The organism is Sinomonas gamaensis (assembly GCF_005876955.1).
Lineage (GTDB): Bacteria > Actinomycetota > Actinomycetes > Actinomycetales > Micrococcaceae > Sinomonas > Sinomonas gamaensis.
This window is the reverse complement of sequence record NZ_SSCL01000004.1, coordinates 111,659-166,878: the sequence shown is the minus strand read 5'-3', so window position 1 is coordinate 166,878 and position 55,220 is coordinate 111,659. Positions and strand designations below refer to the sequence as shown.

General features: G+C 68.6%; 55 protein-coding genes and 1 riboswitch (2 of these 56 running past the window's edge). Of the genes, 27 read left to right on the top strand and 28 right to left on the bottom strand.

Features of this window, described 5'->3' with window-relative positions:
* A protein-coding gene (clpB, locus tag E5679_RS07645) for an ATP-dependent chaperone ClpB (protein WP_138414486.1) crosses the window boundary here: on the bottom strand, positions 1-2,162 show its 5' portion. Its footprint begins 481 nt before the window's first position; only the first 2,162 of its 2,643 coding nucleotides appear in the window; it begins with the start codon at positions 2,160-2,162; its stop codon lies beyond the left edge, outside the window.
* A 125-nt stretch (positions 2,163-2,287) separates the two neighbouring features.
* On the opposite strand from clpB, the gene E5679_RS07640 reads away from it, so the two are divergent.
* Entirely contained in the window at positions 2,288-3,169 is an 882-nt protein-coding gene (locus tag E5679_RS07640) for a DUF4031 domain-containing protein (RefSeq protein ID WP_138414485.1), read from the top strand.
* On the opposite strand, the gene E5679_RS07635 is transcribed toward E5679_RS07640, so the two are convergent.
* From E5679_RS07635 to E5679_RS07615, 5 genes are all read right to left on the bottom strand, one after another.
* Entirely contained in the window at positions 3,166-3,687 is a 522-nt protein-coding gene (locus E5679_RS07635) for a 2'-5' RNA ligase family protein (protein ID WP_249336013.1), read from the bottom strand. The two genes, E5679_RS07640 and E5679_RS07635, sit on opposite strands and share 4 nt — an antisense overlap.
* Before the next feature lie 4 nt (positions 3,688-3,691).
* Positions 3,692-4,255: a YceI family protein gene (locus E5679_RS07630; RefSeq protein WP_138414484.1), complete on the bottom strand. Its 564-nt coding sequence runs from the start codon at positions 4,253-4,255 to the stop codon at positions 3,692-3,694.
* A 78-nt stretch (positions 4,256-4,333) separates the two neighbouring features.
* Positions 4,334-4,735 (bottom strand): YccF domain-containing protein, encoded by a 402-nt coding sequence (locus tag E5679_RS07625; RefSeq protein ID WP_138414483.1) that lies wholly within the window; start codon positions 4,733-4,735, stop codon positions 4,334-4,336.
* Between the two features lie 48 nt (positions 4,736-4,783).
* The gene (locus E5679_RS07620; protein WP_138414482.1) at positions 4,784-6,265 is read right to left on the bottom strand and encodes a DEAD/DEAH box helicase; all 1,482 of its coding nucleotides are present in this window, start codon (positions 6,263-6,265) and stop codon (positions 4,784-4,786) included.
* A 189-nt stretch (positions 6,266-6,454) separates the two neighbouring features.
* Positions 6,455-7,501, bottom strand: coding sequence for an Lrp/AsnC family transcriptional regulator (locus E5679_RS07615; RefSeq protein ID WP_138414481.1), 1,047 nt, complete (start codon positions 7,499-7,501; stop codon positions 6,455-6,457).
* Between the two features lie 97 nt (positions 7,502-7,598).
* On the opposite strand from E5679_RS07615, the gene E5679_RS07610 reads away from it, so the two are divergent.
* The 3 genes from E5679_RS07610 to trmB all read left to right on the top strand — a co-directional run bounded on the left by E5679_RS07610 (position 7,599) and on the right by trmB (position 11,120).
* Positions 7,599-8,828, top strand: coding sequence for a M20 metallopeptidase family protein (locus tag E5679_RS07610; protein WP_138414480.1), 1,230 nt, complete (start codon positions 7,599-7,601; stop codon positions 8,826-8,828).
* A gap of 178 nt (positions 8,829-9,006) precedes the next feature.
* Positions 9,007-10,245 carry an MFS transporter gene (locus tag E5679_RS07605; RefSeq protein ID WP_249336024.1) on the top strand — a complete coding sequence of 413 codons (1,239 nt, stop codon included), beginning with the start codon at positions 9,007-9,009 and terminating at the stop codon, positions 10,243-10,245.
* An 11-nt stretch (positions 10,246-10,256) separates the two neighbouring features.
* On the top strand, positions 10,257-11,120 hold the full coding sequence (gene trmB, locus E5679_RS07600; protein WP_138414478.1) for a tRNA (guanosine(46)-N7)-methyltransferase TrmB: 864 nt from the start codon (positions 10,257-10,259) through the stop codon (positions 11,118-11,120).
* A gap of 105 nt (positions 11,121-11,225) precedes the next feature.
* Here the strand turns inward: trmB and E5679_RS07595 are convergent, their stop codons facing one another.
* Positions 11,226-12,095 carry a LysR family transcriptional regulator gene (locus E5679_RS07595; protein WP_138414477.1) on the bottom strand — a complete coding sequence of 290 codons (870 nt, stop codon included), beginning with the start codon at positions 12,093-12,095 and terminating at the stop codon, positions 11,226-11,228.
* Positions 12,096-12,165: 70 nt separating this feature from the next.
* Between E5679_RS07595 and E5679_RS07590 the strand changes: the two genes are divergently transcribed.
* Positions 12,166-13,107 (top strand): DMT family transporter, encoded by a 942-nt coding sequence (locus E5679_RS07590; RefSeq protein WP_138414476.1) that lies wholly within the window; start codon positions 12,166-12,168, stop codon positions 13,105-13,107.
* Here E5679_RS07590 and E5679_RS07585 read toward each other — a convergent pair.
* Genes E5679_RS07585 through E5679_RS07575 form a run of 3 tightly spaced genes read right to left on the bottom strand, consistent with a single transcriptional unit; the run spans position 13,104 to position 17,193 of the window.
* Complete coding sequence (locus E5679_RS07585; RefSeq protein WP_138414475.1) at positions 13,104-15,941, bottom strand: FAD-binding and (Fe-S)-binding domain-containing protein; 2,838 nt, start codon at positions 15,939-15,941, stop codon at positions 13,104-13,106. The genes E5679_RS07590 and E5679_RS07585 overlap by 4 nt on opposite strands.
* 50 nt (positions 15,942-15,991) lie before the next feature.
* Positions 15,992-16,678 (bottom strand): anti-sigma factor family protein, encoded by a 687-nt coding sequence (locus E5679_RS07580; RefSeq protein ID WP_171042281.1) that lies wholly within the window; start codon positions 16,676-16,678, stop codon positions 15,992-15,994.
* Between the two features lie 8 nt (positions 16,679-16,686).
* Positions 16,687-17,193, bottom strand: coding sequence for a sigma-70 family RNA polymerase sigma factor (locus E5679_RS07575; protein ID WP_138414473.1), 507 nt, complete (start codon positions 17,191-17,193; stop codon positions 16,687-16,689).
* 187 nt (positions 17,194-17,380) lie between these two features.
* On the opposite strand from E5679_RS07575, the gene E5679_RS07570 reads away from it, so the two are divergent.
* Together E5679_RS07570 and E5679_RS20795 are read left to right on the top strand one after the other, a co-directional pair.
* Positions 17,381-17,965, top strand: coding sequence for a COG4315 family predicted lipoprotein (locus tag E5679_RS07570; protein WP_138414472.1), 585 nt, complete (start codon positions 17,381-17,383; stop codon positions 17,963-17,965).
* A gap of 63 nt (positions 17,966-18,028) precedes the next feature.
* Positions 18,029-18,199, top strand: a complete 171-nt coding sequence (locus tag E5679_RS20795) for a hypothetical protein (protein ID WP_171042280.1) — start codon at positions 18,029-18,031, stop codon at positions 18,197-18,199.
* A gap of 6 nt (positions 18,200-18,205) precedes the next feature.
* Here the strand turns inward: E5679_RS20795 and E5679_RS07565 are convergent, their stop codons facing one another.
* The 7 genes from E5679_RS07565 to E5679_RS07535 form a co-directional block, all read right to left on the bottom strand.
* Positions 18,206-18,802 (bottom strand): DMP19 family protein, encoded by a 597-nt coding sequence (locus E5679_RS07565; protein ID WP_138414471.1) that lies wholly within the window; start codon positions 18,800-18,802, stop codon positions 18,206-18,208.
* Positions 18,803-18,927: 125 nt separating this feature from the next.
* Positions 18,928-19,362, bottom strand: coding sequence for a heat shock protein transcriptional repressor HspR (locus E5679_RS07560; protein ID WP_138414470.1), 435 nt, complete (start codon positions 19,360-19,362; stop codon positions 18,928-18,930).
* A 3-nt stretch (positions 19,363-19,365) separates the two neighbouring features.
* Positions 19,366-20,349 (bottom strand): DnaJ C-terminal domain-containing protein, encoded by a 984-nt coding sequence (locus tag E5679_RS07555; protein ID WP_171042279.1) that lies wholly within the window; start codon positions 20,347-20,349, stop codon positions 19,366-19,368.
* Positions 20,350-20,563: 214 nt separating this feature from the next.
* On the bottom strand, positions 20,564-21,241 hold the full coding sequence (locus E5679_RS07550; protein WP_138414469.1) for a nucleotide exchange factor GrpE: 678 nt from the start codon (positions 21,239-21,241) through the stop codon (positions 20,564-20,566).
* A gap of 2 nt (positions 21,242-21,243) precedes the next feature.
* On the bottom strand, positions 21,244-23,115 hold the full coding sequence (gene dnaK / locus E5679_RS07545; protein WP_138414468.1) for a molecular chaperone DnaK: 1,872 nt from the start codon (positions 23,113-23,115) through the stop codon (positions 21,244-21,246).
* Positions 23,116-23,284: 169 nt separating this feature from the next.
* The gene (locus tag E5679_RS07540; RefSeq protein ID WP_249336023.1) at positions 23,285-24,640 is read right to left on the bottom strand and encodes an MFS transporter; all 1,356 of its coding nucleotides are present in this window, start codon (positions 24,638-24,640) and stop codon (positions 23,285-23,287) included.
* 162 nt (positions 24,641-24,802) lie between these two features.
* Positions 24,803-25,219 carry a hypothetical protein gene (locus E5679_RS07535; protein ID WP_138414467.1) on the bottom strand — a complete coding sequence of 139 codons (417 nt, stop codon included), beginning with the start codon at positions 25,217-25,219 and terminating at the stop codon, positions 24,803-24,805.
* A 175-nt stretch (positions 25,220-25,394) separates the two neighbouring features.
* Here E5679_RS07535 and E5679_RS07530 point away from each other — a divergent pair, with 175 nt between their 5' ends.
* From E5679_RS07530 to pabB, 4 genes are read left to right on the top strand one after another with little or no spacing between them, the layout of a single operon-like run.
* Positions 25,395-26,210 carry a methyltransferase domain-containing protein gene (locus E5679_RS07530; RefSeq protein ID WP_138414466.1) on the top strand — a complete coding sequence of 272 codons (816 nt, stop codon included), beginning with the start codon at positions 25,395-25,397 and terminating at the stop codon, positions 26,208-26,210.
* Positions 26,211-26,236: 26 nt separating this feature from the next.
* Entirely contained in the window at positions 26,237-26,857 is a 621-nt protein-coding gene (locus tag E5679_RS07525) for a LysE family transporter (RefSeq protein WP_138414465.1), read from the top strand.
* A gap of 46 nt (positions 26,858-26,903) precedes the next feature.
* Positions 26,904-27,437: a low molecular weight protein-tyrosine-phosphatase gene (locus tag E5679_RS07520; RefSeq protein ID WP_138414464.1), complete on the top strand. Its 534-nt coding sequence runs from the start codon at positions 26,904-26,906 to the stop codon at positions 27,435-27,437.
* Complete coding sequence (gene pabB / locus E5679_RS07515; RefSeq protein WP_138414463.1) at positions 27,434-29,530, top strand: aminodeoxychorismate synthase component I; 2,097 nt, start codon at positions 27,434-27,436, stop codon at positions 29,528-29,530. Before E5679_RS07520 ends, pabB begins: the two co-directional genes overlap by 4 nt.
* Before the next feature lie 120 nt (positions 29,531-29,650).
* On the opposite strand, the gene cls is transcribed toward pabB, so the two are convergent.
* A complete protein-coding gene (cls, locus tag E5679_RS07510) occupies positions 29,651-31,120 on the bottom strand; it encodes a cardiolipin synthase (protein ID WP_138414462.1) in 1,470 nt (489 codons plus the stop codon).
* Between the two features lie 22 nt (positions 31,121-31,142).
* Here cls and E5679_RS07505 point away from each other — a divergent pair, with 22 nt between their 5' ends.
* Complete coding sequence (locus E5679_RS07505; RefSeq protein WP_138414461.1) at positions 31,143-32,057, top strand: aminodeoxychorismate lyase; 915 nt, start codon at positions 31,143-31,145, stop codon at positions 32,055-32,057.
* A gap of 57 nt (positions 32,058-32,114) precedes the next feature.
* Here the strand turns inward: E5679_RS07505 and aztD are convergent, their stop codons facing one another.
* The 4 genes from aztD to aztB all read right to left on the bottom strand — a co-directional run bounded on the left by aztD (position 32,115) and on the right by aztB (position 36,347).
* Positions 32,115-33,311 (bottom strand): zinc metallochaperone AztD, encoded by a 1,197-nt coding sequence (gene aztD, locus E5679_RS07500; RefSeq protein WP_138414460.1) that lies wholly within the window; start codon positions 33,309-33,311, stop codon positions 32,115-32,117.
* A complete protein-coding gene (gene aztC / locus E5679_RS07495; protein WP_138414459.1) occupies positions 33,308-34,243 on the bottom strand; it encodes a zinc ABC transporter substrate-binding protein AztC in 936 nt (311 codons plus the stop codon). Before aztC ends, aztD begins: the two co-directional genes overlap by 4 nt.
* Positions 34,240-35,340 (bottom strand): ABC transporter, encoded by a 1,101-nt coding sequence (locus E5679_RS07490; RefSeq protein WP_249336012.1) that lies wholly within the window; start codon positions 35,338-35,340, stop codon positions 34,240-34,242. The genes aztC and E5679_RS07490 overlap by 4 nt, the downstream gene beginning before the upstream one ends.
* A 146-nt stretch (positions 35,341-35,486) precedes the next feature.
* The gene (aztB, locus tag E5679_RS07485) at positions 35,487-36,347 is read right to left on the bottom strand and encodes a zinc ABC transporter permease AztB (RefSeq protein ID WP_138414457.1); all 861 of its coding nucleotides are present in this window, start codon (positions 36,345-36,347) and stop codon (positions 35,487-35,489) included.
* 52 nt (positions 36,348-36,399) lie between these two features.
* Between aztB and E5679_RS07480 the strand changes: the two genes are divergently transcribed.
* The 3 genes from E5679_RS07480 to mmsB all read left to right on the top strand — a co-directional run bounded on the left by E5679_RS07480 (position 36,400) and on the right by mmsB (position 40,044).
* Positions 36,400-37,041: an ATP-binding cassette domain-containing protein gene (locus E5679_RS07480; RefSeq protein ID WP_138414456.1), complete on the top strand. Its 642-nt coding sequence runs from the start codon at positions 36,400-36,402 to the stop codon at positions 37,039-37,041.
* Between the two features lie 589 nt (positions 37,042-37,630).
* On the top strand, positions 37,631-39,130 hold the full coding sequence (locus E5679_RS07475; RefSeq protein ID WP_138414455.1) for a CoA-acylating methylmalonate-semialdehyde dehydrogenase: 1,500 nt from the start codon (positions 37,631-37,633) through the stop codon (positions 39,128-39,130).
* A 5-nt stretch (positions 39,131-39,135) separates the two neighbouring features.
* On the top strand, positions 39,136-40,044 hold the full coding sequence (gene mmsB / locus E5679_RS07470; RefSeq protein ID WP_138414454.1) for a 3-hydroxyisobutyrate dehydrogenase: 909 nt from the start codon (positions 39,136-39,138) through the stop codon (positions 40,042-40,044).
* A 13-nt stretch (positions 40,045-40,057) separates the two neighbouring features.
* On the opposite strand, the gene E5679_RS07465 is transcribed toward mmsB, so the two are convergent.
* Together E5679_RS07465 and E5679_RS07460 are read right to left on the bottom strand one after the other, a co-directional pair.
* A complete protein-coding gene (locus tag E5679_RS07465; protein WP_138414453.1) occupies positions 40,058-40,567 on the bottom strand; it encodes a MarR family winged helix-turn-helix transcriptional regulator in 510 nt (169 codons plus the stop codon).
* 2 nt (positions 40,568-40,569) lie between these two features.
* A complete protein-coding gene (locus E5679_RS07460; RefSeq protein WP_138414452.1) occupies positions 40,570-42,285 on the bottom strand; it encodes an AMP-binding protein in 1,716 nt (571 codons plus the stop codon).
* 157 nt (positions 42,286-42,442) lie between these two features.
* On the opposite strand from E5679_RS07460, the gene E5679_RS07455 reads away from it, so the two are divergent.
* The 9 genes from E5679_RS07455 to E5679_RS07415 all read left to right on the top strand — a co-directional run bounded on the left by E5679_RS07455 (position 42,443) and on the right by E5679_RS07415 (position 48,749).
* Entirely contained in the window at positions 42,443-42,742 is a 300-nt protein-coding gene (locus tag E5679_RS07455; RefSeq protein WP_138414451.1) for a hypothetical protein, read from the top strand.
* Positions 42,743-42,845: 103 nt separating this feature from the next.
* Positions 42,846-44,057, top strand: coding sequence for a cobalamin-independent methionine synthase II family protein (locus E5679_RS07450; RefSeq protein ID WP_138414450.1), 1,212 nt, complete (start codon positions 42,846-42,848; stop codon positions 44,055-44,057).
* A 16-nt stretch (positions 44,058-44,073) separates the two neighbouring features.
* On the top strand, positions 44,074-45,084 hold the full coding sequence (locus tag E5679_RS07445) for an acyl-CoA thioesterase (RefSeq protein WP_138414449.1): 1,011 nt from the start codon (positions 44,074-44,076) through the stop codon (positions 45,082-45,084).
* A gap of 188 nt (positions 45,085-45,272) precedes the next feature.
* Positions 45,273-45,602: an ArsR/SmtB family transcription factor gene (locus E5679_RS07440; protein ID WP_138414448.1), complete on the top strand. Its 330-nt coding sequence runs from the start codon at positions 45,273-45,275 to the stop codon at positions 45,600-45,602.
* A gap of 12 nt (positions 45,603-45,614) precedes the next feature.
* On the top strand, positions 45,615-46,112 hold the full coding sequence (locus tag E5679_RS07435; protein ID WP_138414447.1) for an SRPBCC family protein: 498 nt from the start codon (positions 45,615-45,617) through the stop codon (positions 46,110-46,112).
* Between the two features lie 91 nt (positions 46,113-46,203).
* Positions 46,204-46,343: riboswitch (SAM riboswitch) on the top strand.
* 11 nt (positions 46,344-46,354) lie between these two features.
* A complete protein-coding gene (locus E5679_RS07430; RefSeq protein ID WP_138414446.1) occupies positions 46,355-46,675 on the top strand; it encodes a DUF1737 domain-containing protein in 321 nt (106 codons plus the stop codon).
* Positions 46,672-47,085 (top strand): rhodanese-like domain-containing protein, encoded by a 414-nt coding sequence (locus tag E5679_RS07425; RefSeq protein ID WP_138414445.1) that lies wholly within the window; start codon positions 46,672-46,674, stop codon positions 47,083-47,085. The genes E5679_RS07430 and E5679_RS07425 overlap by 4 nt, the downstream gene beginning before the upstream one ends.
* 3 nt (positions 47,086-47,088) lie before the next feature.
* Entirely contained in the window at positions 47,089-48,288 is a 1,200-nt protein-coding gene (locus E5679_RS07420) for an O-succinylhomoserine sulfhydrylase (protein WP_138414444.1), read from the top strand.
* An 86-nt stretch (positions 48,289-48,374) separates the two neighbouring features.
* Positions 48,375-48,749: an SRPBCC family protein gene (locus tag E5679_RS07415; RefSeq protein ID WP_138414443.1), complete on the top strand. Its 375-nt coding sequence runs from the start codon at positions 48,375-48,377 to the stop codon at positions 48,747-48,749.
* A gap of 93 nt (positions 48,750-48,842) precedes the next feature.
* Here the strand turns inward: E5679_RS07415 and E5679_RS07410 are convergent, their stop codons facing one another.
* Complete coding sequence (locus E5679_RS07410) at positions 48,843-50,003, bottom strand: glutamate--cysteine ligase (RefSeq protein WP_138414442.1); 1,161 nt, start codon at positions 50,001-50,003, stop codon at positions 48,843-48,845.
* A gap of 42 nt (positions 50,004-50,045) precedes the next feature.
* Here E5679_RS07410 and E5679_RS07405 point away from each other — a divergent pair, with 42 nt between their 5' ends.
* Together E5679_RS07405 and E5679_RS07400 are read left to right on the top strand one after the other, a co-directional pair.
* Positions 50,046-50,408, top strand: coding sequence for a MerR family transcriptional regulator (locus E5679_RS07405; RefSeq protein ID WP_138414441.1), 363 nt, complete (start codon positions 50,046-50,048; stop codon positions 50,406-50,408).
* 28 nt (positions 50,409-50,436) lie between these two features.
* Positions 50,437-51,429 carry an aldo/keto reductase gene (locus E5679_RS07400; RefSeq protein WP_138414440.1) on the top strand — a complete coding sequence of 331 codons (993 nt, stop codon included), beginning with the start codon at positions 50,437-50,439 and terminating at the stop codon, positions 51,427-51,429.
* A 125-nt stretch (positions 51,430-51,554) separates the two neighbouring features.
* Here E5679_RS07400 and E5679_RS07395 read toward each other — a convergent pair whose 3' ends face one another.
* From E5679_RS07395 to E5679_RS07385, 3 genes are all read right to left on the bottom strand, one after another.
* Entirely contained in the window at positions 51,555-52,661 is a 1,107-nt protein-coding gene (locus tag E5679_RS07395) for an ABC transporter substrate-binding protein (protein WP_212746914.1), read from the bottom strand.
* Positions 52,662-52,722: 61 nt separating this feature from the next.
* Positions 52,723-53,649 carry an ABC transporter permease gene (locus E5679_RS07390; protein ID WP_138414439.1) on the bottom strand — a complete coding sequence of 309 codons (927 nt, stop codon included), beginning with the start codon at positions 53,647-53,649 and terminating at the stop codon, positions 52,723-52,725.
* Positions 53,646-54,497 (bottom strand): ABC transporter ATP-binding protein, encoded by an 852-nt coding sequence (locus E5679_RS07385; protein WP_138414438.1) that lies wholly within the window; start codon positions 54,495-54,497, stop codon positions 53,646-53,648. Before E5679_RS07385 ends, E5679_RS07390 begins: the two co-directional genes overlap by 4 nt.
* Positions 54,498-54,686: 189 nt before the next feature.
* Here E5679_RS07385 and E5679_RS07380 point away from each other — a divergent pair, with 189 nt between their 5' ends.
* A protein-coding gene (locus tag E5679_RS07380) for an ATP-binding protein (RefSeq protein ID WP_212746913.1) crosses the window boundary here: on the top strand, positions 54,687-55,220 show its 5' end (the start). Its footprint extends 1,107 nt past the window's final position; the window shows 534 of its 1,641 coding nt (coding positions 1-534); it begins with the start codon at positions 54,687-54,689; the stop codon falls past the right edge of the window.

The window sequence follows — 55,220 nt, the reverse complement described above, 5'->3', positions numbered from 1 at the left end:
GTGAGCACGAGGATCGTGTTGCGGAAGTCCACGGTACGGCCCTGCCCGTCGGTGAGGCGGCCGTCGTCGAGCACCTGGAGCAGGATGTCGAAGACCTCGGGGTGGGCCTTCTCCACCTCGTCGAGCAGGATCACCGAGTACGGCCGCCGACGCACGGCCTCGGTGAGCTGCCCGCCCTCCTCGTAGCCGACGTATCCCGGAGGCGCGCCGACAAGCCGCGCGACGGCGTGCTTCTCGGAGTATTCGCTCATGTCAATCCGCACCATGGCGCGCTCGTCGTCGAACAGGAAGTCCGCGAGGGCCTTGGCGAGCTCGGTCTTCCCGACGCCGGTGGGGCCGAGGAACAGGAATGAGCCAGTGGGCCGATTCGGGTCGCTGATGCCCGCGCGGGCACGACGGACCGCGTCCGAGACCGCCTGAACGGCCTTCGTCTGGCCGATGAGCCGTTTGCCGAGTTCCTCCTCCATGTGGAGGAGCTTCTGGCTCTCGCCCTGCAGCATGCGCCCGGCGGGGATGCCGGTCCACGCGGAGATGACCTCGGCAATGTCGTCCGCCGTGACCTCCTCCGCGACCATCTTCGACTTTCCGATCGCCTGCTCCTCGGCGGCGGACGCCTCCCTGAGCTCGCGCTCAAGGGTGGGAATCTCGCCGTACAGGATGCGGGAGGCCTCGGCGAGGTCGCCCTCGCGCTGGGCCTTGTCCGCGAGCGAGCGCGCCTCGTCGAGCTTGGCCTTGAGGTCGCCGACGCGGTTGAGTCCCGCCTTCTCCGACTCCCACCGGGCGTTGAGGGCGGCGAGCTGTTCCTTCTTGTCCGCCATGTCCTCGCGGATCGCGGCGAGACGCTCGATCGAGGCCTCGTCGGTCTCGCCTTCGAGGGCGAGCTCCTCCATGGTGAGGCGGTCGACGGCGCGGCGCAGCTGGTCGATTTCCTCGGGTGCCGAGTCGATCTCCATGCGGAGCCGCGAGGCAGCCTCGTCGACGAGATCGATGGCCTTGTCTGGCAGCTGGCGACCGCTGATGTACCGGTTGGAGAGGGTAGCCGCAGCGACAAGAGCGGAGTCGGCGATGGCAACCTTGTGATGGGCCTCGTACCGCTCCTTGAGGCCGCGGAGGATCGCGACCGTGTCCTCGACGCTCGGCTCCCCCACGAAGACCTGCTGGAAGCGCCGCTCGAGCGCGGCGTCCTTCTCGATGTTCTCGCGGTACTCGTCGAGCGTGGTCGCACCGATGAGCCGCAGCTCGCCGCGGGCGAGCATGGGCTTGAGCATGTTGCCGGCGTCCATCGACGAATCTCCGGTGGCCCCGGCGCCGACGACGGTGTGGATCTCGTCGATGAACGTGACGATCTGGCCCTCGGAGCTGCGGATCTCCTCAAGGACGGCCTTGAGCCGTTCCTCGAATTCACCGCGGTACTTGGCACCGGCGACCATCGAGCCGAGATCGAGCGCCACGAGCGTCTTGCCGCGCAGGCTCTCCGGCACGTCCCCGGCCACCATCCGCTGGGCGAGGCCCTCGACGACGGCGGTCTTGCCTACGCCGGGCTCACCGATGAGCACAGGGTTGTTCTTCGTACGGCGGGAGAGGACTTGGACGACTCGGCGGATCTCGGCGTCGCGGCCGATCACGGGATCGAGCTTGCCGGACCGCGCGATGGCCGTGAGGTCCGTGCCGTACTTCTCGAGCGCCTGGAACGTGTTCTCGGGGTCGGGACTGTCAACCCTGCGGTCTCCGCGGACGCCTGGAAGCGCGGCCTTGAGCGACTCGAGGGTCGCGCCGGCGTCCCGAAGAGCCTTGCCGGCCGCACCGCCGTCGGCTGCCAGCCCGAGCAGGAGGTGCTCGGTCGAGACGAAGCTGTCCCCCATTCGCTCCGCTTCCTGCTGCGCTGCATGGATGACCTGGAGGCCCTGGCGGCTGAGCTGCGCCTGGGCCACGCTGCTGCCCGAGCTGGACGGCATGGCCTTGATCGCGGTGCTCGCGGCGACGCTCACCGCATCCGGATCCGCGCCGGTCGCGCGGAGGAGGGCGACGGCGACGCCCTCGCGCTGATCCATGAGCGCCTTGAGCAGGTGCGGCGGCTCCACCTGCGGATTCCCTGCGGTGGAGGCATTCATGGCCGCGGCCGAGAGCGCCTCCTGGCTCTTGGTAGTGAATTTGACGTCCAACGAGAGCTCCTTCCCCTGCTACCGGACCATCCAACCGCGCAGCCTTCACTAAGGTCAACGCATTTAACTTGAGTGTACTCAACTCAAGTCTTTCGGGCAACTTGGTCGGTGTCATGCTGGAAGGCATGGCCATCCTCATCGATACCCCGATGTGGCCCGCTCACGGGACCGTCTTCGCCCACCTCGTCTCCGACGCGTCCCTCGCGGAGCTTCACGCCTTTGCCGCCGCCGCCGAGATCCCCGAGCGCGCGTTCGACGAAGACCACTACGACGTCCCCGAACGCCGGCACGCGGACTTGGTCCAGAGGGGCGCGCGGCCCGTGGACGGCCGCACGCTCACCCGCGCACTCATCGCCTCAGGCCTGCGGGTCCCCGCGAGAGAGCGCGCCAAGGCCCTTGCGGTGCCGCTCGCCCAACGCTGGGAACGGCTCTTGCCGGGCCGCGCCGAGCTGGGCCGCGAGCTGATCGGGCGCTGGTCGGAGGCCCACCGCCGCTACCACACCAACGCCCACCTCTTCGCCGTGCTCACCTCGCTGGACGAGATTGCAGACGACGGCGTCACCCCGCGCCCCGTCAGCCTCGCCGCATGGTTCCACGACGCCGTTTACGCTGGGAAGCCCGGCCAGGACGAAGAGGACTCGGCACTGCTCGCCGAGTCGCGGCTCGCCGACGCAGGCCTCCCGGCGCGGGAGATTGCGGAAGTCGGGCGGCTCGTCCGGCTCACCGCCGCGCATCGGCCATCCGCGGATGACGACGGCGGGCAGCGCCTGTGCGACGCGGACCTCGCGGTGCTGGGTCGCGACAGCGCTGGCTACCGCCGGTACACGGCGCAGGTGCGGGCCGAGTACGCCCACGTCCCCGATGGCCCCTTCCGCGCCGGGCGCGCCCAGGTCCTCGAGCACCTGCTCGCGCTCGACCCGCTCTTCCATACCGAGCGCGCGCGGGAGCTCTGGCTCGACCGTGCCAGAACGAATCTGAGCGAGGAACTCGCGAGCCTGCGCCGCTAGCGCGCGCCCCGCCCCCACGCGACGAGCGGCAAGCGTACGGAGGTGTCGCCGTCGGGCGCCATGTCGATGAGCGCGAAGTCGTCGAGCACCACCCGCTCCCCCTCATGCACCCGCCGGTCGCCCTGGACGGTGATGTGGGGGCGGAAGCCGCGGCCGGTGTGCTGCGGCGAGTGCACCCGGCCGCCCACGGCGGCCACTTCGCTCAGGACCCGCTCGTGGAGCGCATGCAGCCCCGGCTCATGGTGCACGAGCGAGACCCGGACCCTGCCGCGGAAGCCGAAGTTGGCGTCGTCGGCAATGCGCACGGTGATGGGGTCGTGGTGAGCGGCGAGAGCACGGCCGACCGCGGCCATCGCCGGCCCACGCGGCGCGTCGAAGCGCAGGAGGGTCACGTGGAGCGGCCACCGCCGCTTGCTGAAGGGAACGCCCACCGGCGTCGGCTCCACGAAGGCGACGACCACGAAGGCCCCCATCGGCTCGCCCGGAGCCGACTCCTCGGGAGCCTCGTCCGCGTTCACGTCTCTAGTTCTGGGACGCCTCGGTCTTGATGGCCGAGATCTCGAATTCGAGGAGGATGCGGTCGGAGACAAGCACGCCGCCCGAGTCGAGGGCCGCGTTCCAGTTGACGCCGAAGTCCTTGCGGTCGATCCGCCGGGACCCCTCGAAGCCGGCGCGCAGGTTCCCCATCGGGTCACGCTCGACGCCGATGAACTCGAGCGGGATCGCGATCTCCTTCGTGACGCCGCGGATCGTGAGGTCGCCGCTCACAATGAAGCTGTTCTCCTCGACCTGGTCGATCCGCTTGCTCACGAACGTGATCTCCGGATAGTGGGGTGCGTCGAAGAAGTCGTTGGTGCGAAGGTGCTCGTCGCGCTGGGGATTGCGGGTGTCGATGCTCGCGACCTTGATGGTGACGTTGACCGTCGACGCCGTCGGGTCATCGGGATCGATATTGATGACGCCCTCTACGTCGTTGAACGAGCCGCGCACCTTGGTGACCATGGCGTGACGCGTCGAGAAGCCGAGCCGCGTGTGGGCTGGGTCGAACCGCCATTCGCCTGCGTACGAGGGATCGATTTCCGGCATGGGGGCCTCCTTCGTCGTACCAAACTTAGCGCCGCCACGGCCAGTCACAAAGGATGGGAGCAGACGGACCCGGTTGGGTCACCGACTGTAGCTGGCCAGGAATCGATCGGTGCGCACAATCTGCTTGCCCAGCGGGAAGAGGGAGACCGGGATGAGCTTGATATTGGCGATGGCGAGGGGAATCCCGACGATGGTCATCGCCATGGCGACAGCGGTCGCCACGTGCCCGACGGCGATCCAGACTCCCGCCACAACGAGCCAGATGACGTTCCCGAGGAGGCTTGGAAGGCCCATCTGCTCGTGCCGATCCACCACCATCCGCCCGAACGGCCAGAGCGCGTAGGCGCCGATGCGGAAGGACGCGATCCCCCACGGAATCGTGACGATGAGCAGGCAGCACAGGATCCCGGCCAGAAAATAGCCGAGGGCCAGGACGAGCCCGCCGAAGACAAGCCAGATGAGGTTGAGCACGGTCTTCATGGGACCAGTCTGCCCGCGATGCCCTGGTTTGTCGTTACCCCCTGCGGGTTACCCCCGGCGAGCGTTCGAGGGGCGCGAGCCCGGGCGGCGCGGGCCGCGGCGCGCGGACGACGACGTTGCCCCCTGGGAGGAGGAGGCCGCCGTCGACCCCGAGCGCGGGGCCGCAGCCCGCGGCGATGCGGCGCCCCTCGACCCCGACGCCGCCTTGGATGCGGCAGCGGGGCCCGAGGCGCCCGAGCCCCCACGGCCGCGGCGCGAGCGCTTGCGCTGGGCGTTTGCGCCGGTCGACGCGCCCCCGCCCTGCCGCGGCTGCTTCGCCGCGACGGCGGCGGCGCGCTCGGCCGGGTCGACATACTCGGCCGGCTCGCCGACCAGCTCGGCGACGGCGGCCGACGACGACGAGACCGCCTGGAACTCCACCTTGACGCCCGCGTGGCGCAGGAGCTGGCGCACCTCCTGCTGCTGCTCCGGCAGCGCGACCGTCACAACGGCGCCATCCGAGCCAGCGCGTGCCGTGCGGCCCGAGCGGTGCAGGTAGGACTTGTGCTCGGCGGGCGGATCGACGTGGACCACGAGCTCGACGTCGTCCACGTGCACGCCGCGGGCGGCGACGTCGGTCGCGACGAGCACGCGGACCTCGCCGGAGGCGAAGTCGGCGAGGTTGCGGTCGCGGGCGTTCTGCGAGAGGTTGCCGTGGAGGTCGACCGCGGGGATGCCCGCCTGGGTGAGCTGCTTCGCGAGCCGCTTCGCGTGGTGCTTGGTCCGCATGAAGAGGACGCGCCGTCCACGGCCGGACGCGAGGGCGTGCACGAGGTTCTTCTTCGCGCCGGCATCCGCGGCGACGAACACGTGATGCTCCATCGTGGTGACCGCGGCGCGCGGCTCGTCGACGGAATGCGTCAGCGGGTTGTGGAGGTAGCGCTTCACGAGGGCGTCCACGCCGTTGTCCAGAGTCGCGGAGAACAGGAGCCGCTGCGCGTCCTTCGGCGTGGTGTCCAGGAGCCGCCGCACGACCGGCAGGAAGCCGAGATCCGCCATGTGGTCGGCCTCGTCAAGGACCGTTACCTCGACGTGGCTCAGGTCCACGATGCGCTGGCGCATCAGATCCTCGAGGCGCCCAGGGCAGGCGATGACGATGTCCACGCCGGCACCGAGCGCGCGCTCCTGACGCACCTGCGAGACGCCGCCGTAGATGACCGTCGTAGTGAGCCCGGCTGCTTTGGCGAGCGGCTCGACGGTCGCGTTGATCTGGGTCGCAAGTTCGCGGGTCGGCGCCAGCACGAGGCCGAGCGGGCGGCCCGGAGTACGGACGACGGCGGCACCCGCGGCATCGAGGCGCGCCACCAGGGGGATCGCGAACGCGAGCGTCTTGCCCGAGCCGGTGCGGCCGCGGCCGAGCACGTCGCGGCCGGCGAGCGTGTCCGGGAGCGTCGCGGCCTGGATCGGGAAGGGCGACTCGATCCCCTGGGCTGCGAGGGTATGGTCGAGGACGGCGGGAACGCCGAGGGAGGCAAACGTGGGGGCAGGCATGAGTGCAGGCAACTCCAGCATCGGATCGTCCCGTGGGCCACGTCGGCGTCACGGGTTCGCCGAGGAAAGGGAGAGCCTGGCTACCGCAGGGCACTGCCGGATCCGGGAGCGCGCAAGGGGTGCATCCCAGGGCAGTCATCGCGTTCATCGACGCTGTTGGAGGGGATGTGAGCCCGAACTCCAACTTCCCTAGTCTATCAGGGCTGGGCTGGCCACCACTTCACCCGTCGTCGTTCCATCGGCGCGAAGCATGAAACCCACCCGCTTCACCGCCCGCAGCATGACGGTGCTCTGGACGAGCTCGATGCCGGGGATCCGCTCCTGGATGGTGAGCTCCGCCGTCATGACGTCGGCGACGGTGCGGAGCCACATCATGATCGTGAAGTTGGTCTGGCCCGTCGTCGATGCGACGAGACGCACGTTGCGCAAGCCCCCGATCGCCGCGGCGGCCTGCGCATGCTGCCCCGGAGGAACCTTCGCGAGCCACTTGCAGGCCACCGGGTAGCCGGCGGGCCCTTGGGCGACCTCGCAGCGGAACGAGAGCAGGCCGCTGCCGAGGACCTTCGCGAGCTGCCGGTGGATGGTCGCGGGACTGCGCCCGAGTTCGCGGGCTATCTCGGCGGCGCTCGCGCGCCCGTTGCGCACGAGGAGCGGAAGGAGGTCGAAGCAGGCGGCTGGGAGGGGGCCCGTGAACGGTTCGACCCGGCCCAGTTCGGCGAAGGCGGCGATCTGCGCCCGGTCCAGGGCAGCGAGGCGCCACGAATGGCCGCCCGAATGCAGCCGAGTGCACAGTTCGCTCTGGATTCGATTGACTCCCGGCGCCGCGGCAATCTGAGGCAGCACCCGCTCGGCGCAGTCCACGAGCGATCGCGCGAAGACGGTAAGAGAGAGGTCGGGGTGGCTCGTGGCGACGTCGATCGTCTGCGCCTCCGGGATCGCCGCGAGCGCCGCGACCGCCTCTTCGCGCTGCCCCGGGTCGCACTCGACGTCCACGAACGCGACGACCATCTCCGCCGGATCCCCCCTCAGGTGAGCGGTGCTCCAGGCGAGACCGGCCTGGCGCAGCCGCTCCCAGCGCCGGGCGAGCGTCGCGGGGTGGGCGCCGAGGATTTCAGCCGCTTCCAGCCAAGGGACCCGAGGGGCGATCTGCAGCGCGTGCAGGAGGGCGAGGTCCTCCTCCGAGAGCTGGACGACGGGCGCCCCGAATGAAACAGAACGCTGCTCCGAGGGGCTCATGTGATCGATTGTTGCACGAGCCGCAGTTTGACGGCTCCTTCAGCGCACACTCGTCAGGGAAGAGGCGAATGTGGCACACGCCACAGAAGGAGAAGAAGTGGAACTGATCGACGAGGCGCGCGGGCTGCAGGACACCCTTGTGAACTGGCGGCATGCCCTCCATCGGGAACCCGAGATCGGACTCGACCTGCCGCGGACCCAGGAGAAGGTCCTCGAGGCCATCGACGGCCTCGGCTTCGAGGTCTCGACCGGAACGGACACGACCTCCGTCACCGCGGTGCTGCGGGGCGAAGCCGGGGCTCCTGCGGCGGAGGGCTCGCGACCCGTCGTGCTGCTTCGCGCCGACATGGACGCCCTCCCGGTCCAGGAGCGGACGGGCGCCGAGTTCACGTCCCGCATCGACGGAACCATGCACGCCTGCGGCCACGATCTCCACACGTCGATGCTGCTCGGCGCCGCGACGCTCCTTGCCGACCAGCGGCACAAGCTCGCCGGCGACGTAGTCTTCATGTTCCAGCCCGGCGAGGAAGGCTTCGACGGCGCGAGCGTCATGGTGCGAGAAGGCGTGCTCGACGCGGCCGGCCGGCGAGCGGACGCCGCCTTCGGCCTGCACGTCTTCTCCTCGATGGCGCCCCACGGGCAATTCGTGACCCGGCCAGGGGTCATGATGAGCGCCTCCGACGGCCTCTTCGTGACCGTCCGCGGCGCCGGCGGCCACGGGTCAGCGCCCCACGCGGCGAAGGACCCCGTAACCGTGGCGGCCGAGATGGTGCTCGCGCTCCAAACCATGGTCACCCGCCAGTTCGACATGTTCGATCCCTGCGTCGTGACCGTGGGACGCCTCGCGGCGGGCGCCAAGCGCAACGTCATCCCCGACACTGCCGAATTCGACGCGACCATCCGTACCTTCTCCGAGGCCAACCGCGAGCGGATGCAGACCGCGATCCCCCGGCTCCTCGAAGGGATCGCGCACGCTCACGGCCTTGACGTCGACGTCCGGTATGCCGCGGAGTACCCGCTCACCGTGACCGATCAGGCGGAGACGGAGTTCGCCGAATCCGCGATTGCGGAGCTGTTCGGACACGACGGCGGACGCCATGCGCGTCTCGCCCAGCCCCTCAGCGGGTCCGAGGACTTCTCCCGGGTGCTCGCCGAGGTGCCGGGGAGCTTCATCGGGCTGAGCGCGGTTCCGGCAGGGGTTGACCACAGGACGAGCGCCTTCAACCACTCCCCCTTCGCGACGTTCGACGACGGCGTCCTCTCCGACGGCGCGGCCCTGTACGCGCAGCTGGCCCTCACCAAGACCGCCGAGCTCGCGGCGCATTGAGCAAGCGCTCATTGAGCAACAGCCCGGTACCCCCGACATGGAGGATGCTCCCTTGACCACCAACACGACCCCCAGCGATGACACGGTGGCAGCGCGCTCGGCTCGCACCGCCGTCGTTCCTTCCGCCGCCCCGTCTTCTGCCGCGCCTTCGGCACGACGGACTCTCGTCAGCACCGGAATCGGCAACGCGGCCGAGTGGTACGACTGGGCGATCTACGCGACCTTCGCGCCGTTCTTCTCGAAGCAGCTCTTCAATCCGGCCGACGCGACCTCGGCGATCCTCTCGACGCTGGCCATCTTCGCCGTCGGCTTCGTAGCGCGCCCCTTCGGCGGGTTCGTCTTCGGCTGGATCGGCGACAAGGTGGGGCGCAAGACCTCGATGACGCTCGCCGTCGGCCTTGCCTCGCTCGGCAGCCTCCTCATCGGGCTCGCGCCGACGTTCGGCGCGGTCGGTGCCTTGGCCTCGCTCGTGCTCCTCGTCGCCCGGCTCATCCAGGGCCTCGCGCACGGCGGCGAGCTGCCGTCGTCGCAGACCTACCTCTCGGAGATGGCCCCGCGTGAACGGCGCGGATTCTGGTCCACCCTCATCTACTTCTCGGGCACCCTCGGGATCGTGGCCGGGACGCTCATGGGGGCCGTGCTGACCTCGGCGCTGAGCAAGACCCAGATGGCCGATTTCGGCTGGCGCATCCCGTTCTTCGTCGGGGCCGCGCTCGGGCTGTACGGGCTCGTGATGCGGGCGCGGATGCCGGAGACCGAGGCCTTCGAGGGGATCGCCGAAGGCACAGGGCGCGAAGGGCGGGCGGCGAAGCCGTCGCTGTGGAAGTCCGTGGTCGAGCATCGCAAGCAGGCGTTCCAGGTCATCGGCATGACCGTGGGCCTCACGGTGATCTACTACCTGTGGGCGGTCGTCGCTCCGACGTACGCCTCCACGAGTCTCAAGATCGACGCCGGGCAGGCCCTCTGGGCCGGCATCGTGGCGAACCTCGTGTTCCTCGCGGCCCTGCCGTTCTGGGGCAGGCTCAGCGACCGGATCGGCCGGAAGCCCGTGATGATCGCCGGGGCCGCGGGCAGCGCCCTCCTGCACTTCCCCATGACCTGGCTCCTCCACGATTCGGCCTGGCAGCTGGCGGTCTCGATGTCCGTCATGCTGTTCTTCATCGCCGCCGGCGCGGCGATCGCGCCCGCCGCCTATGCCGAGCTGTTCCCAGCGCACATCCGCACCGTGGGCGTCGGCGTCCCGTACTCGATCTGCGTGGCGCTCTTCGGCGGAACTGCGCCGTACCTGCAGACGCTGTTCACCGACGTGGTGAAGCAGCCGTGGATGTTCAACGCGTACGCGGTGGCGCTCATGGTGGTCTCGATCCTCGTGGTGATGACCCTGCCCGAGACGAAGGGCAAGGACCTCAGCGACTAGGCTGGGGGGCGATGAGCGAGCACCCCCGAGTTCCCTCCGGCGACGCCGGAAACCCCATCACCCCCGGCAGCCAGGCGTCCTTCGGCACGTACCGTCGTCAGCCGGTGAGCTTCGTGCGCCGCGGGACCCGGCTGCAGGGGCGGCGGCAGCAGGCCTGGGACGAGCACGCGGAGTCGTTCGTCGTCGACGTTCCGCGGCACGTCGCGGACACGTCTGTGCACCCGGAGTACGTGTTCGACGCGACGGGCGAGTTCGGGCGTTCCGCGCCGCTCATCGTCGAGATCGGGTCTGGGCTCGGCGAGGCGGTTGTCGCGGCCGCGGAGGCGGATCCGGAGCGGAACTTCCTCGCCGTCGAGGTCTATCGGCCCGGGCTCGCGAACACGCTCCTGCGGATCGGCCAGCGGGGGCTCACGAACGTCCGCGTGGTTCAGGCGAACGCGCCCGAGGTGCTCGGCACGATGCTCCCCGAGGCCTCGGTGAGCGAGCTCTGGGTATTCTTCCCGGACCCCTGGCACAAGACGAAGCACCACAAGCGGCGGCTCATCAACGAATCGTTCGCCCAGCTCGCCGCCCGGGTGCTCGAGCCGGGCGGCCTCTGGCGGCTTGCGACCGACTGGTCCGGCTACGCGCAGCAGATGCGCGACGTCGTCGCCGCGTCCCCGGACTTCCGCAACGCGCACGACGGCGAGCGCACCGGTTCGGAGAGTCCCCTCACCGCGGCGTGGGCTTCTGGAGTGGACTGCGAGCCGACCGGGGAGTCCGACCTCGTGGGCGGCTGGGCGCCTCGATTCGAGGGCCGTGTGCTCACGAGCTTCGAGAACAAGGCCCTGAAGGCCGGTCGGGTCATCTTCGACCTGACGGCGGTTCGGGTCTAGCGGGACGCCTCCCGACCGCGAAACCCCGGGAAGCCACCGAGACCCCCGGTTGCACGCGAGGGTCTCGGCGGATCGCGGGGGTTTCGCCGGAAGGCAGCCTCCGGGCTACCGCGCGTCGTCGCGGAGGGTGCCCACGAGGGCCTCCGCCAACGGGCTCCAAGCCCGGTTCGTCGGTCCGCTCAGGACCAGTCGGCGGCCGAGGGTCGGTTCGAGCGGGACCATCTGGAGCGTCTTCGGCAGCATCACCTCGCCGAGACGCGGCATGATGGCAACGCCAACCCCCTCCTGCACCATCGTCATGAGGGTCGCGAGCTCGCGGACGCGCTGGCGCATCTCGAAAGGCAGCCCTGCCTTCGCGTGGATCCGGCGCACCTCGTTCTCGCAGCCGCCGGTGCTGACGAGGAGCCCATCCTCGTGGAGCTCGGCAAGGGGGATTGCCTTCTCGCCCGCAAGCGGATGGTCCTTGCGGAGGATCGCACAGTATTCGTCCTCGCCCACCAGAACTGACCCGGCGGGATCGGGGTGAGGGTCGACGAGGATCGCGGCGTCCACGGTTCCGTCGTCGAGCCACTCCGGGATCTCGTCGTCGTCGCCCTCGAACAGGCTTACCTCGACCTTGGGCAGGCGCGCCGACCACACACCGAGGAGCCCGGGAACGAGACCCTGGCACACAGTAGGCACGGCACCAAGACGCACGCGGCCTTCCACCACCCCGGACCGGGCACGCATGCTGCCGTCGAGAGCGTCGAGCGCGGCGACGGCGGCCCGGGCGTGCGGGAGGACTTCGCTCGCGAGGGCCGTGGGCGCATTGGCGCGCTCGCGATCCAGGAGCACGCCGCCGAGGTCCTCCTCGAGGGCGCGCAGCGTGCGCGACACGGAGGACTGGCTCACCCCGAGGGATTGGGCGGCGGCGGTGAAGGAGCCGCTTTCGACGACGGCGAGCAGCGTACGCAGCTGGGGAACAGTCGGAGCCATGCATTCATGGTATGCCCAGATGCGCCGGATGTATTTGATTCATATGGCCACCAGCGCGACAGTAATCGGCATGACGACAAGACGCCTCGGCCTCACAGCCGCCTACGTGGCTCTCGCCCTCATCTGGGGATCCAGCTTCCTGCTGATCAAGGAAGCTCTCGTCGGCCTGACCCCCGGCCAGGTCGCGGTTGGCCGGATCATCCTCGGAGCACTGACCCTCCGGACCCTCATGGTCATCGCCGACCGCCAGTGGCCCCGCGAAGCCCGCTTCTGGGGACACATGACCGTCGTCGGCCTCCTCCTCTGCCTGGTGCCGTTCAGCCTCTTCGCCTGGGCGGGCGAGTCCCTCCCCTCGGGCCTCTCGGCGATCCTCAACGCGTCGACGCCGCTCATGACCGCCGTGGCGACGGCTGCCGTCGTACCGACGGAACGGATGGGTGCGCGGCAGGGGCTGGGCATCGCGCTCGGCGCGGCCGGGGTCGTCATCGTGGTCGCGCCGTCGGGCCTCGCTGGCTTCAGCTCGATCCCCGGCCAGCTCGCCTGCCTCGGCGCGACCGCCTGCTACGGCCTTGGGTTCGCGTACCTGAGACGGTTCGTCGTGGGGCAGCACCGCTACGACAGCCTCACCGTCTCCACGGTGCAGCTGACGACGGCGGCCGCGGTCGCCATCGTCGCCTCCCCCCTCCTCGCGACGGGCCCACTCGAGCCCAACCCGACGGCCCTCGGTGCCCTCGCACTCCTCGGCGTCTTCGGCACCGGCATCGCGTACATCTGGAATACCGCCATCGTGACGAGCTGGGGCCCGGTCGCGGCCTCGACGGTCACCTATCTCACGCCGCTCGTGGGAGTTGCCCTCGGCGCGGCCGTGCTCGGCGAAACCCTGAGCTGGAACCAGCCGCTGGGCGGACTCGTGGTGATCGCCGGGGTCGTGCTCGCCCACCGCGCGAGGCCGCAGGTCCCGGCTCAGAGCACTGCGGTCAGGGCGATCATCGCGGAACCCAGGAGCACCTAGCGGCCTTCCCTGCGGAGGGCGTCGGCGAGGACCTGGACGAGGTGACGGCTTTCAAGCCCGGCCAAGTCCCGGACCTGCGTCCGGCACGAGAAGCCGTCCGCCAGAAGGTCCCGGTCCGGGGCGGCGCCGGCCTTCGCGAGGATGCCGCCCTGGGCGATCATCGTCGAAACCTCGTAGTGGCCCTTCTCCATGCCGAAGTTCCCCGCCAGGCCGCAGCAGCCGGCCGAGATCTCGACATCGCAGCCTGCGGCCTTGAGCAGCGCCTGATCGGCGCCGTATCCGATGATCGAATGATGATGGCAGTGCGGCTGGACGAGGAGCCGCTCGTCCAGGTGCGGCGGGGTCCAATCGATCGAGGTCAGGAACTCCGCGACGGTCTTGACGGACGCTGCGAGCTTCGCAGAGCGGGGGTCCTCGGGCAGGAGCTCGACGAGGTCCGACCGCAGGGTAGCGGTGCAGCTCGGCTCGAGCCCCACCACCGTCCTGCCCGCCTCGACGTGCGGGAACAGCGTGTCCAGCGTGTTCCGGAGCCGGGCCTTCGCAGCGGGCAGCTGGCCGGTCGAGATGTAGGTGAGGCCGCAGCACGCTCCGGTCGAGATCTCCACGTCGCAGCCCGCCGCCGCGAGGACCTCGATGCCGGCGCGGGGGATCCCGGGGTCGAGGGCGTCCGAGAAGGTATCGACCCAAAGGAGCACCTGGGGCGCGTCCGGCGGCGCGGCATGACGACGTCTGGAGCTCAGGTCCCAACGGAACGGCGCCTTGGGCAGGTGCGGGAGTGAGCGGCGGGTGTCCGCCCCCATGAGGGTGAGGACGGCCTTCCGGAGCGGGGCCACCCGGCCGACGGCGTTGGCAATTGGCGCAAACGGTGCGGCGAGGCGGAGCCATTGGGGCAACCGGCCGAGCGTGTAATGGCTGAGCGGGCGCACCCGTCCCCTGTACGTCCGGTACAGGGTCTCCGACTTGTAGGTCGCCATGTCGATCCCAGTCGGGCACTCGTTGGCGCAGGCCTTGCAGCTCAGGCACAGGTCCAGGGCCTCGTGTACCTCCGGCGAGCGCCAACCCAGCTGGACAACGCCCCCGTTGAGCATCTCCTGGAGCGCCCGCGCCCGCCCGCGCGTCGAATCCTTCTCCTCGTGCGTCGCCACGAACGAGGGGCACATGAAGCCCCCTTGGCCCCGGAGATCCGCGCGGCACTTCCCTACCCCCACGCAGCGGTGGACAGCATTGGTGATCGAGCCGTCGTCGTCCGAGAACGCGAAGCCATTGGCGGCGTGCGCCGCCGTGGCCCTGGGCCGCCTGAGGTGCGCGTCCACGGGATCGGGACGCACGATCACCCCCGGGTTGAACGTGTCCTCGGGGTCGAAAAGGCCCTTGAACGCCCGCATCGCATGCAATGCCTCAGGGCTGTACATGGCCCCGAGCAGCTCGGACCGCGCCCTCCCGTCCCCGTGCTCGCCGGACAGGGAACCGCCGAGCTCGGCGGCGAGCGCCGCCGCCCGCTCGAGGAACCGGCGCATGACTGCGCCGTCCCGCTCGAGCGGGAAGTCGACGCGGAGGTGGACACAGCCGTCGCCGAGATGCCCGTAGGCCGTGCCGGTCACGCCCTCCTGGTCCATGAGCGCATCCAGCCTTCGCAGATAGTCGCCGAGCTGCTCGGGGGGCACGGCCGAGTCCTCCCACCCGGGCCAGGCCTGCACGCCAGCCGCAGTCCGACCGGCAAGCCCGGAGGCGTCCTCGCGGATCCGCCACAGCCGCTCGGCCTCGTCGCCGGCCGGGATGACCTTCGTGTCATGGGCGGAGGAGGCGTCGGCAAGCCTTTGGGCCGTAGCCGCTGCCTCGTCTGGGCTGCCGCCGGGGACCTCGGCAATGAGGAGGCAGCCGCCGTCGGGAACGTCCGGAACCTGCGTCTTGCCCTGCTGGCGCACAGCCTCAAGGAGCTTGGTGTCGAGTCCCTCCAGCGCAAGGGGGCTGAACGGCAGGAGGTTGGGGACGTCGTCGGCCGCGGACCCCATGTCCGGGTAGCCGAGCACGGCAAGCGCCGGGGCCTCCGCCTTATCCACAAGCCGCAGGGTAGCCTCGAGCAGGATCCCGCAGGTGCCCTCGGTGCCGACGAGTGCCGCGGCGAGGTTCCGGCCGTTCTCGGGCAGAAGGTGCTCGAGCGAATAGCCGGAGACCTGCCGGCTGAAGCGTCCGAACTCCGTGCGGATCACCCCCAGATTCTGGGTGATGAGGTCGGCGAGTCCGGGCACGGCGTCAAGCGCCTCCGGGCCGGAGGAGGCCTCGAGGATCTCCCCTGAGGGGAGCAGGAAGGTGAGCGAGACGACATTGTCCGCCGTCCGCCCGTAGGCCATGGCATGCGAGCCGCACGCGTTGTTGCCGATCATGCCGCCGAGGGTGCAACGCGACCCGCTCGCCGGGTCGGGCCCGAAGCGGAGCCCGAACGGCTCGCAGGCCTTCTGGAGGGACGCGAACACGACGCCGGGCTCGACGACGGCCGTCTTGGTTTCCGGGTCCACGGACAGGATGCGGTTGAGGTAACGGGAGAAGTCGAGGACTACGCCGGGCCCGATCGAATTCCCCGCCATCGAGGTTCCCCCGCCCCTCGCGGTCACGGAGACGCCGTGCCGCCGCGCGGCGTCGACGGTCGCCATGACGTCCTCCCGCGAGCGCGGGAGGACCACGACCTCCGGGGGGATGCGATAGTTCGACGCGTCGCTCGAGTAGAGCGCGCGGGCGAGCGAGGAATCGTCTACGTCGCCCTCGAGGCGCGACCGCAGCTCGTCGACGAGCGCGGAGACTGACTTCTGTCCAGGGCGAACGGCGATCGACGTCATGCTCCAGTGCTACCCCACCCCGAGGGTCTCTGTGCAGGGTCCGGGGGAATCTAGCTCACATTGACGCTCGCGAGCGTGCGCTGGGCGTCGTCGCGGATCTGGATGGACCGGATCGAGGCGAGCTGGTACGACGTCGCCCCAGTGAGCACTGCGCGGCCGGAATAGCCCGTCGAGGTCCAGCTCGCGGCCTGCTCCTGCTCGCCGCCGTCCGTCACGATCCACACGCTGAACACGCCGGTGCTCGGCATGCCGCGGCACGTCAGGTCGAGCTCCGTGCCCCACCCCTTCTTCACGAGCGCGAGGTCCACTTGGGCCCCATCCGCCGAGGCGAGCTGATAGCTCGCGGCGGGGGTCGCCGTCGTCGTCGGGGTCGGCTGGGCGGTGGGCGCTGTCGCCACGAGGGGACCGAGCGCGATGCCGCCCGCGAGCGAGGCGGCCGCAGCACCGGCCAGAGCTCCGCCCCAGCGAAGACGCAGCGTACGACGGCGGGCCCGCACCCGGGCGAGGAGCGCCGGCGGAGCCTGGTCCTCCTGGGGGACGGCCGTTTCGGCGGCAAGCGCCTCGGCGCGCGCGGGAGGGACCGAGTCAAGGAGCGCGGGGAGCATTTCGAGCTGCTCGATCTCGGCCCGGCACTCGGCGCACGTGGCGACGTGGGCCTCGACGGCCTTCATCTCGTCCGCGTCGAGCGCGCCGAGCAGATAGGCGCCGAGGGAGATCCGCAGTTCTCGGTGGCTCATCGGGTGGTTCATCGCTCGACCCCCAGTTCGTCGAGGGCCGCGCGGAGCGCTTTGAGGGCGTAGAAGCAGCGCGACTTCACGGTTCCGGCGGGGACGCCGAGTGCGGCGGCGGCCTCGGTGACGTTGAGGCGCCGATAGTGCACGGCGACGAGCGCCTCGCGGTGCTCCCGCGTGAGCCGCATGAGAGCCTCCTCCATCACGACGCGGTCCAGCAGTTCGTTGATCCGCTCCGCGTCGACGGCGGTGTCGAAGCCGTCGACGCCCGGCCCGGGAACGGTGTGGGGACGGCGGGCCCGCTGCCTGTGCTGGTCCACGATGAGGTTGCGGACCGTCCGGTACAGGTACGCTCGCAGGCCAGCGGTCGTCTCGGGCGCCTGCCGCCACACGCGGATGATGGCCTCTTGGACGATGTCCTCAGCCTGGTCATCGCTGGGCATGGCCCGGCGGGCGAAGCGCTTGAGCGCTGCGCCGTGGTCGCGGTAGATCGCCGCCACCGCTTCCTCGTCCATGGGCATGGTGCCTCCCGGGTGCCGTCCGGCCCACGTGTATCACTGCATAGACGATGTGAGGGCGGAAACGGTTCATTCACGATCATTCTGCCTCGGGATGAACAATTCAGCCTCGATGTGAACCATATGGGGATTGCCGTCGTCTGCAAGGTCAGCGGCGGCCGACCGCCGTCTCATCAGGGAAGGCGACATCATGAACAAGCGAGCAGCACTCCTCTTCGCCGCTCTGTCGGCGGCCTCCACCCTCGCCCTCGCAGGCTGTGGCGGCAGCAGCGGAAGCAGCACCTCGAGCACGCCGGCGGCCGCGCCGTCGTCGTCCTCGTCGTCCTCGTCCTCGTCCTCGTCCTCAGGAGAGTCCGAGACCCTCAAGACGACGACGGTCGCGGGCAAGACGATCGTCGTGGACGGCGACGGCAAGACGGTCTACTTCTACACGCGGGACAATGCGGGCGCGACCAAGAGTGCCTGCACGGGCGGCTGCGCCACGCTGTGGCCCGCCGTCACCAGCGACACAGCGCCCAAGCTCCAGGGCGTGACCGGCAAGATCGGCAGCATCACGACCGCCGACGGCAAGCAGCAGGTCACCATCAATGGCATGCCCATCTACTACTACGCGAAGGACACCGCCCCGGGACAGGTCAACGGCCAGGGTGTTGCGGGCGTGTGGTACGTGGTGGCGCCAGACGGGTCGATGATCCAGGGAGCGCTCGCGGCGTCGACCTCGGGCAGCTCGAGCTCGCCGAGCAGCTCGGACAGCTCGGGGACCTCGGGCTACTGACCCGACACTGGTGACCTTTGTGACTCCGGAGTAGATTGGTTGTTCCCGAAGCGAGGAGGAGCCATGTCGGACTTCCGGAGCTACACGGAAGAAGAGAAGCACAGCTACGTCGCGCCGAGCTGCGAGCTCTGCGGACAGCACCGCCACATCATCTGGCAGCAGGACGGAGAGCGCTGGATTCCGCGGGACCGCGGATGCTCCAACGAGGCGTGCCCTCAGTTCTCCGCGGCCTGACGAGTCTCAGATCTCGCTGAACTCGTCCTCGAGCGCCTGAGCCTCCCTGCGGCGTTCGTCAAGGTCGGGCACAAGCGCGACGCGGCGTGCGATCTCGTTGTCTATCCCGTCCTCATCGAGGGCGAGCAGTCCCTCCTGTCGACGGAGCCAGGCACCGTTGAGCGCGACGAGGTCCTCCTGCTCGAGGACCTCCTCGACTCGGTCGTCGAGGGCCTCGAGGGCACCGACCGCATCTGAGCCGCCGTCGCCCTCGAGGTAGGCGACAGCATCGTCGTCGTCCAGCCCGTCGAAAGCGGCGACCATAGCGTCAAACAGGGCGAGATGCTGCGTTGCGCCCATCTCCCGCAGGCCCTCGCGGACCAGGCGATCCAGGTCGCCCCGCTCGCCCGCACTCACCACGTACTGGGCGAATCCGCCGTCCAGCACCTCGGTCAGGAAGAAGTCGACGTAGTAGCTGCGCAGCGCGTTGGCCGCGATCTCGTCCTCGCCGAGAAGCTCGGTGTACATCGCGTTGACGACGTCGATGTTCGCATCCACCAGCTCGGCATCGGGGCCGTCGAGGGCTTCGGCGGGCAGGACAACAGGGAGCTCGTTCGTGGGCATGGGGGCCTCCTGGCTGCGACGGTCGGACACGCTTACGACCGTACGACGGCGGCCTTCACCGAACGCCGAGCCCCAGATGAACGTTGGGCGAACCTTGGGCGGAGGGGCCGGCTAGAAGGTGCCGATCAGAAGGGGTCGTGCTGCGGCCGCGGCCGCCAGACCACGAGGGCACCGGAGCGCTCGGGCCGCTGCCCGCGGGTCAGGGTGACCACATCGCCTGCCATCCCGGCAGCGAAGATGCGCCGCGCGTCCCCGCCCAGGCGCCGCGCGTCGTCGACCTCCCGCTCGAGCTCGGCGACGCGGGAGCGGAGGGCCGCAACCTGGTTCTCGAGCTCGAGGATGCGGCGGATGCCCTCAAGGGACACGCCGTCCTTCGAGAGCCGCTGCACCTCGCGGAGCAGCTCGACGTCGTGCTGCGAGTAGCGCCGCTGCCGCCCGGACTGCCTGGAGGGCGAGACGAGCCCCAGCCTGTCGTACTGGCGGAGGGTCTGGGGATGCATCTCGGCCAGCTCCGCCGCCACGGAGATCACGAAGATCGGCGCGTACGGATCGATGGCCATGGCCTACAGCCTCGCTTTGGCAGCCAACCCGGCGCGCGGGTTGGACTCGGAGTTCTTCTTGGCAGCGGCAGCGAAGGCGCGCACGGCCTCCTCCGCTTCCTTCGAGAGGTTCTGGGGGACCACGACGTCGATGGTCACCAAGAGGTCGCCCGCGCCCTTGGAGGTCTTCACTCCCTGGCCCTTCACGCGCAGGGTCCGGCCCGAATTCGTGCCGGCGGGGACTTTCATCCGGACGGTGTGGCCGTCGAGCGTCGGGACCTCGATCTGGGCTCCGAGCGCGGCCTCGTCGAAGCTCACGGGGACGTGGATGCGGATGTTGTCGCCCTCGCGGGTGAAGAACTCATGCGGTGTGACGTGGACGGTGACCATGAGGTCACCCGGCCCGGCAGAACCCGGACCGCCCTTGCCGCGGACGCGGACCTTCTGCCCGTCGCGGATCCCCGCGGGGATGCGCACCTCGATGACTTCCCCGTTCTGCTCGCGCAGCCCCACGGTCGTGCCGCGGATCGAGCCGGCGAAGGAGATCGTCGTCGTCGCCTGTCGGTCAGCGCCACGCTGCGGCGGCGCCTGGAAGCCGCCGCCCCCGCCGGTGCTGAAGCCGCCGAACAGGTCGGCGAATTCAGGCGGGAGGTTTCCCGTGTTGAAGCCGCGCGAGTGGCGCCCCGCGCCCCCGCCGAACAGGCCGCCGAAGAGGTCCTCGAAGCCCGCGGCGCCCTGGCCCGCGCCGGGTCCGCCTGCGGTGAAGCGGGCGCCGCCCATGGCGCGGATCGCGTCGTACTGCTGGCGCTGCTCCGGGTCGCTCAGCACCGAGTTGGCCTCGGTGATGTCCTTGAACTTCTTCTCGGCCTCAGCGTCCCCCGGGTTCTGGTCCGGGTGGTACTTGCGGGCGAGTTTGCGGTACGCCTTCTTGATGTCGGCGTCGGAGGCATCCTTGGGCACGCCGAGAATGGAGTAGAAGTCTTTCTCCACCCAGTCTTGACTAGCCAATGAGGCCTCCTTTTCGTCGTTCCATCATTCTTATCGTCTCGGGTACAGATAATCGCCTGATTCCTCGTTTCGGGTACGCCAACTGGTGAGGTATCTGTACCCGAAACGCCTCCGAAGGGGATTATCTGTACCCGAAACGGAGGAGGGGGACGACGGCGGGTGGGGCCCGCCGTCGTCCTCTCGCCTTACGCCGTCGTCCTCGCGCCTTCGGGGACTACGGGACGGCGACGATGACCTGAGCCGCGCGGAGCACGCGCGACTGGGTCCGGTAGCCGGCGCGAAGCACCTGCTGGACCGTGTCGACCTCGATCCCCTCGCCCTGCTGCTGGATCAGGGCTTCGTGGATGTTCGGATCGAACTCGACGCCGGTCGCGTCGATGCGCTCAAGGCCATGGCTCGTGAGGATCCCCTCGAGCTTGGCCGCGATCGACGCGAACGGCCCCTCGGTGAGGTCGCCGTGCGCGCGCGCCGCATCGATGTCGTCGAGCACCGGCAGGAGCGAGGTCAGGACGCCCATGACGGCGACCTCGCCCGCGACGGCCCGGTCCCGGTCCACCCGCTTGCGGTAGTTCACGTACTCCGCCTGCAGGCGCTGGAGGTCCTCGCGGAGCTCCGCCGCCTCGTTCTGCACGCCGGCCGCCTCGCTCAGGATGCGCTCGGCCTGCGCCAGGACGTCCTCGGAGTCGTGGGCTTCGTCCACGGGGCGCATCTCCTCGTGCTCGGCGTCGGCCGCTGGGCCGGCTTCGCGCCCGCCCTCGTCGGGGGTCGCGCCCTCGCCGGGCTTCCGCACGCCGCCCGTGACCGGGTCAACCTTGCGGTTGTCCCGGATCACCGGCTTCTGCGGCTCGCCCCGGACCTCGTGCTCTTCTTCATTGCCGTGGTGAGGGGCCATGGTTACTTCTTCTCGTCCTCGTCGACGATCTCCGCGTCGACGATGTCCTCGTCCTGCCCGGCGGAACCGGCGGCACCAGCGTTCTCAGCCGTGTGCGAGCCGTCCGCACCGGCCGCCGTGCCCTGCGACGACGCGTAGATCGCCTCGCCGAGCTTGGACTGCGACTGCTGGAGCTTCTCGAACGCGGTCTTCACCGCTTCGTCGTCCGTCCCCTCGAGAGCCTTCTTGAGGGCGTCGACGTCGCCCTGGACCTCGTTGCGGACGTCCTCCGGGAGCTTGTCCTTGTTGTCCGCGATGAGCTTGTCCACCGAGTAGGCGAGTTGCTCCGCGGTGTTGCGGCGATCCGCAGCCTCACGGCGCTTCTTGTCCTCGGCCGCGTGGGCCTCGGCGTCGGCGACCATGCGGTCGATGTCCTCCTTGGACAGCGCGGTGCCGCCCGAGATGGTCATCGACTGCTCCTTGCCGGTGCCCTTGTCCTTCGCGGAGACGTGGACGATCCCGTTCGCGTCGATGTCGAAGGTGACCTCGATCTGCGGGATGCCGCGCGGCGCCGGGGCGATGCCGGTCAGCTCGAACGTGCCGAGCGGCTTGTTGTCGCGGGTGAACTCGCGTTCGCCCTGGAACACCTGGATCGACACGGACGGCTGGTTGTCGTCCGCCGTGGTGAAGGTCTCCGAACGCTTGGTCGGGATGGCCGTGTTGCGCTCGATCAGGTGCGTCATGATGCCGCCCTTGGTCTCGATGCCGAGCGAGAGCGGGGTGACGTCGATGAGCAGGACGTCCTTGCGCTCGCCCTTGAGGACGCCGGCCTGGAGGGCGGCGCCGACGGCCACGACCTCGTCCGGGTTCACGCCCTTGTTCGGCTCCTTGCCGCCTGTGAGCTCCTTCACGAGGTCGGAGACAGCGGGCATGCGGGTCGAACCGCCGACGAGCACCACGTGGTTGATGTCCGCGACCTTGATGCCGGCCTCGGCGATGACGTCGTGGAACGGCTTCTTGGTCCGCTCGAGGAGGTCCTTGGTAAGGTCCTGGAACTTCGCGCGGGTCAGCGACTCGTCGAGGTGCACCGGGCCGTCAGGGGTGACGGAAAGGTACTGGAGCGAAATGTTGGTGCTCGTCGAGGACGAGAGCTCCTTCTTGGCCTGCTCGGCCGCCTCGCGGAGGCGCTGGAGGGCGATGCGGTCCTTCGAGAGGTCAATGCCCTTGAGCTTGAGCTGGCTGAGGAGGTACTCGACGACGCGCTGATCCCAGTCGTCGCCGCCGAGGCGGTTGTCGCCGGCGGTCGCGCGGACCTGGATGGTGGAGAACCCGTCCTCGTCCTTGCCCACCTCGAGAAGGGAGACATCGAACGTGCCGCCGCCCAGGTCGAAGACGAGGATGAGCTCGTCTTCCTTGCCCTTGTCGAGCCCGTAAGCGAGGGCCGCGGCAGTCGGCTCGTTGATGATCCGGAGCACGTTGAGGCCCGCGATCTCGCCGGCTTCCTTGGTGGCCTGGCGCTCGGCGTCGTTGAAGTACGCCGGAACGGTGATGACCGCGTCGGTGACCTTCTCGCCCAGGTACGACTCGGCGTCGTTCTTGAGCTTCATGAGGATGCGCGCGGAGATCTCCTGCGGCGTGTACTTCTTGTCGTCGATGTTGATGGTCCAGTCAGTGCCCATGTGGCGCTTGACGGACGAGATGGTGCGCTCGATGTTGTTGACGGCCTGGCGCTTGGCGATCTCGCCGACCAGCACCTCGCCGGTCTTCGAGAACGCGACGACGGACGGGGTGGTGCGACCGCCTTCGGCGTTCGCGATGACCGTCGGCTCGCCGCCCTCGAGGACGGACACGACGGAGTTGGTGGTGCCCAAGTCGATACCGACTGCGCGGGTCATGATTCCTCCTACTGTTTGCTGGTGCCGTGAGAAGCCAACCGGGCCGTGGCGCCTCGCAGCACCCCGGTCAAGTTGAGCGATCTGCACTCAAGTCTACGCACCCAGCCTCAACTGTCAACCGGACTTGAGCCAACTCCACTCAAGTTCGCCTCAGGCGCACTTCCGGGAATCAGCGCCGCCCGCTCACCTCAGTTCCGGCATGGCGCGGCAGGACGAGGCTGTCGGCAACGCTCACGAGCATGAGAATGGCGATGGCGGCGAATGCCACGCGGTACGGCCCGGCATGGTCGGCCCCCGCCGGCAGGAACGAGATGCCCGTTCGGATCAGCAGAGCCGCCACCGCGACGCCGAGCGCCGCCGCGAGCTGCACGAGCGTGTTGGCGATCGCGTTGGCGCTCGGCAGCTGGGCCGCGGAAACGTCTGCGTACTGGACGTTCATGTAGGCCGAGAATCCGATCGAACGGAAGGCGCCCGACACGAGCAGAAGCACCGCGATCAGCAGGTCGGGGGTGTCCGGGGCCAGCAGGGCGCACGCGGCGAAGGTGAGGGCGGATGCCGCCGCGGCGACCACGAGCACCGGCTTGAAGCCGAAGCGCCGGATCAGCGGCGTCGTCGCCGGCTTGATCCCGATATTGCCCACGAACACGGCCGCGACGAGGAGTCCCGAGTGCACCGGGTCCCACCCGAAGCCGTCTTGGAAGAGGAGCGGCAGGAGGAACGGGACGGACTGGATCGTGAGGCGGTAGACGAAGCCGCCGGTCTGGGTCGCGCGGAAGGTGCGCACGCGCAGCACCGCGAAGTCGAAGAGCGGCCTGGGTGCGCGGCGCATCCACCACACCGCCGCCGCCAGCGCTGCGACGCCGCCGGCGAGCGCCGCCGTCGCCCATTCCGACGGGCGCCCTTCGCTCAGCAGCTCGAGGCCGACGACGACGGCAGCCACCCCGAGCGTCGTGAGCGCGAGGCCTGGCCAGTCGAGTCGCCGATTCCGGTCCGCGCCGCTCGCCGGGACCAGCCGGAGCGCGATGAGGAAGGCCGCGAGGCCGAGCGGGAGATTGACGAGGAAGATCCAGTGCCACGAGAGGTACTGGGTGAGGGCGCCGCCCACGAGCGGCGCGAGGACCGGTGCAAGCAGCCCGGGCCACACGAGGTACGCGGTGGCCTTGAGCAGCTGGTCCTTGGGAGTGCCCCGCAGGACCACGAGAGACCCGACGGGCACCATCATGGCTCCGCCGAAGCCCTGAAGGGCCCGGAAGGCTGTCAGGGCGCCGAGGTTTGGGCTCAGCGCGCACAGGAGCGAGGCGAAGGTGAACACCGCGATTGCCGAGCAGAAGACGCGCCGAGGCCCGAAGCGCTCAGCGAGCCAAGAGCTGAACGGGATGCCCATCGCGACGGCGACAAGATACGCCGTCATCGCCACATTGACGTCCGCCGGCACTACACGGAAGTCCGAACCGATCGCGGGGAGCGCCGTGGAGAGGGCGGTGCCGTCGAGGAACTCCATGAAGTAGGTCGCGGCCACGAGCAGCGCGAGCCGAGGGTTCCACGACGCGGCCGCCTGCGGCGAGAGCGGCGCAGACGACGGCGAAGGGTCGGGCTGGGCGGACGGGCCCGCAGGCTGCTGGGTCACCGATCCAGCCTACGCTCGGGAAGACCCTACGGAGATCGGGCGTCCGCCAGATGGAACGGTTCAGTACGTCGGGAAGAACGCCGCGGACTGGGCGAACGTCTGGGGCCCGGTGATGGAGGAGAGCGCGACCACGCCCACGACGAACAGCACGGACACGACGATCCAGCCGAGCGTGAACCAGAAGAGGACTCGCCGATCCTCCTTGGTCAGGGGGCTCGCGGTCTCGCGCATGTCCCGGACCTGCTGGGTGAAGCGCTCGAGCGGAGTGACGGGGACAGCCACGAGACGGTTCGGTGCGGAGTCGACGCTTCCGTCGTTCAGCACGGCCACCGTCCGGTGGTTGCGACGGTCGATGCTGATGCGGTCGATGCGAGAGCCGTGGCGGGCCAGGAGGATGTCTTCGCCGAGGTGCATGGCGGGGCGGCGGCCGAGGAGGCCCTTGCGGCGGTGCGGGGTGTGGCTGTCCAGAAGGGACATGGGTAGCGCTCCTTTCGCTTCGGGCATTCGGGGCCTCATTGCCCCTCGTGTTGTCCTTTCAAGCGTAGGCAGGTAGGGTGTTGGCTTTTCGCCAGAGAGCGGTTTTCGTCGCCAACCTCACAGGGGCCTGTCGCGCCTGTCACCAACTGGACGTAGTGCCGCGTAATTTTGTGCCATGCACGGCCAGACTCCCGACGACGTGTACACGCACGGCCACCACGAAAGCGTGGTCCGAGCCCACGCCGCCCGCACCGCCCAGAACTCGGCAGCCTTCGTCCTCCCGCACCTCACCCCCGGCGCGCGGGTGCTCGACGTCGGCTGCGGGCCGGGGAGCATCACGTGCGATTTCGCCGTGCTCGCCGCACCGGGTGAGGTCCTCGGCATCGACCGCTCCGAGGACGTCGTCGCTCAAGCGCATGCCCTCGCCGAGGAGCGCGGCGTCCCCAACGTCCGTTTCGCCGTCGGAAATGTCTACGACCTCGACCTCGCCGATGAGGCGTTCGACGTCGTCCACGCACATCAGGTCCTCCAGCACCTCACCGATCCCGTTGCCGCCCTGCGCGAGATGCGGCGAGTTGCGAAACCCGGCGGGATCGTGGCCGTGCGCGACGCGGACTTCCACGGCATGAGCTGGTATCCCGAGGTCCCCGAGCTCGACGAGTGGATGGAGCTGTACCAGCGCATCGCGCGGCGGAACGGAGCGGAGCCGGACGCGGGCCGGCGGCTCGTCAGCTGGATGCAGGAGGCGGGCTTCACCGACGTCTCCCCCACGAGCAGCAACTGGCTCTACGCCACGCCTCAGCTGCGGATGTGGCAGGCGCGCGTCTGGAGCGAGCGCGTGCTGCATTCGGGTTTCGCGGAGCAGGCGCTCGAGTACGGTTTCGCCGACCGTGTCGATCTCGAGCGGATCGCCGCCGGCTGGCACCGGTGGGGCTCGTCGTCGGACGGCTGGTTCCTCATTCCGAACGGTGAGGTCACCGGCCGAGCGTAAGCGGACAATGGCCCTAATCTTGAAAGGTGCCTTTCTCGATTTGGGCCACCCTGCTCGGTGCCTGCCTCCTCATCAGCTTCACTCCCGGCGCCGGCGCCATCAACACCATGAGCAACTCGCTCAATGCGGGCTTCCGCCGCTCGATCTGGGGAGTCCTCGGCCAGCAGGCCGCGCTCGTAGCGCATCTCGCCGTGGTGGCGGCCGGGCTCGGCGTGCTCGTGGCGAGCTCACCGCTCGCCTTCAACGTCATCCGGTACCTCGGCGCCGCCTACCTCGCGTATCTCGGAGTGCGCCAGTTCCTGCGGAAGCCGGACGTGTCGCAGGAGGCCGCCGAAGCCCTCGAGAACGAGCCGTGGTGGTCCATGTTCCAGCGCGGACTGTGGGTCAATCTCCTCAACCCGAAGGCGATCGTCTTCTTCCTCGCGTTCATCCCCGGCTTCGTCCGGCCCGAGCTGCCGCTCGTGAACCAGTACCTCGTGATCGGCGCGACGATCATCTGCGTCGACATTCTGGTCATGTGGTTCTTCTTCGCTCTCGCGGCCAAGAGCTTCCAGCGGTTCACCCGGAATGAGGGCGGGCAGCAGATCCTCAACCGGGTCTTCGGCTCCTTGTTCGTGGGAGTCGGAGTCCTCCTCGCGGTCGTCTGAGTTTGACGATTCCGGGTGAGGGCACCAGAACTCTATGCTTGATCCCATGAACTCGACGGCGAGCCCCTACCGGATCATCACGGTCTGCACCGGGAACATCTGCCGCTCGCCCATGGCCGAGTTCATGCTCGCCGATGCCCTCCGCGCTGCGGGCCTCGAGGAGCACGCAACGGTCGATTCGGCGGGCACCACCAACTTCGAGGCCGGGAGGCCGCTCGACCCACGCGCCGCCCGCGTGCTCGACGCCCACGGCCTCCACCCGCGCACGCACGTCGCGCGCCAGTTTCGGCCCGAGTGGTACGCGGAACGGGATCTGATCCTCGCCCTCGACATCGACCACTTCGGCCACCTCCGCGAATTCGCCCCCGAAGGCACAGAGCACAAGGTGCGGATGCTGCGTTCGTTCGACCCCGCCGTCGCCCATCTCGACCAGCTCGACCAGGGCATCGAGGACCCGTGGTTCGGTGACCAGAGCGACTTCGAGACGACGTGGCAGCTCATTCACGCCGCCGTGCCCGGGATCGTCGACCATGTGCGTCATGAGCTAGCCCGCCGCCCGCCGCTTCTCGCAGGGGCGTGACCCGGCAGCACTCTGCCCGTCCCGTTGTCGTCGCCGTCGACGGCCGCTCCGGGGCGGGCAAGACGTCCCTCGCAGTGGAGCTCGCCGCGGCCCTTCGCGAGCACCGATCCGTAGCGCTCGTGCATCTCGAAGACCTGTACCCCGGCTGGGAGGGGCTCGCGCGCGGCGTCGAGCGCTGCGCCGCCGAGATCCTGGCCCCACTGCGGCGCGGCGAGACCGCCCGCTGGCGGGCGTGGGACTGGCTCGCCGACGCAGACGGCGAGGAGCGGATCACCGAGCCGGCCGACGTCGTCGTCCTCGAAGGGGTGGGGGCCGGGTCCCGGGAGCTGCGCTCGCTCTCGGACGCCGTCGTCTGGCTCGAGGCGCCTGCCGAGGAACGCCGACGCCGCGCGCTCGAGCGGGACGGCGAGACCTACGAGCCTCACTGGGACCGATGGGCGGCGCAGGAGGAGGCGTGGCTCGCCGGCGACGACGTTCGCAGCTCGGCGACGGTGACCGTCGAGTCTGCGCCGGGTGTTTCGCGACCCGACGGGGCCACCCGCCGAGTCCTCGACGCCCTCGCCGAGCTCCCGGCCCTCCGTGATCTGCTCGCTCCGGAGCGGGCGCAGCGGGAGTCGGCGGGCGTCGTCGTTCGCCGTGTCGCGGCGGAGCCGAAGCCCGACGTCCTCTTCGAATCGCTCTTCGGGAGTGCCTCGCACAGCGTCTGGCTCGACGCCTCCGACGCGGATGTCCCCGACGCAGGCGAGCGCAGCCGCTTCAGCATCATGGCCGACGACGGCGGCCTCCTCGCGCGCAGGATGGCGCACCGTGGTGGGCGGACCGAGGTGGTCTTCGGTCCGACGACGGCGACGCCGGCCACCGCGCACTTCGACCAGCCGTTCTTCCGCTGGCTCGACTCGGCGTGGGGCGCGAACTCGGCCGATCTGAAGGGGCTCGAGTGCGGCTTCGTGCTGGGGTGGCTCGGGTATCTCGGGTACGAGCTCAAGCGGGAATGCGGCGGCGCTGACGTGGACGCTCAGATCCCCGATGCACAGCTCATCTTCGCGGCTCGAGCCGCGGTGCTCGACCATCAGTCCCGGGACGTGTGGCTCCTCGCGCTGGACGCCCCCGACGCCGCCTCATGGCTCGAGGAGGCGGAGAAGGCGGTGACTTGGGCGGCAGGCGCCCCGACCTCGGCGGCAGGCGCCCCGACCTCAGCGGCCGCGAGTGACGGGCCCCTGTTCGTCGCGCGCGACGACGGCGACGCCTACCGCGCGAAGGTGCGCGCCGCCAAGGCCGAGATCGCCGAGGGGAACACCTACGAGGTGTGCCTCACCACCACCCTCGAAGCTGACGTGCCGTCAGGGTCGGTCTGCGAGGCCGCCATCGACCCCTGGTCCGTCTACCGCATGCTGCGGCGCCGCAGCCCCGCGCCGTTCGCTGCTTTCGCGCGTTTCGGAGAGCTCTCGATCGCGAGTTCGTCGCCTGAGCGTTTCCTCGGGATCTCGGCGGAGGGCGCCCTCCGTGCCGAGCCGATCAAGGGCACGCGCCGCCGCACTCCCGGCGCCGAGCCGGCCGAAGACGCCAGGGTGATCGCCGAACTCGCGGCGAACGAGAAGGACCGCTCGGAGAACCTCATGATCGTGGATCTTCTGCGGAACGACCTGAGCCACTTCGCGGTCCCGGGCTCCGTGGCCGTCGCCCGGCTGTTCGCGGTCGAGACGTACGCGACCGTCCATCAGCTGGTCAGCACCGTGGACGCCCGGCTCCGCCCGGGCGCATCCCGCGCAGAGGCCCTCGCGGCCGCGTTCCCGCCCGGATCCATGACGGGTGCCCCGAAGATCAGCACGATGGACATCCTCGACCGCCTCGAGGTGGGGCCCCGAGGCGTGTACTCGGGCGCGATCGGCTACTTCTCCCGGACCGGTGCGGCAGACCTCTCGGTGGTGATCCGAACTCTCGTCCTCGAAGGCAGGCCGGACGGCCGGATGCGACTCACGCTCGGGGTGGGCGGCGCCGTCGTCGCCGATTCCGATCCCGACGCCGAGCACGACGAGATCCGCGCCAAAGCGTTCGGGGTGCTCAGCGCGCTCGGGTCCGAGTTTCCCGGCTGAACTCCTCCTGGCCGCGCGCTCCTGTCCGGTTCTTCTCCTGCGATACGGCCGGAACCGCCAAGACGCCGCGGTTCTGACTGATTGGAAAGTATCAACTGGACAGGAGCGCGGCCGGCAGATCTACTGAACCGTTGCGGTCAGCCGAGCCACGTTGTCGACGTACCGGCTGAACATCCCGCGGGTGCGCCACGTGCCGAGGTCCAGAGGGACGCTGACCTTCCGGTACATGTCCTCAACCTGCCGCATCTGCGCAACGATCGAGGGGCCAGGCAGCATGAGGGAAACCTCCAGGTTGAGCGAGAACGAGCGCATGTCCATGTTGGAAGAGCCGAGGACGGCCACGTCGTCGTCGACGGTGAAATGCTTGGAGTGGAGGACGTATGGCTTGGGGTACCGGTAGATCTTCACGCCTGCCGTGAGCAGCTGCTCGTAATAGGACTGCTGGGCGTGGTGCACCAGGAATTGGTCGCCCTGCTCTGAGACGAATAGCTCAACATCCACGCCGCGCTGGGCTGCGGTGGTCACGGCGTAGAGGAGCGAGTCGTCCGGCACGAAGTACGGGCTGCAGATCGAGAGGCGATGCTGGGCCGAGTAGATGAGCGTGTTGAAGAGCCGCAGGTTGTTCTCGTTGGCAAACGCCGGACCGCTTGGGACCACCTGGGCGGGATTCTCCCCGACCGGGGCGGGCGGCTCCATCTGCTCGGCGAGGAGGTTGCCAGTCTCGCTGAGCCAATCGGTCGCGAAGACGACGTTGAGCGTCGTCACCACCGGGCCCTCCAGCCGGGCCATGAGCTCGACCCACTTCCGCCCCACGCGCCGGTGCCGCGGGTTCCGGTAGGACCTCTCGATCAGGTTGAGCGAGCCGGTGAAGGCGATCTCGCCGTCGACCACCAGGATCTTGCGGTGATTCCGCAGATCCGGCCGACGCCAATGGCCCAGGAGCGGAAGCAGCGGAAGCACGCGCCGCCACTCGATCTTCGAGGCACGGAGGCGGCGCAGCAGATCGCGGTAGCCGTTGATGCGTGCCGTGCCGATGTGATCGAAGAGGAGCCTGACCTCGACTCCGCGTTCCGCCGCATCGTGGAGTGCCGTGAAGACTTCGTCGGTCAGCTCGTCCCAACTGACGATGTAGAACTCCGCGTTGACAAAGCGCTTTGCCCCATGGATCACCTCGGCCATCTCCTTGAGGGCGTCCTCGTAGCCCGGGATCAGGCGCACCTCGTTGCCGTTCACCATCGGGAGCGAACCGAGGCGGCGATTGAGCTCAGCCGCGGAATGGAGCCATTCGGCCCCCGGGAAGCTCGTGTCGACGTCGTCGGATCGTGCCAGGGTGGCCCGCACGCGGTTGTCGACCTCCTGCTGCTGCTCGCGACGGTTCCCCGACAAGCGGAAGTTGCCGAACATGAGGAACAGCAGGAGGCCCACCGTAGGGATGAAGAAGATGGCGAGGAGCCAGGCCATGGCGGTGGTCGGGCGGCGGTTGCCCGGGATGATGCCGACGGCGGCCACCCGGATGACGAGGTCGATGACCGCGAGCATGAGGGTCGCCCAGTCCGGCAGGAGGCCGACGAGCGGCAGCTGGAACAGCATGGGCACAGCCTAAGCTGTCCCCATGACTCACACCGTGCTCGTGTTCCTTGACCCTGCGTATCCGGACGGACGTGTCGAGGACGCCAGCAAGCCGACCCTGTACGCGACCGACCTCGGTGTGACGCGCGGCGACGGCGCTTTCGAGACGCTCCTCGTGCTCGACGGTCACGTCCGGAAGCTGCCCGCTCACCTCAATCGCCTCAACTCGAGCGCGCGGATGCTCGGCCTCGAGGTTCCGGACCACGAGGCGTGGGAGCGCGCCATCGTCACGGCCCTCGCCGAGTACCAGCGCGATATCGGGGTCCTCGACGAGGTGGTCGTCCGGCTCGTGGTGACCCGCGGGATCGAGGGCACGCACACCCCCACGTGCTGGGTCGCGGCCTTCCCGCCCGCGCCCACCGCCAAGCGGCAGCGTGAACACGGCGTCGACGTCCTGCTCCTCGACCGCGGCTACGACTCCACCATCGCAGAGCGGGCGCCCTGGCTCCTGCTCGGCGCGAAGACGCTCAGCTACGCCGTGAACATGGCAGCGCTCCGCTACGCGCACGAGCGCGGCGCCGACGACGTCATCTTCACCTCATCCGACGGCAAGGTCCTCGAGGGCCCCACTTCGACCGTTCTGGTCGCCCATGCGGAGACGGACGACGACGGCCACCTCACCCTGAAGAGGCTGGTCACCCCCCAGCTGGACTCCGGGATCCTGCCCGGCACCTCGCAGGGAGCACTGTTCGCCGCGGCGAAGGAGGCCGGCTGGGAGCTCGGCTATGGACCGCTCGAGCCCGACGACCTGTTCGACGCCGACGCCGTCTGGCTCATCTCCTCCGTCCGCCTGCTCACTCCCGTGAACCACATCGACGGCAAGTCGATCGGCTCGGACTCGACCCTGCGGGGGAGGCTCACCGAGGAGCTCGCGGCGCTGTTCGACCGCATCGCCTAGGCCCAGCCGCCGAAGTCGGGTCGCGCCCCGCCGAAGTCGGGCCCCCCGACGCCGAGGTCACCCCTGCGCCACGGTGATTTCATTCGGTGGCGCCGACAGCTTCACCGACCCGAGTTCGGCCCCGCTCGTGAGGTCGATGGCGCACACCGTGCTCGTGGCGGGTTCGGTGATGTAGCCGGTGGTGCCGTTCACGGTGATGGCGGGGTGCGGGTCCTGCCAATGGCCGGGTCCTTCCCATGGCGCAATGACGGGGTATTTCTTGACGATTTCTCCCGAAGCCGGATCGAGAACGTGGATTGATCCGTCGGTGGAAAGAATGTAGGCGAGGCCATTTGTGGCTCGGGCGATGTCACGCCACGTGTACCGGACCTCATTCGGGAGATTCACGACCCTGTAAGTGCGTTTTGCAGTGTCGATGAGCGTGACGGCGTTCAGCAGATAGCCTTCGGCGTCCGGATTGTTCTTGTAGTCGCCGACGATGACGGGGCTTGCTTCCGAGACGTAGGCGTTGCCCATGCGGCCGTAGGCATCCGGCGCGGTGAATTTCTCGAACTTCCCGTGATGGTAGAGCAGTGCACCGTCTTCACAGCCGAAGATGACGGCTTCGTCGGCCGCTGCCCCCTCACCGTGAATTCCCTTGCACTGATTGTTCTCGGAGACCTTTTCCCACGTTTCGCCGCTTCGGCGGAGTGCCGCGGCACCGGTGCGCCCCGCCTTGTCCCCGACTGTGGTGAGAAGGGTTCCGTCACTGAGTCGGATGGAGACGCCATGGTGCGGCGCCGCCGCTGTGTAGGTCTCGGCCGTGGGCAGTTTGCCTCCGCTGTTCAGCAGTGCGTCGGTGCCGAAGATCGTCGTGGTGCCGGTTCCGTCGTCGAAGAGGACGGTGTTGTTGGCGTGACGCACCACGTGGCCGGGAGCCGTGGCGTTGAATACCGAGTCGGTGAGCGCGGGCTTCACGGTGTCGAGGACTTGGAATCCCTTTGACGTCGTGACGAGGACGTTCCGTCCGTCGCCGACGCCATTGACACGGGTGAAGTCTTCGGTCGGGAAGGTCTCAACGACCTTGAGCGTCTTGCCATCCAGCACCGCGATGCCGCTCTTGTAGGTGATGGCCACCCGTCCGGTTGTTTCCGCCGTCGGCGACGCGGAGGCGGCGGGGCTTCCTGGAGCTGTGCTGGCGCACGAGCTCAGGGCGAGCGCTGCGGCGGCGGTGGCTGCGGCGCCCGCAATGCGGGCGGATCGTGATCTTTTCATGGTGTTCCTCTCTGGGGTGCGGCTTCTTTGGTGAGTGCTGTGGTGATTCGGTCGCTGTTGGTGCGCATCATCGCGAGATAGGTCTCTGCGGCCTGCCCGGGTTCAGAGAGGGATTCGGTGTAGAGGGCGACGACGTCGACGGCCACCCCAGCCTCTCGGGCAAGCACGCGGACAAGCCGGTCCGGTTGCGAGGTTTCGGCGAAGATCGCGGGCACGCCGGCCTGCCTGATCGCTTCGGCGAGAGCACGCAGGTCTGCTGCGCTCGGGGCGGCGAGTGTCGTGCCACCCGGGATGACGGCGCCGATGACACGGAATTTGAACCTATCGGCGAGGTAGCCGAAGACATGGTGGTTGGTGACGAGCGCGCGCTGGGCAGGGGGTATTGCTGCAAAGGACTCACCCATGTCGCGGTCGAGGTGCTGGAGTTGGTCGCGATACGCCGCTGCCCGCTCCGCAAGGATGCTCGGCTCGATGCCCCGGACGCCGGAAAGTCTTCCCTCCAACGCCCGGACGACCTGCATCATTCGTGCGGGGTCAGTCCAGAAATGCGGGTCGGGCGCCCCTTCGGCGTCGCCGGAGGAATATGGAAGGGGCGTCAGATGATCTCCGGCGGTGAACACCTTTTCGCCCGCGCTTGCCACGCGGTCCAAGTGCTGTTGAAGACCTTCTTCGAGGCCGAGTCCGTTGGCGACGATGAGGTCCGCGTGGCTCATCTGGGCCGCCTGCTGCGCGGAGATCTCGAATGAATGCGGGTCAGCGTTCGGTTTCATGAGCGTTGTCACATCGGCCTGATCGGCGACGATGTTGTGCACGACGTCGCCCAAGATGTTGGTGGTCACGATGATCTGCGGCTTCTCGGCCGTGCGGACTGGGGCGCACCCAGCCAGACACACTGACACCACGACCAGCGCGAGGGCGAGGAAGCGCCTCATCGACCGGCCTCCGCCACGAAGACCGGCCGCACGGAAGGTGAGAGCGTCCGTGCAATCCGAGCCTTGTCGGCAAAGTCGATTTCGTAGACCACGCCTTCGGCGGGAGCGTTCAGGTACGCGCGTTGTGCGTCAACCGTGAGGGTCACGGTCTCGAGCGACGGCGCGGCGGACATGGTCTTCGGCAGAAGTGGCTCTGTCACGCCGACCTCTTCGCCCGTCTTCGCGAGGTAGACGTGTACCCGGCCTCCGGCATCGAGGGTGACGACGTGCCCTCTCGAATCATCGACGGCGGTCGCGCGCACCATCGGGGTCTGGGTCGGCAGCCACTGCCAGGAGCGTTGGCGCGTGCTCAGCAGCCACACGCCCGAGGACTCCCCCAGCCCTGCCACGGTCGGGCGTCCCTTGCGCGAATCGAACCTCACGGCCGCACCGGCCGGCGCCGATTCCGGATACGGGACCTTCTCGAGCACGGGCTTGTCCCCTGACCCCGTGATCAGGATCGCACCGTCGGCACAGCCGACCACCGTGCCGACGCGCGTCACGATGCTGCCATGACTGCCGGGGCAATCAGCCCGAACGCCCGCCACAGGCTTCCCGTCGGCGTCGTAGTACTGCAATGCTGCGGGGGTTCCAGCGGCGTCCGCTGCCGTCACGACTGCCCCGTCGCCGACAGGAGCAACGAGCCCCGCGTGCGGCGTCACCTCGATCCGAAACCTCTCCCTGATCTCTCCACGAGAGAGGGAAGCATTGTCGAGGAGCACCGCTTCCCCCGAATCGGGGAAGAACAGCCCAGTTCCGCCGGCGGTGGAGAGCGGGCCGGTAATGACCACTGGCGATCCGCCGCCGCGGACACTCCCGAGCAGCGCCGGCGTGGCCCGGTAGTAATGGAAATGGTCCCCGTGGTCCCAGGTCCACACGCCGCTGTCGACGATTTCGACCCCTTTCGGAGTCGTAGCGAAGACATAGCGACCGTCGGTCGCGGTCGCCGCCGGGGGCGCAACCGTACCAAGCTTTGTCTCACGGTTCCCCAGTAGATCGAGCATCCCGACGTTGCCGGTCCCGTCAATGGCGACGAGGTGAAGCTGGGGTTCGGCCACTTCCGATGCGCCAGTGACTGCCCCATGGCCCGCCCCAGACGGCGTTGCTGAGCTCGGAGGCAGCTGGCCGGACGGAGCGGCATTCGAGCATGCCGACAAGGCGACGAGCAGCAGCACTGGGAGTGCGGCTGCGATACGGCGAGGATTCATTGGTGCCTTTCCCTCTTGCGGTCGATCGGCGGCTGAATTCGGACGCGCTCCCAAAGCCGATGCGCAACGGCGGAGGAGAGCGCGAGGAGGATCGCCAACGCGGCGATCGAGGCGCCCGCGGCAGTGTTCGCGTACCAGGAGACGAGCAGACCGACAACGACGGCGGCCCCACCAAATCCGACGGCGGCGCACATCCTGAGAGGGATGCGGGTGGTCCAGGGACTCGCCGCCACCGCCGGCGCGAGCAGGAGGCCGACCACCAAGAGTGACCCCACGGCCTTGTACGACGCCACGACGGCCAGCGTGACCAAGCCCACCTGCAGCAGTTTCGCGAGCTGCGGCCGGAGCCCGAGAGCCTGCGCAATCCGGACATCGAACGCTGCGGCCACGAACGACCGATGGAAGGCGACGGCGACCGCTACCGTCAGCGCGGCCGTCACCGCTAGTACGAGGATCTCGGTCATGCCGATCGCAAGAATGTCGCCGAACAGCATGACAGTGGCGTCTCTCGCGAAACTGCGGGAGTGCGAGACGACGATGACCCCGAGCGAGAGCATTCCGACAAACAGAAGTCCGATGCTCGTGTCGTATGAGAGCCGGCCGCGCCGCTGCAGGAGCCCAATCAGCACGCTCATCGCCACTGCGCTGAGGGCACCACCGGCGAGGACCGGCATGCCGAGCACGGTTGCGACGGCGACGCCGGGCAACATTCCATGGCCGATCGCCTCTCCGAAGAAGGCCATCCCGCGGATGACCACCCACGTGCCCACGACCCCGCAGATCAGCGCAGCCAGCAGTCCGCCGGCCAGAGCGCGCACGAGGAAGTCGGCGACCGGAGGTTCGGCGAGCGAGGGCATAACCGAGAGTCTAAGATTAATAAGAATCATTATCAAAACGAAGGGAATCAGAATGACCGGACTGCACCCAGCGATCCGTGCAGAGGGCCTGTTCTACGCCTTCGGTGGCAACAAGGTGCTCGAGCGTGTGAGCGTTGAGATCCCTTGGGGCGCTGTGACCGCACTGGTCGGCCCTAACGGCGCGGGCAAATCCACTCTCGTGGAACTTCTTTCGGGAGTGCGCAGCCCGCACAGAGGTGTCGTTGAACGAGCCGCGGATGTCGCCCTCGTCGTGCAACGGCCTGCGGTGCCCGAAGCGCTCTCTGTCACCGTCCGTGATGTGGTCACGATGGGCACGTGGGGTGACCGGCGGTATCGGCGCGGCCGGCTGGCCGCCTGCGCGCGAGCTCGGGCGGTGCGCCAGGCAATCGCGCGGGTGGAGATGGACGGACTTGAGCGTCGCCCCTTCTCAGCCCTCTCGGGCGGCCAGCGCCAACGGGTCCTGCTCGCCCAGGGGCTCGCGCGCTCAGCTGAGATCCTCATTCTGGACGAACCCTCCGCGGGGCTTGACTCCGAGAGTCAGGAGCGTGCCCGCCGAATCCTCGCCGAGGAGGCCGCTCGCGGCACCGCTGTCCTCTGCGTCACCCATGATGGTGCCGACATCGCGGCAGCTGACCACGTCATCCGGCTGGAACGAGGCGTCGTCCTCTCCTGAGAGCCCAAAAGCGGGACGACCCGTTCGACGCCGAGATCACCCGGCCTGACGCCGAAGTCGGGTCCCGCGACGCCGAGATCACCCCGCCTGACGCCGAGATCACCCCGCCTGACGCTGAAGTCGGGTCCCGCGACGCCGAAATCACCCCGCCTGACGCCGAGATCACCCCGCCCTAACGCCGAAGTCGGGTCCCGCGACGCCGAGATCACCCCGGCGGCGATTTCCAGACGATAGCTGCCGGTCGTCGTCGTGCCTAAGGACGGGCATACGGATGCAGCGACAGCACACACCCCCGACTTCAGCGGCACACCGCCCGACTTCAGCGGCACACCGCCCGACCTCAGCGGCGCACCCCCCGACCTCAGCGGCGCACCCCCCGACCTCGGCACCACACCACCCGACTTCAGCGGCACACCGCCCGACCTCAGCGGCGCACCCCCCGACCTCAGCGGCACACCACCCGACCTCAGCGGCGCACCACCCGACCTCAGCGGTCTGGAAACTAGTTGGAAGTCCGAGTATGTTCGGTCCTAGGTCCCGCCAAAGAGACGTGGATCACAGCCGGACTGGATGCGAAGGAGCGTTCGTCGTGGTGTACGAGCTTTCCCACTACATCGGAGGGCAACGGGTCGAAGGCACGTCCGGAAGGTACGGGGACATCTACGACCCCTGCGCCGGTCAGGTCCAGGGCCGAGTGCCGTTTGCAGGCGCCGACGAGGTGCGAACCGCCATCGCCAGCGCGGAGAAGGGCCAGCAGGAATGGGCGGCGCTCAACCCGCAGCGCCGCGCGCGGATCCTGCTCAAGTTCGTCGACCTCGTGAACCAGCACATCGATGAACTCGCCGAACTCCTTTCCCGCGAGCACGGGAAGACGCTTGCGGACTCCAAGAGCGACGTGCAGCGCGGCATCGAGGTGGTCGAGTTCTCAGCCGGCGCGCCTCACCTGCTGAAGGGCGAGTTCTCGGACAGCGTGGGCCAGGGAATCGACGTCCACTCGTTGCGCCAACCCCTCGGGGTCGTCGCGGGGATGACGCCTTTCAACTTCCCCGCCATGATCCCGCTGTGGCAGTCGGGGCCGGCCCTCGCGGCGGGAAACGCCTTCATCCTCAAGCCGTCGGAACGGGACCCGTCGGTTCCGCTCCGGCTTGCCGAGCTGCTGACGGAGGCCGGGCTTCCCGACGGTGTCTTCAACGTGATCAACGGCGACAAGGAAGCCGTGGACACCCTGCTCGAAGACCCGCGTGTGAAGGCGGTCGGCTTCGTGGGATCGACACCGATCGCCCAGTACATCTACGCGACGGCCGCCGCTCACGGCAAGCGCGCCCAGTGCTTCGGCGGCGCGAAGAATCACATGGTGATCATGCCCGACGCGGACCTCGACATGGCCGCCGATGCCCTCATCGGCGCGGGCTACGGCTCCGCGGGCGAGCGGTGCATGGCCATCTCGGTCGCGGTTCCCGTGGGTGAGGAGACAGCGGAAAGGCTCATCGGGGCGCTGCAGGAGCGCATCAAGGACCTCCGGGTGGGCCCGAGCCTGGACAGGGACAGCGACTTCGGTCCGGTCGTCACGCCGATGGCGAAGGAACGCATCGAGGGCTACATCGCCTCGGGCGTTGAGGAGGGCGCCGCGCTCGTGACGGACGGCCGGGGCCTGAAGGTCGAGGGCTACGAGGACGGCTTCTGGGTCGGCCCCACCCTGTTCGACCGCGTCACGCCCGAGATGCGGATCTACCGCGACGAAATCTTCGGCCCCGTGCTCAGCGTGGTCCGCGCCGACGACTACGAGGAAGCCCTGCGGCTCTGCAGCGAGAACCAGTACGGCAACGGCGTCGCGATCTTCACGCGCGACGGTGACTCCGCACGGGACTTCGCGAGCCGCGTCGAAGTGGGGATGGTCGGAGTCAACGTTCCCATCCCGGTCCCGATCGCCTATTACACCTTCGGCGGCTGGAAGGCCTCCGGTTTCGGCGACCTCAACCAGCACGGCGCCGACGCGTTCCGTTTCTACACGAAGACCAAGACCGTCACGAGCCGCTGGCCCTCGGGCATCCGTCAGGGCGCGCACTTCGTGATGCCGGAAGGGAGCTAGCGGAGATGACCGGTCGAATCGCCTTCCTCGGCCTCGGGCACATGGGCGGCCCCATGGCGGGGAACCTCGTCAAGGCGGGCATCGAGGTGCTTGGCTTTGATCCGTTCCCTGCGGCGGCGGAGGCTGCCCGCGCGCGCGGTGTCGAGGTGGCCGGCTCGGCGCAAGAGGCCGCGGAGGGTGCGTCGATCGTTCTGACGATGCTCCAGGCGGGCCAGCAGGTGCTCGACCTCTACCGCGGGACGGAGGGCCAGAAGGGCCTGCTCGCAGGCGCGGCGCCGGGGACGCTGTTCCTGGACTGCTCGACCATCAACGTCGACGAGGCGCGCGAGGCTGCTGCAGCCGCCACCGACGCAGGTCACCGCTTCGTCGACGCACCCGTGTCGGGGGGCGTGGTGGGCGCCGAGGCCGCAACCCTCACCTTCATGGTCGGAGCGGACGACGGCGACTTCGACCAGGTGCGCCCCCTCCTTGAGCTCATGGGCAAGCGGGTGGTGCATTGCGGCGGTCACGGGTCGGGCCAAGCCGCGAAGGTCTGCAACAACATGATCTTGGGCGCCTCGATGATCGCCGTGTGCGAGGCCTTCGTCCTCGGCGAGAAGCTCGGAATCACCGACGAAGTCCTCTTCGACGTCGCAGCCCACGCCTCCGGCCAGTGCTGGGCGCTCACCACCAACTGCCCGGTTCCCGGCCCTGTCCCCACGAGCCCCGCGAACCGCAACTACGAGCCCGGCTTCACCGGCGCCCTCATGGCGAAGGACCTCCACCTCGCGCTCCAAGCCATCGAAAGCACCGGGGTCGCAGCCCAGATCGGCCCACTCGCCGCAAAGATGTACGACGATTTCCTCGAGCACGGCGGCGCCCAGCGCGACTTCTCCGGCATCATCAACGACATCCGGGACCGCTCCAACCGCTGAAGTACAGAGAGGGTCACGGGTCGAGGAAGTCCCCCGCGCGCCGCCGGAAGCCGTGGAGCACCCGAATAAGGTGCTCCACGTCGTCGTCCGTGAAGCCCGACCGGGCGAAGACCTCGGTGTTGAGTGCCGCCGTCGCCCGCCCGGCAACCCGCCGCCCGGCGTCCGTCAGCGTCACCAGGGTGGTGCGCCCGTCCGTGGGGTGCGGCGCACGCTCGACGAGCCCGGCCGCCTCGAGGCGGTCGACGGCGTTCGTCACCGAGGTCGGGTGAACCTGCAGCAGAGCGCTGGCCCGGCTCATGGGGAGCGAACCGTCGCGCGCGAAGCTCAGCAGGGCCAGTAGCTCGTACCGCGCGAACGTGAGTCCGAACGGCCGGAGCACGTCCTCGATCCGCCCGAGCAGGATCTGCTGCGTCCGCATGATCGCCGTGATCGCGGCCATGGGCGCGGCGACCTCGCCCCACCCGTGCTGCTCCCAGTTGCGCTGCGCGTCGGCGATGGGGTCGCGCGGCAGCGGTCCGCCCATGTCTACCCCTTGAGGCTGGGGAAATCCGCTTCCGAGTATTCGACGCCGGCGCTCCCGCTCGTCGCCGACTGCCTCGCCTCCTCGGCGTGGCGGAGTTCGACCCGCCGGATCTTGCCGGAGATCGTCTTGGGCAGGTCGCTGAATTCCAGCCGCCGGATGCGCTTGAACGGCGCGAGATGGTCCCGGCAATAACCCAGGATCTCCTCCGCGAGCTCCGGCCCGGGCGAGTAGCCTGGCGCGAGCACCACGAACGCCTTGGGCACCGAGAGCCGCACCGGATCGGGGGACGGCACGACGGCGGCCTCCGCGACCGCGGGATGCTCGATCAGCACGCTCTCAAGCTCGAAGGGCGAGAGCCGATAGTCCGAGGACTTGAAGACATCGTCGCCGCGGCCCACATAGGTGATGACGCCGTCGGCATCCCGCCGCGCCATGTCGCCGGTGTGGTAGTAGCCGCCGCGGAAGGCCTCGGCGGTGCGCTCGGGGTCGGCGTGGTACCCCGCCATGAGCCCCACAGGTCGGGGGTCGAGGCGGAGGCAGATCTCGCCGTCGTCCGTCTCCTCACCCGTCGCGGGGTCAACGAGGACGACGTCGTAGCCCGGGAGCGGGCGCCCCATCGCACCGGCGGTGACGGGTTGGCCGGGCGTGTTGGCGACCTGCACGGTGGTCTCGGTCTGGCCGAAGCCGTCCCGGATCGTCAGGCCCCAGGCGTGCTTCACCTGGTCGATGACCTCGGCGTTGAGGGGCTCGCCCGCGGAGACGGCCTTGCGGGGCGGGGTTGCGAGCTGAGTGAGGTCGGTCTGGATGAGCATCCGCCACACGGTCGGGGGCGCACAGAAGCTCGTGACGCCCTCGCGTCCCATCTGCTCCAGGAGGGCCGGGGCGTCGAACCGTGCGTAGTTGTAGATGAACACCGTGGCCTCCGCGATCCACGGCGCGAACACGTTCGACCACGCGTGCTTCGCCCAGCCCGGCGAGGCGACGTTCAGGTGCACGTCTCCCGGCTCAAGCCCAATCCAGTACATCGTCGAGAGGTGCCCCACGGGATACGAGGTGTGCGTGTGCTCCACGAGCTTCGGCTTGGACGTGGTGCCGGATGTGAAGTAGAGGAGGAGGGTCTCGTCCGCGCGGGTGGGGCCGTCGGGGGCGAAATCGGGTGCAGCGGCCGCGGCCCCGGAGTAATCGAGCACCGGGTGACCGCCCTCCGAGGCGCCGCCGACGCTGATGAGCGTGTAGTCGCCGTCGACGTCGTCGAACCTCTCGAGGTGGGCGCGGGCGACGACGGCCCACCGCGCCGCGCCGCGGTCCACCCGGTCTTGCAGGTCGCGCGGGCCCATGAGGGTCGTCGTCGGAATCATGACGGCGCCGAGCCGGATGCAGGCAAGGATGAGCTCCCACAGCTCTACCTGGTTGCCGAGCATGATGATGACGTGGTCGCCGCGCTGCACGCCCTGGTCCTTGAGCCAGGAAGCGGCGCGCCGCGACGCCTCGGCGAGGTCGGCGAAGGTGCGGCGCGTCGAGCTGCCGTCCTCCTCGACGATCACCAGCGCGGGCTCCGAACCCCGCTCGGGATCGGCGGCGAGCGCGTCGAACCAGTCCGTGGCGAAGTTGAATTCCTCGAAGCGCGGCCACTCGAACTCCGCGAGCGCCTTCCCGTAGTCCTCGCGCAGCTCAAGGAGCCGGTCGCGCGCGGCCCTGAAGTCGTCGGTGACTGTCATGCTGCGCCTCCCGCAACGAAACTCAGCCCAAGTGATCCACGTCACGATGAAATCTACTAGGACGTCCAAGGGTCCGGAAGGCCGTCCTCCCAAACCCACTTCATCGGCGGGCGAACATATCTGGCGGCGGCCGCCGTCGTGTGCCTACGGTTCACTCATGGAACCCAGCAAACCCGCTGACAGCGAAGAGCCAGCCGTCATGGACACGCCCGTCTACGGCGACGACCCCGGCCTCGGCGAGGGGTACAGCCAGGACGACGGCTACGGCCACAACCAGGAGTCCATGCTGCTCCACCAGCCGCAGACCGAAGGCGGAACAGCGAAGAAGGAGCCTGCGCACCGCGAGCGCCGCCGCCGGGGATCGGGGATCGGTCTGGGCACGGCCGGCGCGGCCGGGATCCCCTCGGACAGCGGCGGTCACACGCAGACCGGCTTCGGCGACGAGGACCGCGCGTAGCCCCTCCGCCCCCGGGCGGAATTGTCGGGTTTCTGCGAGTGCAGGATGGCTTAACCCGTCGTAACGCGACAATTCCGGGGCGGGGATGGGCCAGACTGGCCCCATGCACAACACCGACTTCATCCAGACGACGCACGCCGGCTCCCTCCCCCGCTCGGCCGAGCTCCTCGCGGCGAACGCTGCCATGGCCGAGAACCCCGAGGACCCTGCGGCGTTCGAGGAGCTGCTCGCGCAGTCGGTGAAGGACGTCGTCACCCGGCAGCGCGATGCTGGCATCACCCTGCCGAACGACGGCGAGTACGGGCACACGATGTCCAATTCAGTGGACTACGGGGCGTGGTGGAACTACTCGTTTTCCCGTCTGGGCGGTCTCACCCAAGGCGGAGTGGATCGCTGGCAGAGCACCGAGAAGGTGCGTTCGGAGCCGGGAAAGATCCGCCTCACCAGCATGCGGGACCGCCGCGACCGGGTGCGCTTCGACGAGGCGTACAACGACCCGAACTCGTTCATCCTCACGGGGCGCAAGGCCGTCCCGCAGCCGACCGTGACGGGGCCGATCACGTACGTCGGCCAGGAGGCGGTCCAGCGCGATGTGGCGCACCTCAAGGAAGCCCTCGCCGCGAACGGCTTTGAGACCGGCTTCCTCCCCGCCCTCTCCCCCGGCTCGGCGTCCCGCATCGCCAACGAGTACTACACGAGCGACGAGGAGCTGGTCTACGCCTGCGCGGATGCGATGCGCGAGGAGTACAAGGCGATCGTCGAGGCCGGACTCATCGTGCAGATCGATGATCCGTCGATCGCCGAGAACTGGGACATGATCAACCCCGAGCCCACGGTCGAGGACTACCTCGCGTTCACGCAGCTCCGCGTCGAGGCCCTCAACTACGCGATCCGAGACCTGCCCCCAGAGCAGATCCGCTTCCACCTCTGTTGGGGCTCGTGGCACGGCCCGCACACCACGGATCTCCCGTTCGCGGACCTCGCCCAGACGATGCTCTCCATCAACGCGGGCTCCTACTCCTTCGAGGCCGCGAACGTGCGCCACGAGCACGAGTGGAAGGTGTGGCGCGACCTCACGCTGCCCGAGGAGAAGACGGTGGTGCCGGGCGTCGTCTCCCACGCGACCAACGTCGTCGAGCACCCGGAGCTCGTGGCGGACCGCATCGAGCGCTTCGCCCAGATCCTCGGCCGCGAGCGGGTCATCGCCTCCACCGACTGCGGGCTGGGCGGTCGAGTCCACCCGCAGATCGCGTGGGCCAAGCTCGAGGCGCTCTCCGAGGGCGCGCGGCTCGCCACCCAGCGGCTCTGGGGCTGAAAGGACGACGACGGCGATGGCACCGACCGCTTCCGACCCCACCGTGGGCGACGCTTCCACTCTGAACCCCGAAGTCACCCTGCGCTTCCTCGCAGCGCCCACCGACGTCGGGCATTCCGGCTCGGTCGACGCCGGCACCGTCCTCGAGTGGGTCGACAAGGCGGCCTACGCGGCGGCCGTGGGCTGGGCCAAGACGTATTGCGTGACGGCTTACGTGGGGAACATCCACTTCGCCGACCCCGTGAATGTGGGCGACATGGTCGAGGTCACGGCGACCATCGTCTACACCGGCCGTTCGTCGATGCATATCCGCACCGTTGTCTCCTCCGGCGATCCGAAGGGCGGCACACCCACCATGCGCAGTGACTGCCTGGTCATCTTCGTGGCCGTCGGCACAGATGGGCGCCCAGTCGAGGTGCCGTCCTTCATGCCCAGGACCGAGGCGGAGCGGCAGGCCGAGGCACACGCGGTTGCCCGGATCGCCGTCCGGAACGAGATCGTGGAATCCATGCGGCAGCAGGAGTACACGGACGCGGGGACATCGGAGCGCGTGGTGCTCCGATTCCTGGCGGCGCCGACCGACGTGAACTGGGGCGGCAAGGTCCACGGCGGCACGGTCATGAAGTGGATCGACGAGGCGGCCTACGTGTGCTCGGCCCGCTATTGCGGCCGGGACACGGTGGCGGTGTTCTCGGGCGGGGTCCGGTTCTACCGACCGCTGCTGATCGGCGACGTGGTAGAGGTCGAGGCTCGGCTTGTGTACACGGGCAACAAGGGCATGCACATCGCCGTTCACGTGCGCTCGGGCAGCCCGAGGGGCCACGAACTCGAGCTCACCACGTACTGCCTTACGGTCATGGTGGCCCGGGACGAATCCGGCGCTGCGATCCCGATCGAGCCGTGGGTTCCCGTCTCCGACGAGGACCGGCGCCTCTGGAATCACGCCCGGGAGCTCCTCGAGATCCGCGGCAGAGCCCCCGGGAACCGGCTGCCCAATCACCTGCTGGCAGCCAACGGCCCCTCCTGACGGATCCTGACGGAGAGCCTCGAGCGAACGAGAAGTGCGCTTATCGCCGACAAGTTCGCTTTTGCATCGACTGCAGTTCCCCTCTCGCGGGGAAGTTCCTGTTACGGGAACTTCCCCGCGAGAGATGGTTTCGAGCGCAAGCATGACCCCCTTGTCCTCCCCGCCGTCGCGAGCTAACCTACAACCAAATGGTTGTAGAACAGCTCCGCGACGAAGAGACCGACCGGATCTTCCAAGCCCTGTCGGACTCGACCCGCCGGGACATCATCCGGCAGTCGATGCTGCGGGAGCAGTCGGTCTCGGACCTCGCGAAGCACTACGCCATGAGTTTCGCGGCCGTGCAGAAGCACGTCGCGGTCCTCGAACGAGCCTCGCTCGTGAGGAAGGAACGCCGCGGGAGGGAGCAGATCGTGCACTCCAATCCCGAGGCGCTTCGCCGAGCGGCCCGCCTCCTCGACGCGTACGAGGATCTGTGGCGGGGCCGCGCAGCCCGCATCGATGAGCTCCTCTCCGACTAATCAGGGGGAACCATGCCCTTCGTCAGCAGCACCAAGGACCTCGACAATCTGACCCTCACACTCATCACCGAACACGGAGCCAGCCCGGACCGGCTGTGGCAGGTCTGGGAAGACGCCCGCCAGCTCGAGCGCTGGTGGGGGCCGCCCACGTGGCCGGCAACGTTCACACGCCACGAGTTCGAGCCCGGCGGCGAGTCCCGGTACTTCATGACGGGGCCGGACGGCGAGCGCGCCTACGGCTGGTGGCGCATCACGGAAGTCGAGGCTCCGCGTCGCCTCGAGTTCGACGACGGCTTCGCGGGCGACGACGGCGAGCCGCTCGACCGCGACGACACCACGCACACGGCGGTCCGCCTGGAAGAGACGGACGGGATCACCCGGATGACGTCCGTCGCCACCTTCAAGAGCCTCGAACAGCTGGAGAAGCTCCTCGCCATGGGCATGGAGGAAGGTATGAGGGAGGCCGTGGGCCAGATCGACGGCATTCTGGCAGGGCAGGAAGTCCGCTAGGCAAGCCACTCCGCCTCTGTTGCGGGGTGTTGCCAATCGTTACCGGGCTCTCATGGCTGGCTCCGCCGTCGCCGTGTTACTTTCGACGCAGAGTAACGAGCGCCAGCGCGCGACGGCGGAGCTTGCTTCTGTGGTCGCACTGCCCTGACTTGCTGGCCGGCAACCCTCCATCCGGCGGGGTGCCTCAGGTGAAGACTCGGCATTTCGACCATCGATACGCAAGCCAGAAGGAGCCCCCGCCCATGTCCGACACCGCCATCGAGACGGGAGAGGCGGCCGCCACACCGCTCAACGATCCCGCGGCTCCGTCGAGCGCTTCTGAAGAGCGCCTCGCCTATCGTCTCCTCACCGGACCGGACACCCGCGAGTTCTGCGCCCGCATTTCGCAGGCCCTCGCGGAGGGGTACGTGCTCCACGGCAGCCCCGCCGCGACGTTCAACGGCACCGACGTCATCGTTGCGCAAGCCGTCATCCTGCCTCACGCCATCGCCCGCGCGGACGCCGCGGTGGCCTCGGCGGTCGAGGATCTCAGCACCGATCTCGAATACGAGGGCCACGCATGAGCTACGCAGGAGACGTGACGCCCCTCGAGGCGTGGGAGAAGCTCAAGTCCGGCGAGGCCGTCCTGGTGGACGTCCGCACGGAGGAGGAGTGGGCGCACATCGGCATTCCGGACACCCGGCAGACGGACAACGATCCGCTGTTCATCCCCTGGGTCTTCTCCGGCGGGATCCCCAACCCGGATTTCCTCACGGAGCTCGAGCTCCAGGGGCCGGAGGACCGGGCCACCGAGCTCCTGTTCCTGTGCCGCTCGGGGCATCGCTCCGCGGCTGCGGCCGCCGTTGCCACCAATCTCGGCTTCAAGGCGTACAACGTGCTGGAAGGCTTTGAGGGCATTCCCGGCCCGGACGGGCAGCGGAACGTCAACGGCTGGAAGAACCGGGGCCTCCCCACGAACGTAGGACAAGAGTAGTCAGTGACCTTCAACATCGACGCCGCCAGCTGGAGCGAAGACACCCAGGCTGTGCGCGGCGGGCTTGACCGCACCAATTTCCAGGAGACGTCAGAGGCCCTGTTCCTGAACTCGGGCTTCGTGTACGAGTCGGCGGAGGCTGCCGAACGGGCCTTCACCGGCGAGGACGAACGCTTTGTCTACTCCCGGTACGGCAACCCGACGGTGGCCACCTTCCAGGAGCGGCTTCGGCTGCTCGAGGGCACGGAGGCGTGCTTCGCGACGGCGTCCGGCATGTCCGCGGTGTTCACTGCACTCGGGGCGCTGCTGGGCGCCGGCGACCGCGTGGTCGCCGCGAGGAGCCTGTTCGGCTCGTGCTTCGTGATCCTCAACGAGATCCTCCCGCGCTGGGGCGTCGAGACGGTGTTCGTCGACGGACCGGACCTCGACCAGTGGCGCGAGGCGCTCTCGGTGCCGACGACCGCGGTGTTCTTCGAGTCGCCGTCAAACCCCATGCAGGAGCTCGTGGACATCCAGGCCGTGGCGGACCTCGCGCACGCCGTGGGGGCGACCGTCGTCGTCGACAATGTCTTTGCCACGCCGCTCCTGCAGCGCAGCCTCGACTTCGGCGCCGATGTGGTGGTCTATTCGGGGACCAAGCACATCGACGGGCAGGGCCGGGTGCTCGGCGGCGCGATCCTCGGCCCGAAGGAGTTCATCGACGGTCCGGTCAAGCAGCTCATGCGCCACACCGGCCCCTCGCTGAGCCCGTTCAACGCGTGGGTCCTCACCAAGGGCCTCGAGACGATGGGCCTGCGCGTGCGCCACTCGTCCGCGAGCGCGCTCGCGATCGCGGAATGGCTCGAGGCTCAGCCGGAGGTTGGCTGGGTCAAGTACCCACACCTGAAGTCGCACCCGCAGTATGAGCTTGCGCGCAAGCAGATGAGCGCAGGCGGCACGGTGCTCACCTTCGAGCTCAACGCGCCCGAGGACGGAGGGAAGGACGCGGCGTTCCGGCTCCTCAACGGCCTGAAGATCATCGACATCTCGAACAACTTGGGCGATTCGAAGTCCCTCATCACCCATCCGGCGACGACGACGCACCGTGCGATGGGCGCCGAGGGCCGCGCCGCGATCGGGCTGGGCGACGGCGTCCTCCGCCTGAGCGTGGGCCTCGAGGACGTCGGCGATCTCATCGGCGACCTCGACCGGGCGCTCCACTGAGGCGCTTCGAACTCCGCATCCGTACGTCCCTGCCGGCGCCCGAGGCGTGGGCGCGGATCCTCGATCTCCGCGCCCACGACCGGCTCGTGCCCTTCACGCACGTCACCCAGGGGGCCGTTGCGGCATCGGAGCTGCGGCCCGGCCACCGGTTCGTGGCGTGCACGATGGTGGGCCCGCGCAGGTTCAGGCGCCTTGGCTTCAACGACGTCATGACCTTCGAAGAGCTCGCGCCGCCCACGGCGACCACGCCCGGCCACGCGAGCATCGCGAAGTCCGGGCGGTTCGTCCTCGGGTCGGTCGCCGTGACCGTGACCCCGCACGACGGCGGCTCCGAGGTGAGCTGGTCACAGGAGTTCGGCCTCGCCCGGCTTCCCGAGCCGCTCAACGCTGTTGCCGTCTGGGGCGCCCGGGCCGGATACTCGCTGGTCCTTCGGCGCCTCCTGCGGCACCCGGCGCCGTAACCGTCCCGGACCGGCATAACCGTCGATCGGAACAGACGGTTATGCCTCGGAGGGACGGCCGAGGTGCCGAAGGACGGTCTTGGCGCGTCAGCGTCAGGCGCGGCGTCCCCGCGCGAGGGGCCACCGACGTCGGACGAAGCTCAGCGTGGCCCGCGCGCCGTCGTCCCAGCCGCCCTCGCGCGACACCGTGTGCTTGACGGCGGCACGCACAGCGCCGGCCAGCCCGCCGCCGTCGGCCGCTGCCTGACGCTGCGCGCGCTCGCCCGTCCCGCGCTCGAGAAGCTGCGCAATCGCGAGCTCGGTGCGGGCGAACTCGCCCGTCTCGCGCAGCGCGGGCGCGACGTGCGCGAGCAGGGCGGCAACGGCGTCGCTCGCCGAAACCGGCTCCCGTTTGGCGGGATGGACGAGCTGGCCGTTCAGGCCCGACCGGCTGGCCCGCCAGGCAGCAAGGCGGAGGATGCCGACGGGCGTGGCCAAGGGGGCAACGCCATCGGCAGCTTCGCGCAGCGCGGTCTCGACCAGCGCGCGGACCAGGACGGCGACGAGCGCGGAGTCCGACGTGAGCAGCGGGACGTCGGCGATGCGGATCTCGACGGTTGGGTGGTGCCGGGAGAGGCGGGCGTCGAAGTAGGCCATGCCCTCGTCGAGGATCGCCCCGGTGCCGACCATCGAGGCCATGAGCTCCGCGTACGCCTGCGCCGATCCGTACAGGTCCTGGGGTCCCGAGGTGGGCCAGCGATTCCACGCTTGGGTGCGGAAGCTCGCGTAGCCCGTCGTGGAACCGAACCAGAACGGCGAGTTCGCGGTCAGGGCGATGAAGATCGGGAGCCAGTCGCGAATGCGGTCGAGGATCGCGACGCCCTCGTCCTTCGACTCGATCGCGACGTGCACGTGCAGCCCGCACGTGAGTTGCTCGTAGGAGATGATGCGGAATTCGTCGTCCATGCGGGCGAAGCGGTCGTCCGGAGTCAGGGTCGTGGCCGAGCCGAGTGGAGACGTGGCCAGCGCGGCCACCCGGCCCCCGCAGGCCTTGGCCGCCCGGTCCGCGAGGCGGCGGCCGGCGTAGAGCTGGGCGAGCAAGTCGTCGTGGGTTCGGCACGGGGCAGTCTGGACTTCGATCTGCTCGAGCTTGAACTCGTGCCCCATGTCGGGCGGGCGTCCGGCGACGGCGAGCATCCGCCCGGCGAGGGCGAGCGGCTCACCCGTGGACGGATCCACGATCAGCAGCTCTTCTTCCACCCCAAAGGTGCGCATGCCGCCATTGTGTCAGCACCCGAACCATGCGTTGATATTTCAATGGGTCTCACCATTGCCGAAGTCGCCCAGCGCACCGGCCTCACTCCGCACACCCTGCGCTACTACGAGCGCGACGGCCTCATGCTGCACCACGTGGACCGCACGCCGTCCGGTCACCGCGAATACTCGGACCGGGACGTGACGGCCATCCTCATGGTCGCTCGCCTTCGCGCCACCGGCATGCCGGTGCGGGAGATCCGCCGCTACGCCGCGCTCGTGCGGCAGGGCCCCGGCAACGAGCGCGAGCGGCTCGAGATCCTCGAAGCGCACCGCGAGCGCGTGCTCGCCCAGCTCGCCGAGGTCACCGAGAACCTTCGGGCCGTCGACGCGAAGATCGACCTCTACCGGGAGACCTTGACTTAGAGCGCACTCTAACCGGTTGGCTGGAACCATGCAGACCAGAACCCTTGGCACTCAATCCCCGCTCACAGTCTCCTCTCTCGGACTCGGCTGCATGGGCATGTCCGAGTTCTACGGGGCTCCAGACGAAGATTCAGGCCTCGAGACCATCCACCGCGCCCTCGACCTCGGCGTCACGTTCCTCGACACGGCGGACATGTACGGGCCGTTCACCAACGAGAAGCTCGTGGGCCGGGCGATTGCCGGGCGACGCGACGAGGTTCAGCTCGCGACCAAGTTCGGGAACGTGCGGGGGCCGAATGGCGAGAGGCTCGGCATCGACGGAAGCCCAGAATACGTCCGCAAGGCTTGCGACGCGTCGCTCGACCGGCTCGGCGTGGATCACATCGACCTCTACTACCAGCACCGCGTGGACCCGAAGGTGCCCATCGAGGAGACCGTCGGGGCGATGGCCGAGCTCGTCGAGGCCGGGAAGGTCCGTCACCTCGGGCTCTCCGAGGCGTCGCCGGCCACCATCCGCCGCGCCCACGCCGTCCACCCCATCACGGCGTTGCAGACCGAGTACTCGCTCTTCACCCGCGACCTCGAGGACGAGATCCTCCCCACGATCCGCGAACTCGGGATCGGCCTCGTGCCCTACTCCCCGCTGGGTCGCGGGATTCTGACCGGGCGCATGACTGCCCAGTCCGTGCAGCAGGACGGCGATGCGCGCAGCAGCCGCTACTTCCCGCGCTTCCAGGGCGAGGCGCTCGAGGCGAACCTCCGGCTCGTCGACGAGGTCAAGGCGATTGCGGAGCGCAAGGGGGTCACACCGGGACAGATCGCCCTCGCGTGGGTCCTCGCCCAGGGCGATGACGTGGTGCCGATTCCCGGCACGAAGCGCGTCAAGTACCTCGAGGAGAACGCCGCGGCTCGGGAGGTTCAGCTCGCCGAGGACGATCTCAAGGCGCTCGAGCGAGCAGTGCCGCGTGACGCCGTCGTCGGCTCCCGCTACGGCGACATGAGCCACATCGACAACGACTGATCTCCCGCCCCTAGGGCCTCCTTCTGGGCGCCTCCCCGGAGCAACAAGAGGGGGCGCGCGAAAACAGGGGAGAACACGACGGCGGGCCCGCGCTTGGAAGCGCGGGCCCGCCGTCGTGGGGTGCTTTAGCCGTTGTCGCCGGCAGGCGTCGTCGTGGTCTTCTCACCGAGCGTCTGGTTCGCCTTGATGGCGAAGCTGTTGTCGAAAGTGTCGGTGTACTTGATCTTCGAGACGTCCTTGCCGAGCGTCGTGAACATGTCCGCGATCGTCTTCGGGCCGCCGGCCGGCATCAGGCCATCGGGAAGGAACTGCGCCTTGTCCGCCGTGAGGGCCTTGACGTAGTCCGCCTTCGTGATGTTCTTGTTCTGGACGTAGTCCGAGGGCAGCTTGTCCGCGATGTCCTGAGCCGAGTGCGTGGCGATCCAGTGCATCGTCTTGACGAGGGCGTTGACTACCTTCTGGACGGTGTCCTTGTTGGCGTCGACCCACTCCTTCTTGGCGATGATGCTCGCGGCCGGCCAGTTGCCGCCCACGGCCTTGTTGGCGCCGTCGGTCGTGGCGAGGTCGATCGCCGACTCGGCGACGCCCTGGCTCTCCATCGCCGTGACCGTGGGCTGCGTGGTCATGACGCAGTCGGCCAGACCGTTCTTGATGGCCGCGATCGCCGTTGCGCCGGCGCCCGCCTTGACGGTCTTGTAGTCCTTGCCAGACTTGAGCCCAGCCTTCGACGCGATGAACTGCGTGAGGGTGTCCGTGCCCGAACCGAGGTCCGTGACGCCCATGTTCTTGCCCTTGATATCGGCAGGCGAGTGGACGTTGGCCTTGGGACTGCACATGATTCGCTCGCCGGGAGCGCCCGAGAGCTGGACCACGCTGATGATGTCCTTGCCCTGGAGCTGGAAATCGTAGGTGTGGTTGTACCACGCGCCGGACATGTCGACCTGGCCGGAGATCATCGCGTCCTCGGCGCCAACGCCACCGTCCTGCTCGGTGGAGAGCTGCATGTCGACGCCCTGCTCCTTGTAGTAGCCGAGCTGCTCTGCGAGCTTGTAGGGGAGGTAGATCTGCTTGTCGATGCCTCCGATCATCATCTTCACGGTGGGCATGGCGCCGGAGGCACCGGAGCTGCCGCCCCCGTTGGCGGCGGGGCTGGCGGCGCCGCCACATGCGGTGAGGCTGAGCGCCATGGCGCCGACGGCGGCGGCGGCGGCAAAGATAGTGCGCTTCATCATTGTTTTACGCATCCTTTGTTGATCAATTGGAGAATTGGATTCTTGGGAGAGATATCTGCGGTCAGATGGTTTGGGCCTCTGATTTGTTCGGAGGCCGCCATTTGAGAAGCGAGTGTTCGAGGAGTCCGATGAGGAATTCGGCCAGGAGCGTGATGACCGCGATGATGATCATGCAGGCAAAGACGGTGTCCGGGTCGAACTTCCCCTGAGCCTGGCTGATGATGAGGCCGAGCCCCTGCTGCGCACCGAGCACCTCGGCCACGAGGGCGCCGATGATCGCGAAACCGAACGCTGTGTGGAGGCTGGCGATGATCCACGTCATGGCGGACGGGATGGTCACGTGGATCGCGACCTGGAACGGCGAGGCGCCGAGCACGCGGACATTCGCGACCAGGTTCTGATCGACCTCGCGGACGCCTTGGAACGCGTTGAAGAAGACCACGAAGAAGACGAGCACGGCCGCGAGCAGGACCTTCGGGAAGGTTCCGAGGCCGAACGCGACGATGAAGATCGAGCCGAGGATGATGCGGGGGATCGAGTTGACGATCCGGATGTACGGGCCGACCACAGAGGAGAGGTATCTGTTCGAACCGAGGAGCAGGCCGAGCACGATTCCCACGCACGTTCCGAGGAGGAAGCCCAAGATCGCTTCTTGGCCCGTGACCCAGATGTTCTCCCAGATCGAGCCGAAGGAGGCATCTTCTGTGTTGCTGAAGAGGGCAACGAGGGCATCCCAAATCTGCGTCGGCATGCCGAAGAAGAAGGGGTCAACCAGAGGATGCTTGCCGTCGGGCTTCACATTGGTGCAGAGTTGCCACCCGCCGATGATGACGACGGCGAGCGCGATCCTTCCGACCCAGATCCACACCTTGCGGCGCTGGGCGGCGCTGCGCGCTTTGGCAGCGCTCGCGGCTGCCGGCTGCTCTGTCTTTGGCGCACTGCCCTTTGGCGCACCGCCACGCGCTTCGCCGTGAGTGAGGGTTGTCATGCTGCACCTGCCGTTCGCGCATAGGCGCGGGTCACTTCGTCCTTGAGGGACTCCCAAATCTGGCCTTGGAGCTCGAGGAACCGCTCCTCGTGGCGGATCTGCTGGACGTTGCCGCGCGGCCGCGGGAGGTCGATGTCGAAGACGTCCTTGACCGAGCCCGGGCTGCTGGTCATGATGACCACCCGGTCGGAGAGCGCGACGGCCTCGTCGAGATCGTGCGTGATGAACAGCACGGAGGGGCGCAGCTCCTCCCAGAGCTTGAGCAGTTCGTTCTGCATGATCGCCTTGGTCTGCACGTCGAGGGCGCCGAACGGCTCGTCCATGAGGAGGATGCGGGGGTTGTTGATGAGGGCCGCGGCCATGGCAACGCGCTTGCGCATTCCGCCCGAGAGCTGGTGCGGGTAGCGGTCCTCGAAGCCGGCGAGGCCCACGCGGCGGAGCCAGTCCCGCGCGAGCTCGGTGGCCTCACGCTTGGGCGTGCCGAGGAGGATCGGGCCCATCATGACGTTGCTGAGCACGCTCTTCCACGGGAACAGCGCGTCCGCCTGGAACATGTAGCTCACACCGTTCGTGATGCCGTCCACGAGGTGGCTGCCCACCTTGACGGAGCCGGCGCTCGGCTTCTCGAGGCCCGAGACCTGAGCCAGCGTGGTCGATTTCCCACAGCCCGTGGGCCCAACGATCGAGCAGAACTGGCCGGGTTCGACCGTGAGGGAGACGTCGCGGATGGCCGTGAACGTCTCGCCCTTCGGAGTCAGATAGCGCTTCGTCAGACCGGCGATGTCGATCCGCGCTCCCCCGTCGCCACCCCCGTCCGCGGGAGGACGGATTCGATGATTTGCACTCATTGCGCAAAGACCTCTCTGTCTTTAGGAACGATTTCTCGCTTATGATTTCTTTATGCCCGGTGAGCTGAATCACAGCGGCTGCACTAACCGTAGAAAGGACTGCGATGATGCAGCCAGAGTTGCGTGGTTTGCGAGGATTATTAGCCTTCATTCACGTTTTGAGCCTTTTGATCGTCCGGTGATCGCCGCGTGAAATTGACTCGAAACTGGTGGGGAGCGCGCCCGCTCGCTTCCCAGATCCTCGTGTGGACGCTGTGCATCCTCCTGCTGACCGTGGCCCTCGGCGGCTTCGTCACGAGCCAGATCACCGGCCAAGTGCTCGACGAGGAGTACCGCCAACGCGCCCTCGGCGTCGCGACAACCGTCGCGCAGGTGCCCGAGATCGCTTCTGCCCTCGAAGTCGGCGACCCGACCAAGCGAATCCAGGCCCTTGCCGAACAGGTGCGGCTCCAGGCCCACACCGACTACGTCGTGGTCACGGACCGCGACGGCGTCCGTTACTCGCACCCCAATCCGGCGCTCGTCGGCAAGCAGCTCGAGGAGCCGGTTGCCGCGCTCGACGGCGCGACCCACCTTGGCACAGACCACGGCAGCCTCGGAGATTCCGCGAACGCCAAGGCCCCGATCTTCGACGCGGAGGGCAACGTGATCGGCCAAGTCTCCGTGGGCATCCTCGAGACCGCGGTGCTGACCCAGCTGGGCCAGCGGGTTTGGCTCATCGTG

What these genes read in the sequence shown, in the direction of transcription:
- E5679_RS07480 (WP_138414456.1), top strand. Translation starts at nt 36,400, where the DNA reads ATGACCGGACTGCACCCAGCGATCCGTGCAGAGGGCCTGTTCTACGCC.
- mmsB (WP_138414454.1), top strand. Translation starts at nt 39,136, where the DNA reads ATGACCGGTCGAATCGCCTTCCTCGGCCTCGGGCACATGGGCGGCCCC.
- E5679_RS07460 (WP_138414452.1), bottom strand. Translation starts at nt 42,285, where the DNA reads ATGACAGTCACCGACGACTTCAGGGCCGCGCGCGACCGGCTCCTTGAG.
- E5679_RS07435 (WP_138414447.1), top strand. Translation starts at nt 45,615, where the DNA reads ATGCCCTTCGTCAGCAGCACCAAGGACCTCGACAATCTGACCCTCACA.
- E5679_RS07550 (WP_138414469.1), bottom strand. Translation starts at nt 21,241, where the DNA reads ATGGCCCCTCACCACGGCAATGAAGAAGAGCACGAGGTCCGGGGCGAG.
- E5679_RS07425 (WP_138414445.1), top strand. Translation starts at nt 46,672, where the DNA reads ATGAGCTACGCAGGAGACGTGACGCCCCTCGAGGCGTGGGAGAAGCTC.
- E5679_RS07440 (WP_138414448.1), top strand. Translation starts at nt 45,273, where the DNA reads ATGGTTGTAGAACAGCTCCGCGACGAAGAGACCGACCGGATCTTCCAA.
- E5679_RS07580 (WP_171042281.1), bottom strand. Translation starts at nt 16,678, where the DNA reads ATGAGCCACCGAGAACTGCGGATCTCCCTCGGCGCCTATCTGCTCGGC.
- E5679_RS07450 (WP_138414450.1), top strand. Translation starts at nt 42,846, where the DNA reads ATGCACAACACCGACTTCATCCAGACGACGCACGCCGGCTCCCTCCCC.
- dnaK (WP_138414468.1), bottom strand. Translation starts at nt 23,115, where the DNA reads ATGACCCGCGCAGTCGGTATCGACTTGGGCACCACCAACTCCGTCGTG.
- E5679_RS07465 (WP_138414453.1), bottom strand. Translation starts at nt 40,567, where the DNA reads ATGGGCGGACCGCTGCCGCGCGACCCCATCGCCGACGCGCAGCGCAAC.
- E5679_RS07430 (WP_138414446.1), top strand. Translation starts at nt 46,355, where the DNA reads ATGTCCGACACCGCCATCGAGACGGGAGAGGCGGCCGCCACACCGCTC.
- E5679_RS20795 (WP_171042280.1), top strand. Translation starts at nt 18,029, where the DNA reads ATGTCGGACTTCCGGAGCTACACGGAAGAAGAGAAGCACAGCTACGTC.
- E5679_RS07625 (WP_138414483.1), bottom strand. Translation starts at nt 4,735, where the DNA reads ATGAAGACCGTGCTCAACCTCATCTGGCTTGTCTTCGGCGGGCTCGTC.
- E5679_RS07385 (WP_138414438.1), bottom strand. Translation starts at nt 54,497, where the DNA reads ATGAGTGCAAATCATCGAATCCGTCCTCCCGCGGACGGGGGTGGCGAC.
- trmB (WP_138414478.1), top strand. Translation starts at nt 10,257, where the DNA reads ATGAGCGAGCACCCCCGAGTTCCCTCCGGCGACGCCGGAAACCCCATC.
- aztB (WP_138414457.1), bottom strand. Translation starts at nt 36,347, where the DNA reads ATGCCCTCGCTCGCCGAACCTCCGGTCGCCGACTTCCTCGTGCGCGCT.
- E5679_RS07560 (WP_138414470.1), bottom strand. Translation starts at nt 19,362, where the DNA reads ATGGCCATCGATCCGTACGCGCCGATCTTCGTGATCTCCGTGGCGGCG.
- aztC (WP_138414459.1), bottom strand. Translation starts at nt 34,243, where the DNA reads ATGAGGCGCTTCCTCGCCCTCGCGCTGGTCGTGGTGTCAGTGTGTCTG.
- E5679_RS07630 (WP_138414484.1), bottom strand. Translation starts at nt 4,255, where the DNA reads ATGCCGGAAATCGATCCCTCGTACGCAGGCGAATGGCGGTTCGACCCA.
- E5679_RS07595 (WP_138414477.1), bottom strand. Translation starts at nt 12,095, where the DNA reads ATGGCTCCGACTGTTCCCCAGCTGCGTACGCTGCTCGCCGTCGTCGAA.
- E5679_RS07390 (WP_138414439.1), bottom strand. Translation starts at nt 53,649, where the DNA reads ATGACAACCCTCACTCACGGCGAAGCGCGTGGCGGTGCGCCAAAGGGC.
- E5679_RS07405 (WP_138414441.1), top strand. Translation starts at nt 50,046, where the DNA reads ATGGGTCTCACCATTGCCGAAGTCGCCCAGCGCACCGGCCTCACTCCG.
- E5679_RS07640 (WP_138414485.1), top strand. Translation starts at nt 2,288, where the DNA reads ATGGCCATCCTCATCGATACCCCGATGTGGCCCGCTCACGGGACCGTC.
- E5679_RS07575 (WP_138414473.1), bottom strand. Translation starts at nt 17,193, where the DNA reads ATGCCCATGGACGAGGAAGCGGTGGCGGCGATCTACCGCGACCACGGC.
- E5679_RS07400 (WP_138414440.1), top strand. Translation starts at nt 50,437, where the DNA reads ATGCAGACCAGAACCCTTGGCACTCAATCCCCGCTCACAGTCTCCTCT.
- E5679_RS07455 (WP_138414451.1), top strand. Translation starts at nt 42,443, where the DNA reads ATGGAACCCAGCAAACCCGCTGACAGCGAAGAGCCAGCCGTCATGGAC.
- E5679_RS07615 (WP_138414481.1), bottom strand. Translation starts at nt 7,501, where the DNA reads ATGAGCCCCTCGGAGCAGCGTTCTGTTTCATTCGGGGCGCCCGTCGTC.
- cls (WP_138414462.1), bottom strand. Translation starts at nt 31,120, where the DNA reads ATGCTGTTCCAGCTGCCGCTCGTCGGCCTCCTGCCGGACTGGGCGACC.
- aztD (WP_138414460.1), bottom strand. Translation starts at nt 33,311, where the DNA reads ATGAAAAGATCACGATCCGCCCGCATTGCGGGCGCCGCAGCCACCGCC.
- E5679_RS07410 (WP_138414442.1), bottom strand. Translation starts at nt 50,003, where the DNA reads ATGCGCACCTTTGGGGTGGAAGAAGAGCTGCTGATCGTGGATCCGTCC.
- E5679_RS07520 (WP_138414464.1), top strand. Translation starts at nt 26,904, where the DNA reads ATGAACTCGACGGCGAGCCCCTACCGGATCATCACGGTCTGCACCGGG.
- E5679_RS07535 (WP_138414467.1), bottom strand. Translation starts at nt 25,219, where the DNA reads ATGTCCCTTCTGGACAGCCACACCCCGCACCGCCGCAAGGGCCTCCTC.
- E5679_RS07620 (WP_138414482.1), bottom strand. Translation starts at nt 6,265, where the DNA reads ATGCCTGCCCCCACGTTTGCCTCCCTCGGCGTTCCCGCCGTCCTCGAC.
- E5679_RS07585 (WP_138414475.1), bottom strand. Translation starts at nt 15,941, where the DNA reads ATGACGTCGATCGCCGTTCGCCCTGGACAGAAGTCAGTCTCCGCGCTC.
- E5679_RS07445 (WP_138414449.1), top strand. Translation starts at nt 44,074, where the DNA reads ATGGCACCGACCGCTTCCGACCCCACCGTGGGCGACGCTTCCACTCTG.
- E5679_RS07570 (WP_138414472.1), top strand. Translation starts at nt 17,381, where the DNA reads ATGAACAAGCGAGCAGCACTCCTCTTCGCCGCTCTGTCGGCGGCCTCC.
- E5679_RS07505 (WP_138414461.1), top strand. Translation starts at nt 31,143, where the DNA reads ATGACTCACACCGTGCTCGTGTTCCTTGACCCTGCGTATCCGGACGGA.
- E5679_RS07530 (WP_138414466.1), top strand. Translation starts at nt 25,395, where the DNA reads ATGCACGGCCAGACTCCCGACGACGTGTACACGCACGGCCACCACGAA.
- E5679_RS07395 (WP_212746914.1), bottom strand. Translation starts at nt 52,661, where the DNA reads ATGATGAAGCGCACTATCTTTGCCGCCGCCGCCGCCGTCGGCGCCATG.
- E5679_RS07590 (WP_138414476.1), top strand. Translation starts at nt 12,166, where the DNA reads ATGACGACAAGACGCCTCGGCCTCACAGCCGCCTACGTGGCTCTCGCC.
- E5679_RS07565 (WP_138414471.1), bottom strand. Translation starts at nt 18,802, where the DNA reads ATGCCCACGAACGAGCTCCCTGTTGTCCTGCCCGCCGAAGCCCTCGAC.